This window comes from Erwinia sp. JH02, from assembly GCF_013074405.1.
GTDB lineage: Bacteria > Pseudomonadota > Gammaproteobacteria > Enterobacterales > Enterobacteriaceae > Erwinia > Erwinia rhapontici.
In genome coordinates this window covers 57672-115342 of record NZ_JABANZ010000008.1, presented here as the reverse complement: position 1 = coordinate 115342, position 57671 = coordinate 57672, and the positions used below count along the sequence as shown (strand labels likewise).

The following is a 57671-nucleotide window of genomic DNA, read 5'->3' as shown; positions in this document are numbered from 1 at the left end:
GCCCTGAAGTTCCAGTACATCTTCACCGGTAAATGAGTTCGGGCCGGGGAACCACAGTGCGATGCCCTGATCGAGAGTGCTACCGTCGGCGTCACGGAACGGCAGATAGTCGGCGTAACGCGGTTTAGGCAGTTTACCCAGCAGTAACTGCGCAACGTCTGCGGCCTTGCTGCCAGAAATACGCAGAATGCCGACGCCGCCGCGTCCTGGCGCGGTCGCCTGCGCGACGATAGTATCGCTATGGCTCATGTTGAATTCTCTTTTGGAAATAAAAAGGCGGTCATAATGACCGCCTTAGTGTAAGCATTGTGCGTGTTGTTCGCACGGGGCGACCGGAAAAAATGGTTGCCCCCTACGTGCAGGGACTGACCTTCTTTTTCGGTCAGCCCGCAGCATTAACAGATTACGCTTTTTTCTTGTCGCGGCTGTGCAGGCCACGTTTTTCCAGGCCGCGATAAATCAGCTGCTGCTGGAGAATGGTCACCAGGTTACTGACGATGTAGTACAGCACCAGACCTGACGGGAACCACAAGAAGAACACGGTGAAGATCACGGGCATAAAGGTCATGATCTTCTGCTGCATCGGATCGGTCACGGTGGTTGGCGACATCTTCTGAATGAAGAACATCGTGATACCCATCAGGATCGGCAGAATGTAGTACGGGTCCTGTGCTGCCAGGTCATGGATCCACAGGGCGAACGGCGCATGACGCAGTTCTACCGAGCCCATCAGCATGTAGTAAAGGGCCAGGAAGATAGGCATCTGGATAACCAGAGGCAGACAGCCGCCCAGCGGGTTTACTTTCTCCGCTTTGTACAACGCCATCATTTCCTGGCTCATACGCTGCTTGTCATCACCTAAACGCTCACGCATCGCCTGAATCTTAGGCTGCAACATGCGCATTTTTGCCATCGAGGTGTACTGCGCTTTGGTCAGCGGGTACATGATGCCACGCACGATGAAGGTGATTACGATAATGGAGAAGCCCCAGTTACCGATAAAGGTGTGCAGGAATTTCAGCAGTTTGAACAGCGGCTGAGAGATAAACCACAACCAGCCGTAATCCACTGTCAGATCAAGGTGGGGAGCCACAGCTGCCATCTTGTCCTGAATTTCCGGGCCCACCCACAGGGTGGCTGCCAGCTGCTGCTGAGAACCTGGTGCGACGGTGACCGGTGCAGATTTGTAGCCAATCGCCGCGATTCCGTTACCCAGATTGCTGGTGTACAGCGTGTTGTTACCCGCCGTCTGTGGAACCCATGCGGTGGCGAAGTACTGCTGCATCATTGCCACCCAGCCATTGGTGGTCGTGGTGCTCAGGTTTTCGTTATCGCTGATTTTATCGAATTTGTACTTTTCGTAGTTTGTCTCACTGCTGGAGTAAGCCGCGCCACGGAAAGTGTGCAGAGCAAAGTTGCTGCTGCCGGTATCGCGATGCTTCGGCAGGTCAATAGACTGCTTCAGCTGACCGAACATTGACACTTCCAGCGGCTGCTGTGAGGCGTTGTTGATCTGATAATCGACATTAATCGCGTATTCACCACGTTTCAGAACGAAGGTCTTGGTGAAGGTTGCGCCGTTTTCCGCGGTAAAGGTCAACGGAATACGCAGCTCGCTCTGGCCATCAGCCAGCTCGAAGTGATCCTGGCCTGCGGTATACAGAGGACGTGCGCCATTGGCCGGATTATCCGGGCCGTTACGACCAGTCAGACCGCTCTGGGCCTGATACAGGAATCCAGGCGTGGTTTCCAACAGTTGGAAAGGCTTGTCTGAACCCAGTGAATCCGGGTAAGTCAGCAATAACGCCTGGTCAATATCGCCACCGCGAGTATTGATGTTTAAAGACAGGACATCAGTCTTAACGGTGATCGTTTTGCCCTGGCCACTGGCAGGTACGCCCTGATTGGCGGCATCACCGGCTGCACTGGTCGTGTTTTGCGTGGTCTGGGTCTGCAATGGCTGCGGAGCGTGGTCCGTCTGCCAGGCTTGCCAGATCATGAAGGACACGAACAGAAAAGCGATGAGGAAAAGATTGCGTTGCGAATCCATCGTTAATGTTCTCTGGGATCAATGGTTATGTGGCGGCACCGGATCGTCGCCACCCGGGTTCAAGGGGTGGCATTTTAATATGCGTTTCATCGTCAACCAACTCCCTTTTATCACCCCAAACCTGCGCAATGCCTCAATTCCGTATTGCGAACAGGTGGGATGGAAACGGCAGTGGGGTCCTAACAGCGGGCTGATAACGCGTTGATAGACGCGTATCAGCCCGATCAGGAGCCGCGAGCCAGGCGACAATGGCGACGCCATAGTTTCTCCAACGCTTCCGTCAGTGCCTTATTATCCAGATCGGCAACACCCTTTTTCGCTACGATGACAAAATCCATCGCCGGAAGCTCATGTTGACGCAGACGAAAGCTTTCGCGGGTCAATCGCTTGATCCGGTTACGCTCGTGAGCACGTTTAACATGTTTTTTGGCGACGGTAAGACCGATGCGGGGATGCCCCAGCGCGTTCAGGCGGCCGAGAATAGTAATTTGCGGCGTGCCAGCCCGTTGTGGCTGCTGGAAGACGAAAGTGAAATGAGTGGGAGTTAACAAACGTAACTCCCTGGGAAATGCGAGCTTAACCACTCAGCGGTTAGCTTTTATTACTTAGAAACGGTCAGACGAGAACGGCCTTTAGCACGACGACGTGCCAGAACCTGACGACCATTTTTATTTGCCATACGAGCACGGAAACCGTGTGAACGGTTACGCTTCAGTACGGACGGTTGAAAAGTGCGTTTCATGGCGATTTCTACCTAAACTTGAAAAATTTCACTTGGTGACGCGTTATCTGGCCCGAAAAAACGACCGACGCCTCAGTGTGTCTTTAATAAAGAGGCGGGATTGTAATAATTGTACAGTCCAGAGTCAATTTACTTCGCGTGAAAAGCGCATCCTGATTGCCCGTAGTGACCGCAAAAACAGCCAAAACGGCCATGGCGCACACGCCGGGGCAAGAATTATACGGCGTCCAGTAAAAAGCGCAAGGATCGCGCAGGATCTTCTGGCGATCCTGTTGCATGCTGTTTGCGGCAATAACGTGATGGCACCATTAAATTTCAATGAATGCAGACGATCCTGAATGTCTTTTGCTCAGGGTGGCGTAAACTTATCCCCGCTGTACATGCCTGTGGATAAATTGGATCAAAACTGTGTAGAAAGTGAAGATCTCTGCTGCGCTTTACGCTATGATCCGCCCTTCCGCTAACGATCCTTCGGGTCGATCCTACCCCTTAAGCATTAGATATGCCGGGGACGGGCGGAGTAACCGTGGATAGCGGTTCGCATGTGTTTCATCGGCATGCGTCAACAATGATGAAATTATCGCTTCAGCGCTTTTATTTCTTATCGAATTTTTTCGAGTGGAGTCCGCCGTGTCACTTACGCTTTGGCAACAGTGTCTTGCCCGCCTGCAGGATGAGCTACCTGCCACAGAATTCAGCATGTGGATACGCCCCTTGCAGGCCGAATTGAATGACAATACGCTGGCCTTGTATGCACCAAACCGTTTTGTACTCGATTGGGTTCGGGATAAATACCTGAATAATATCAATGCTCTGCTAAATGATTTTTGCGGGGCAAATGTGCCATTGCTGCGCTTTGAAGTGGGCAGTAAGCCCGTCGCGCAAACCATCAGCCAGCCGGTGATGGCCACGGCACATGCCAGTTCACCAGGCATCATCAGCCGCCCTGCACCGATGCGCCCCAGCTGGGACAATATGCCGGCACCGGCGGAGCTGTCTTACCGCTCAAATGTGAACACCAAGCACAACTTCGACAATTTCGTTGAGGGTAAATCAAACCAGCTGGCACGTGCGGCGGCACGTCAGGTGGCTGATAACCCGGGTGGCGCGTATAACCCGTTATTCCTTTATGGTGGTACCGGTCTCGGTAAGACGCACTTGTTGCATGCGGTCGGCAACGGGATCATGGCACGTAAGCCAAACGCGAAAGTGGTGTATATGCACTCGGAGCGTTTTGTGCAGGACATGGTCAAGGCGCTACAGAACAACGCCATCGAAGAATTTAAGCGTTACTATCGCTCAGTGGATGCGCTGCTGATCGATGACATTCAGTTTTTTGCCAATAAAGAGCGATCGCAGGAAGAGTTTTTCCACACCTTTAACGCCCTGCTGGAAGGTAATCAGCAGATCATTTTGACCTCGGATCGTTATCCGAAAGAGATCAATGGTGTGGAAGATCGACTCAAATCCCGCTTTGGCTGGGGCCTGACGGTGGCGATCGAGCCGCCTGAGTTGGAAACCCGCGTAGCGATCCTGATGAAGAAAGCGGATGAGAATGACATTCGCCTGCCGGGTGAAGTGGCGTTCTTTATTGCCAAGCGTCTGCGTTCTAATGTGCGTGAGCTTGAAGGTGCGTTAAACCGCGTGATCGCCAACGCCAACTTTACCGGTCGTGCCATCACGATCGATTTTGTGCGCGAAGCCTTACGTGACCTGCTTGCCTTGCAGGAGAAGCTGGTAACTATCGATAATATTCAGAAGACGGTTGCTGAGTATTATAAAATTAAAGTCGCCGATCTGCTGTCGAAGCGACGTTCCCGTTCGGTTGCACGCCCGCGCCAGATGGCGATGGCGATGGCCAAGGAACTGACCAACCACAGTCTGCCGGAAATCGGTGATGCTTTCGGGGGTCGTGACCACACCACAGTGCTACATGCCTGCCGTAAAATTGAGCAGCTGCGTGAAGAGAGTCATGACATTAAAGAAGATTTCTCAAATCTAATCAGAACATTATCTTCCTGACTATGAAATTTATTGTAGAACGTGAGCATTTACTCAAGCCATTACAGCAAGTTAGCAGCCCATTAGGCGGTCGTCCGACGCTGCCGATCCTTGGCAACCTGTTGTTGCAGGTTAATGAAGGCACGCTGTTGCTGACGGGCACCGATCTGGAAATGGAAATGGTGGCGCGCGTTGCGCTGACGCAGGACCATGAGCCTGGCGCCACGACGGTACCGGCACGCAAATTCTTTGATATCTGCCGGGGTTTGCCGGAAGGCGCTGAAATCACGGTGATTCTGGAAGGCGAAAGAATGCTGGTGCGCTCCGGCCGCAGCCGTTTCTCGCTGTCTACCCTGCCTGCCAGTGATTTCCCTAACCTGGATGACTGGCAGAGCGAGGTCGAATTCACACTGCCGCAGGCGACCCTTAAACGCCTGATTGAAGCCACGCAGTTCTCTATGGCCCATCAGGACGTGCGTTATTACCTGAACGGAATGCTGTTTGAGACAGAAGGTGAAGAGCTGCGTACTGTGGCCACCGATGGTCACCGCCTGGCGGTCTGTTCAATGCCGGTGGGCCAGCAGCTCCCCAGCCATTCGGTGATCGTGCCGCGTAAAGGGGTTATTGAGCTGGTGCGTCTGCTGGATGGCGGCGATACCCTGTTACAGGTACAGATTGGCAGCAATAATATCCGTGCACATGTGGGTGATTTTATTTTCACCTCGAAGCTGGTTGATGGCCGCTTCCCGGATTATCGCCGCGTGTTGCCGAAGAACCCGGACAAAACCCTCGATGCAGGCTGTGATCTGCTGAAGCAGGCGTTTTCCCGTGCAGCGATCCTCTCTAATGAGAAATTCCGCGGTGTTCGCCTCTATATCAGCGAAAATCAGCTAAAAATTACGGCAAATAACCCGGAGCAGGAAGAAGCGGAAGAGATGCTGGATGTGACCTACGGTGGCACCGATCTCGAAATCGGCTTCAACGTCAGCTATGTGCTGGATGTCCTGAACGCGCTGAAGTGCGAGAACGTGCGTCTGCTGCTGACCGATTCCGTTTCCAGCGTCCAGATTGAAGATGCAGCCAGTCAGTCAGCGGCCTATGTTGTGATGCCAATGCGCTTGTAATTGCTGAGTTCATCTTCATCTCCGTAGGGGTCAGGTACGCCTGACCCAGACATTCCGCTGCTCTGGATCCTGCTATGGCTTTAACCCGCCTGCTTATTAAAGACTTCCGTAATATCGAAAACGCGGACCTCGCGCTGGCCCCCGGATTTAACTTCCTGGTGGGGCCCAACGGCAGCGGTAAAACCAGCGTGCTGGAAGCGATTTATACCCTCGGTCATGGCCGTGCCTTTCGCAGTTTGCAGGCGGGCAGGGTTATTCGCCATGAGCAGGACGCCTTTGTGTTGCACGGGCGTATCGCCGGGGCGGAAAGGGAAGTGTCGGTTGGGCTGACTAAAAACCGCGCCGGTGACAGCCGGGTACGGGTTGACGGTAGCGACGGCCACAAAGTGGCCGAACTGGCCCAGATGCTGCCGATGCAGCTGATCACGCCGGAGGGCTTTACCCTGCTGAACGGGGGGCCGAAGTATCGTCGTGCTTATATCGACTGGGGCTGCTTTCACAATGAACCGGGTTTTTTCAACGCCTGGAGTAACCTCAAACGCCTGCTGAAACAGCGTAACGCAGCGCTGCGTCAGGTGTCACGCTACCAGCAGATCCGCGCCTGGGATCAGGAGCTGGCACCGTTGGCTGAACAGATAAGCCAGTGGCGTGCGGCCTACAGTGAAGCGATTGCGGCAGATATTAACGCCACCTGTGCCCAGTTTTTGCCGGAATTTCAGCTGAGTTTCTCTTATCAGCGCGGCTGGGATAAAGAGAGTGATTATGCCGACCTGCTCGAACGCAGTTTTGAGCGCGATCGGGCACTGACTTACACTGCCAGTGGCCCTCATAAAGCGGATTTTCGTATTCGCGCAGAGGGGACACCGGTGGAAGATTTGCTGTCACGCGGCCAGTTAAAGCTGCTGATGTGCGCCCTGAGGCTGGCGCAGGGTGAGTTTCTCACCCGACAGAACGGGCGACGTTGCCTGTATCTGATAGATGATTTTGCCTCTGAGCTGGATGAAACCCGTCGCCACCTGCTGGCAGCGCGTTTAAAAGCCACTCAGGCCCAGGTTTTTGTCAGTGCCATTGCGGCCGAGCATGTCTTCGACATGACTGATGAAAAGGGCAAGATGTTCACTGTAGAACAAGGTAAAATAGTGGTTCAACCTGAAGATTAAACGAGCGAGAAAAGTTGATGTCGAATTCTTATGACTCCTCCAGTATCAAAGTTCTCAAGGGGCTGGATGCGGTACGCAAGCGCCCGGGTATGTATATCGGCGATACGGATGACGGTACCGGTCTGCATCACATGGTATTTGAGGTCGTGGATAACGCCATTGACGAAGCACTCGCCGGTCACTGCTCCGATATTCTTGTCACTATTCATGCAGATAACTCTGTGTCTGTGCAGGATGATGGGCGCGGTATTCCTACCGGTATCCATGAAGAAGAAGGTATTTCTGCCGCTGAAGTGATCATGACCGTGCTGCACGCAGGCGGAAAGTTCGATGATAACTCCTATAAAGTGTCCGGCGGCCTGCATGGTGTGGGTGTTTCCGTGGTTAACGCCCTGTCGGAAAAACTGGAACTGACCATTCGTCGTGAAGGCAAAGTTCACCAGCAGATCTACGTCCATGGTGTGCCGCAGGCGCCGTTAAGCGTTAGCGGTGAAACCGATCTGACCGGAACACGCGTGCGCTTCTGGCCAAGCCATCAAACCTTTACCAACGTCGTTGAATTCGAATACGAAATTCTGGCAAAACGCCTGCGCGAGCTGTCGTTCCTGAACTCTGGCGTCTCTATCAAGCTGGAAGATAAGCGTGATGGTAAAAGCGACCATTACCACTATGAAGGTGGTATTAAGGCGTTTGTTGAGTATCTGAACAAGAACAAAACCCCGATCCACCCGAATGTGTTCTATTTCTCTACTGAGAAAGACGGCATTGGTGTGGAAGTGGCGCTGCAGTGGAACGATGGTTTCCAGGAAAACATCTACTGCTTTACCAACAACATCCCACAGCGCGATGGGGGGACGCACCTCGTTGGTTTCCGTACCGCCATGACCCGTACGCTGAATGCCTACATGGATAAAGAAGGCTACAGCAAGAAAGCCAAGGTCAGTGCCACGGGTGATGATGCGCGTGAAGGCCTGATTGCTGTCGTTTCAGTCAAAGTGCCAGACCCTAAATTCTCCTCTCAGACCAAAGATAAACTGGTCTCTTCCGAGGTGAAAACGGCGGTTGAGCAGCAGATGAATGAACTGCTGGCGGAATACCTGCTGGAAAATCCGAGCGATGCAAAAATCGTTGTGGGTAAAATCATCGACGCCGCCCGCGCCCGTGAAGCGGCTCGCCGTGCACGTGAAATGACCCGCCGTAAAGGCGCGCTGGACCTGGCTGGTCTGCCAGGCAAACTGGCGGACTGCCAGGAACGCGACCCGGCACTTTCTGAAATTTACCTTGTGGAAGGGGACTCTGCGGGCGGATCTGCCAAGCAGGGACGTAACCGTAAAAACCAGGCCATTCTGCCGCTGAAAGGTAAAATCCTGAACGTGGAGAAAGCGCGCTTCGATAAGATGCTCGCTTCGCAGGAAGTGGCAACGCTGATCACCGCGCTGGGCTGCGGCATTGGCCGTGACGAATATAACCCGGACAAACTGCGTTATCACAGCATCATCATCATGACCGATGCCGACGTGGATGGTTCTCACATCCGTACGCTGCTGCTGACCTTCTTCTACCGTCAGATGCCTGAAATCATCGAGCGTGGCCATGTGTATATCGCCCAGCCGCCGCTGTACAAGGTGAAAAAAGGGAAGCAGGAACAGTACATCAAAGATGATGACGCGATGGACCAGTATCAGATCTCTATCGCACTGGACGGCGCTTCGCTGCATGCTAACGCCAGCGCTCCGGCCCTGGGCGGCAAGCCGCTGGAGGACCTGGTATCAGAGTTCAACAGCACGCGTAAGATGATCAAACGTATGGAGCGCCGTTATCCGGTGGCGCTGTTGAACGCGCTGGTTTACAACCCGACGCTGAGCGAACTGGCAGCAGAAGCGCCGGTACGGGCCTGGATGGATGAGCTGGTTACGTATCTGAACGATAACGATCAGCACGGCAGCAGCTACAGCGGTCTGGTACGTGAAAATCTGGAACTGCACATCTTTGAACCGGTGCTGCGCATCAAGACGCATGGTGTGGATACCGATTATGCTCTGGATACGGATTTCATGCTCGGCGGTGAATACCGTAAGCTTTGTTCCCTGGGCGAGAAGCTGCGTGGTCTGATTGAAGAAGACGCGTTTATCGAACGTGGCGAGCGCCGTCAGCCAATTGCCAGCTTTGAGCAGGCAATGGAGTGGCTGGTCAAAGAGTCACGTCGTGGTCTGACGGTTCAGCGATACAAAGGTCTGGGCGAAATGAACCCTGATCAGCTGTGGGAAACCACCATGGATCCGGAAAGCCGTCGTATGCTGCGCGTGACCATTCGAGACGCGGTTGCCGCCGATCAGCTGTTCACCACCCTGATGGGCGATGCGGTAGAGCCACGCCGTGCCTTTATCGAAGAGAATGCGCTGCGCGCCGCGAACATTGATATCTGATGTTGCAGGGGGCGACCTGTTGTTCCGGTCGCCCCGTATCAATAAGCAGACCCCCCGGGTCTGTTTTTTTCGCCTGTCATCCTCATGTCGAAAAAGTGAGTAAATTTCGACACGTCTTGTTTTCATGTTAGGCGCATCGACCTGTCTGCCTTCGTTTTTACCTCACCCTCTTTTGGTTTCACTTCCGTTTGCTTCCGTTTTTCACCGAGCGCTATGACCGCTATCACTTTTAAACTTTACGTGCTCCCTTAGGCTACTGAATAGCAAGAGGTGACTATGTATCTGGAACAACGGCGTAACAGCATTCTCGATTATCTCGACCAGCATGAAAGCCTGAGTGTGGCCTGGCTTGCTGCCGCCTTTGCCGTCTCCAAAGAGACCATTCGCAGCGACCTGGCAGCACTGGCGGGCCTGGGAATGATCCAGCGCTGTCATGGTGGCGCGATGGTGATCCGCCGCAACTTACAGGCCAAGCTGATTTCGGAAACCGGCGGCAACTTTGAGGTGCTGTTACAGCGGCTGGAGAGCCAGCGTCAGCGGTCAGCACCGCGCGATAGCACCCAGACACAGGGCCGGGTGTGCATCCTCGGCTCGTTTAACGTCGATATCGTGGCAAAAGTAGCGCGCTTTCCGAAAGGCGGGGAATCCCTGCTGGCGCTGGGCAGTACGCTGGGGCCGGGCGGCAAAGGGGCGAATCAGGCGATGGCGGCCAGCCGTGCCGGAGCACGTGTTCACTTCGTCTCCAAAGTCGGTACCGATCAGTTCAGCCAGTTCGCTTTCGACCATCTGTCGGCGTCAGATATTCACTCTTTCAGGCTGTATCAGAGTGACGTCGAACCAACGGGTAACGCGATTATCTATGTATCGCAGCAGGATGGCGAAAATATGATCGCCATTTATTCCGGAGCCAACAAGACGTTGACCGACGCCGAAGTGGCAGAAATGACGCATGAACTCGCGGGGTCTGATGTGCTGTTGGTGCAGCTGGAAAACAATTTTTCCGCCACGCTGAACGCCATGAAGCTGGCCACCACCCTGGGCGTGCGCGTCATTATGAATCCGGCGCCTTTCTCAGCAGATGCGCTGGCGTGCCTGCACTATGTGGATGTACTGACGCCGAATGAAACCGAGGCTTCTTTGCTCTCCGGCGTGGAGGTGAATGACCTCGACAGCGCGAAAGAAGCGGCCCTGGCGATTGTGCGTCAGGGAGCGAAGCGGGTGATTATCACCATGAGTTCGCGTGGGGCGCTGATCCTCGAGAACGGTCAGTTTCAGCATATTGCCGCGTTTCCGGCACTCAGCGTCGACACTACCGGTGCCGGTGATGCGTTTAACGGTGCCTTCGCCGCGGCGCTGGCAAAAGGACAGACTATTGCGCAGGCGGCCACTTATGCCGCGGCGTTTGCTTCACTGGCGGTAGAGCGCGAAGGGGCATCGAATATGCCCGATCACCCTCAGGTGGTTGCGCGTCTGGCGCAGCATTAAATCCGACTGACTTTCATGCAGCACTGCTGCTTCAGGAGAACCAAATGAAGAAGATTGAAGGTATTGTTCCCGTCATGCTGACGCCGTTTACCGCTGATAACCAGATTGACTACCCTGGCCTTGAGCGGCTGATTAACTGGTATCTGACACAGGGCGTGGATGCGCTGTTTGCTGTCTGCCAGTCCAGCGAAATGCAGTTCCTCAGCCTGGACGAGCGCGTAGCGCTGGCAAAATTTGTGGTGGAAAAAGTCCAGGGTCGCGTACCGGTCATTGCCTCCGGTCATATCAGCGATGCGCTGGATGCGCAGATTACCGAACTGAGCGCGATGGCCAACACCGGCATTGATGCGCTGGTGCTGGTCACCAACCATCTGGACCCGAAAAATGAAGGCAGTGAGGTGTTCTTCTCCACGCTGAACGCCCTGCTGGAAGCCCTGCCGGTGACCATGCCTCTGGGTCTGTATGAGTGCCCGGCGCCGTATCGCCGCCTGCTGACCGATGAAGAGTTCAGCTTCTGCGCCAACAGCGGCCGTTTTGTGGTGCTGAAGGATGTGAGCTGCGACCTGCCTACCGTACAGCGCCGCGTGAAACTGGCTGAAGGCACACCGTTCAATATCATCAATGCCAATGCCGCCATTGCCTGGCCCGCCATCCAGTCCGGCTCCAAAGGGTTCAGCGGTGTGTTCACTAACTTCCATCCTGAGCTGTATCACTGGCTCTACCACCATGGCGCAGAGCAGCCGGAGAAAGCGCAGGAACTGTCGTTATTCCTGTCACTGTCTGCGGTAACCGAAACCCTCGGCTACCCGAAAAACGCCAAAATTTATCACCAGCAGCTCGGCACGTTCGACAGTGAGTTCTGCCGGGTGAATAAAGATAACGTGCTGGAAAAATTCTGGGGCCTCGGCGTATTGCTGGATCAAATCCAGCAGGGCACTGCGCTGTGGCAAAAGAAAATCGCGGGCTAACCTTCGCGCCGGGCGGCCCTGTCAGGGGCCGCCCGCTGTACCCCACAACCCGCTAAACAAATAACAAAAACTCGTTCGATGCGAGTGAAAACGGGACTAAAACCATGATTTTTTGCGATCGCAACGACTGGGCGAGGGAACGTCATACCCTGCATCCGGTCATTAACCAGGCTCTGGAATGGATTGCAGCAACGGATTTTTCCGCGCTGGAACCCGGTAAGTTCGACATCCTTCCTGAGAACAAAATGTTTTGTCTGTACCAGACGATGGACACCGTCCCGGCCAGCGAGATGCGTGCCGAGTCGCATTTCAAATACGTCGATATTCAGTATCTGCTCTCCGGTGAAGAGACGATCGGCGTGGCGCGTGCGCACCCCTCTCACGAGGTGGTCGAAGACCGCGCAGAGCAGCACGATATTGTGTTTTATCACCAGACCCATAATGAATCGATGATTGCGCTGGAAGCCGACACCTTTGTGGTGTTGTTTCCCCATGATGTTCATCGCCCCTGTTGCCAGACCCACGGTGTTTCCCGCCTCCGCAAAGCGGTGATCAAAATCCACCTGAGCCTGTTTACTGACGAGAGAACCTCATGAAAAATGCCTCTGTTACTGCCTCTGGCACGCAGCCATTGACCACCAACCCGCCGCAGATATCCCGTCTGCGCTGGGGCATCATTCTGATCCTGCTGCTGGCCGCCGTGGTGAACTACCTTGACCGCGCCAACCTCAGCATTGCCAATACCACGATCGCTGCCGAGTTCGGCTTCTCGCAGACGGAAATGGGGCTGTTACTGTCCGCCTTCCTCTGGCCTTACGCGCTGGCTAACCTGCCTGCGGGATGGCTGGTGGATAAGTTTGGCCCGAAACGCATGTTCTCCTGGGCGCTGGGTCTGTGGTCTGGCTTTACCTTCCTCGCCGCTTTTGTGAACAGTTATTCGGTGTTTTATGGCCTGCGTATGCTGCTGGGTATTTCTGAATCGCCGTTCTTTACCTCCGGTATTAAAATCACCCATCGCTGGTTTGGCGATAAAGAACGTGGCCTGCCGACCTCGATCATCAACACCGGTTCGCAGATTGCCAACGCCATTGCTCCGCCGATCCTCACCGTCCTGTTATTGAGCTTCGGCTGGCGCGGCATGTTTATGGCGATTGGTTTGATGGGTATTCCGTTGATGCTGGCGTGGTGGAAATTCTACCGTGACCCGGATGCACGTGAAGATGCACTGATTCATGCCGGCCACCGTAGCGTGACTGCCGAGGGCGAGAAGCCGGTAAAAACCAGCTGGGGCGCACTGTTTAAGCACCGTACTACCTGGTTTATGGTGATCGGTAACTTCTCGATTATGTTCACCATCTGGGTCTACCTGACCTGGCTGCCAAGCTATCTGGAGAAATCCCTGGGTTTCAGCCTGAAACAGACTGGCTGGATTGCCTCGATACCTTTCTTTGCCGGGATTCTGGGTGTGCTGGTGGGGGGAATGCTCTCTGATAAACTGGTGCGCAGCGGAATGAAAGCGATCCATGCACGTAAGATCCCGATTGTGGCGGGTGCGGCGCTGGCAGCCTGCTTTGTTGCGCCGATCCCGTTTGTGGAGAGCACACCGCTGGCGATTACCTTGCTGTCGCTGGGCTATTTCTGCTCTCAGATGCCACAGGGCGCCATCTGGACACTGGCCACGGATATTGCACCGAAAGATCAGGTCGCGTCGTTGGGGGCGATTCAGAACTTCGGCGGTTTCCTGGGAGCGGCAATGGCACCGATTGTTACCGGGGTGATTCTGGATATGACGGGTAAATTCACCAATGTGTTCCTGCTGGGCGCCGGGTTGCTGATGATGGGTGCGATCAGCTATGGCTTCTTTGTGAATAAACCGCTGGCCACGCGCCACTGATGGCGACGTGCCGTTCATTCCGTGATCAGACTGGTCATCGTGAGCTGAATCGCGCTAGCATGGTGACAAATTGTTAGCTAACGAGGATGGTATGGCGATTAAACTGATTGCGATTGATATGGACGGCACGCTGCTGAACCCGCAGCACGAAGTGACGCCGCGAGTGAAGCAGGCGATTCAGGCGGCACGCGATAAAGGCGTGGCGGTGGTACTGGCAACGGGTCGCCCGTTTATCGGTATCCAGCGCTACCTGGCGGAGCTGGGTCTGCAACAGGAAGGGCAGTACTGCATCAGCAATAATGGCGCACTGGTGCAGAAGGCCGATACCGGTGAATGCGTTGCAGAAGTGGCGGTCAGCTTTGACGATTATCTTTATTACGAACAGCTGGCACGCGAACTGGGTGTACATTTCCAGGCGCTGACGCAGACCCATCTGTACACCGCGAACAAAGATATCAGCCGTTTCACCATTCATGAAGCCAGCCTGACTGGCATTCCGCTGCGTTATCGCCCGGTGGAGGAGATGGATACCTCCATGACCTTCCCAAAAGTGATGATGATTGATGAGCCGGAACTGCTGGATGCGGCGATTGCCCGCCTTCCTGCCGAAGCCAGAGCGCGTAATACCATCCTGAAAAGCTCACCTTACTTCCTGGAAATTCTGAATAAACAGGTTAATAAAGGTGCCGGGGTGAAAGCGCTGGCCGACCGTCTTGGTTTACAGCGTGAAGAAGTGATGGCGCTCGGCGATCAGGAAAACGACCTCGCGATGCTGGAGTTTGCCGGAACAGGCGTCGCGATGGGCAACGGGATCGACGCCGTCAAAGCCATCGCGCAGTTTGTCACCACATCCAACCTTGAAGATGGCGTTGCCGTCGCCATTGAGAAGTTTGTGCTGTAATTCATTGCCTGCTGTAAGACGGCGGATACCCTAAGTCCGCCGAATGCATTACCCTTAGCAAAACCGTGTTAAGGGCCTCCTTCCATGAAAGAAACACAGCTTACCTTTTCCCCGCGTCATCATCAGTTGACCAATATTAACGTCTGGACGGCAGACAGCCAGTGGCTGGTATATGACGTACGCCCCTCTGGCGCTTCATTTACCGGGCTGACCATTGAACGGGTCAACGTTGTCAGCGGTGAAACGGAAGTGCTCTATCAGGTCGGTGATGGTGCACATGTGGGTGTGGTCACGGCCAGCCCTGATCTGCCTGCGCGCTATGTGTGCATTCATGGACCGGAACACCCGGACAGCCAGTGGCACTATGATTTCCACCATCGTCGCGGTGTGATTATTCAGCAGGGCGTGGCGGAAAACCTTGATGCCTGCGATATCACCCCGCCTTTTACCGCCGGTGCACTGCGTGGTGGTTCTCATGTGCATGTGTTCAGCCCGGACGGTTCACGCCTGAGCTTTACCTATAACGACCATGTGATGCACGAGTGGGATGTGGCGCAGGATCTGCGTAACGTGGGGGTGGCGGTACCGCTGCATGCGGTGTGCCCACCGATCGATCACCCGCGTGAATATGATGGCAGCCACTACTGCGTGCTGGTCAGCCGGACCACGGTGACACCTCAGCCGGGCAGCGATGAGATCACCCGCGCCTATGAAGAGGGCTGGATTGGCCATCAGGGTTATCTGCGCGGCGACGGCGTTCGTCAGCGCTGGGCGCTGGCATTTATTGGTGACACCGTTGCGGAGACAGGTGAAAAAGTGCCGGAAGTCTTTATCGTCGATCTGCCGGAAAGCAATGCCGCGTTCGCGATAGCGGGCGATGAGCCGCTGGAAGGGACGTCCACCCAACTGCCTGCCCCGCCGAAGGGGGTACAGCAGCGTCGTCTGACATTTACCCACGGTCGCCGCTTCCCGGGTCTTGCTACTGCGCCGCGTCACTGGCTACGCAGTTCACCAGATGGCAGTGCCATTGCGTTTCTGATGAAAGATGATGCCGGGATAGTACAACTCTGGACGGTCTCACCGCTGGGCGGCGAACCGCGTCAGGTGACACACAGTGAGCATGATATTCAGTCAGCATTTAGCTGGCACCCGGACGGGCAACAGCTGGTCTTTGTCTGCGACAACAGCATTACCCTTTGTGAGGTGGCCAGCGGAACACTGCGGCGCATTACCCGACGCAGTGATATTGCGCCTGTGGCGGATGCCGTGGTGTTCTCCCCCGATGGGCGATCTGTGGCATATCTGCGTGACGGCAGTGATTACCGTCAGATCTTTACGGTACAGACGTGTTAGCGGCGTAAGGCGCCATCGTCTGCGACATGACTTCGTTGGTATGATTTGCCTCCTCGCTGCGGCGTACGCGTTCACGCGGCGAGTCGCTATTACCGGAGCGGTAATAGTCCAGCGGCAGGAGTAACGTATCCAGCACGGCAGAGAAAGGCAGATCGAGCGCCGCCAGTGGCTTCATCACCCAACCACTGTCTTTGTCGGTCAGTACGTCTGCACTGGCCCGCGTCCCAGGGTAGTAGCCATCACTGGGACCACTGTGCATCATCACGCTTGAGCAACCGCTGGTACTGACCAGCGACATACAGGCGACAAATCCGGCAATATGACTCTTCTTCAATGTTTTCATCTTGATTATCCCTTCAGTCTTTGCAACCTGGCTGAGACTCATTACCGGCGCGTGGGTTGACCCTGACCACTCTGCGGTGGCTGACACGATGGCCCGGCGAACTCATCCCTGAGTGTATGTCATTCGCTGCTTTCAGGTAAAAAAATCGTAATTTCTCCCCTTGAAAGCATCGATTTCATCACCATTTTATTTTTACGGTCAGTAAAACCTGTGCCGACAGGGCAGTGTTTTCTGAACCGACGACCCGTCCATTATGGAGGGCCGACACCCCTTACTCGCTGAATATCAGGAGCTGTAACATGCGTAATTTTGACCTTGCCCCACTTTATCGCTCATCCATTGGTTTTGACCGTTTGATCAACCTGCTGGAAACCAGCCAAAACCAGGGCACCAACAATGGTGGCTACCCGCCATACAACGTCGAGCTGGTGGGCGAAAACAACTACCGTATTACGATTGCCGTCGCCGGCTTTGCTGAGAGTGAACTGGAGATTACCTCCCACGATAATCTTCTCAGCGTACGCGGATCGCACCCGGACGAGCAGCAGGAGCGCACCTACCTGTATCAGGGTATTGCCGAACGCAACTTTGAGCGCAAATTCCAGCTGGCCGAACACGTACATGTGCGCAATGCCAAACTGGAAAACGGCCTGCTGTATATCGACCTGGAGCGCGTGGTACCCGAAGCCCATAAACCGCGCCGCATCGAAATTCTGAAATAATACGCTGTTGTTAACGGGCCACTCGCGTCAGCGGGTGGCCTTTATTTTATCCTTCGCGATGTGCCCGCTCGACTTCCTCGGCCAGAATCGTAATGCCTTGCTCAATTTTATCGCTATCCGGCACATAGTTCATGCGCATGCACTGATGCGTATGTGGCCACTCCTGCTCCAGCCCCGGGAAGAAGAGATGCCCCGGCACCATCAACACACCACGCTTTTTCAACCGCTCATACAACACTTCCGTGGTGATCGGCAGATCTTTAAACCACAGCCAGAGGAAAATGGCCCCTTCGGGCTTATGAATCAGGCAGCGTTCAGGCGATAAATAGCGGCGAATAACGGCAATAGTCTGGATCACACGTTCCTGGTAGAACGGCTTGATCACCTCTTCCGACAGTCGCAGCAAATCACCGCGCTGGATCATCTCATTGGCGATCGCCGGTCCGACGCTGCCGGGTGCCAGACTGATAATGCCATTCATATTACTGACCGCCGAGATCACTTTTTCATCGGCAATAATAATGCCGCAACGTGCGCCAGGCAGGCCAAGTTTGGACAGACTCATGCACAGAATAATATTGGGGTTCCACAGCGGACGGGCTTCGCTGAAGATAATGCCGGGGAACGGCACGCCGTAGGCGTTATCAATCAGCAGTGGAATGTCATGCTGCTGTGCCAGCGCATCCAGTTTGAGTAATTCGTCATCGGTGATCACGTTCCCGGTCGGATTCGTCGGACGCGATACGCAGATCAGCCCGGTATCTTCACCGATATGCAGATGTTCAAAGTCCACATGGTATTTGAACTGGCCTTCCGGCAGCATTTCGATATTCGGCCGCGTGGAGACAAACAGATCTTCATCCAGCCCGGCATCGGCATAGCCGAGGTATTCAGGAGCCAGCGGGAACAGCACGCGTTTTTTTCTGCCGTCAGCGCGGCGGCCAGCGTACAGGTTAAACAGATAGAAGAAAGCGCTCTGGCTGCCGTTGGTCAGGGCGATATTTTCCGGGGCAATATCCCAGCCGAGCTGTTCGCGTAGCAGGGTTGAGAGCGAATCCAGTAACGTGGTTTTACCGCGTGGCCCGTCATAATTACACAGGGCTTCTGCCAGCTTGCCTTCATCATGCATCTGTTGCAGTAACTGCTGGAAGTAGTCGTTCATCGCCGGGATTTGCGCAGGATTTCCGCCACCCAGCATCACCGTGCCGGGGGTCCGCAAACCTTCACCCATATCTTCCATCAGGCGCGTAATACCTGAATGGCGCGTAAATTTTTCACCAAATGCCGAAAAGCTCATACCCTGTTAATCACTTGTTATCTACAACGGGTGACCACCTTAACGCCAGCATCTGTGGGATGCAATATTGCGGGGACAGGCGATCGCACTTGTTCACTGCGGGCAGGCCTTTAATGGGATGAGCGACAGGCAGAGGCTGTTTTAGCTGAATCGTTTAAATTTCCTGGTACGCATGAAGGATGTTCATCACAGTTACTCATGTATATCGATCAGTTGGCGCACTATTTAGTGACCTGGTGCACGTTTGGACGAGTTAAAACACCCAATAAATCAGTCGGTGATACCTGTCACGTTTTTATCCTACGCTGATTTGTAGTCTGTGGTTCCATAAAGCTTAATCAATTCAGCTAAAGGACAAGAACCATGAAAAAAACACTTCTGGCAGGGGTAGTGATGGCGGTGATCAGCGGTCAGGCAGCAGCGCAAAGCTGGTTGCTGACAGATGCTGAAAGCAGTACGGAGAAGGGAAACTGGCAGATTAATAGTCAGCAGCTGAAGCTGGCGGGTGAAAGCTTCAGCATTGAGCAAAAAGTTCTGCATGGCGGCAAGCAGGAAGGCTCCAAAGTGCTGACTATCACCAGTAAAAACGGCCTGACCATCAGCCTCAGCCCGACGCGCGGCATGGATCTGTTAAAAGTCACGGGCCACGGCGTTCGTCTGGGCTGGGATTCCCCGGTGAAGGAAGTGGTTAACCCGGCTAACATCAATCTGGAAAGCCGAAACGGGCTGGGCTGGCTTGAAGGCTTTAACGAAATGATGGTGCGCTGCGGCTTTGAGTGGACCGGCCACCCGGTGACCAAAGACGGCGTGATTTACACCCTTCACGGTAAAGCAGGCAATACACCAGCCTCTAAGGTTGAAGTGATCGTTGATGATAAAGCACCGCATGAAATCCGCATTCGTGGTCTGCTGAAAGAGACGACCTTCAAAAAAGCGAATCTCGAAACCTGGACGGAGCTGCGTTATGTACCGGGGTCAGATGCCTTTACCGTGCATGATGTGCTGACCAATCAGGCCGATTATCCGCACGACTACCAGATTATCTATCACAGCAACTTCGGCACGCCGATCCTTGAAAAAGATGCGCGGTTTATTGCGCCACTGAAATCCGTGTCGCCGTTTAATGACTACGCCAAAAAAGGGCTGGATGGCTGGAATGTTTACGGTGCACCGACCAAAGACTTTGATGAGATGGTGTTCAACCTGACGCCGAAAGCCGACAGCAACGGGAAAACCGTGGCGGCGGTGATCAACAGTAAAGGCGATAAAGGTGCCTCGATTGAGTTTGATACCCATCAGCTTCCGCTGCTGACTATGTGGAAGAATACCGACACCCTGAAACAGGGCTATGTCACCGGGATTGAGCCGGGCACCAACTATGCTTATCCGGTCACCATTGAGAAAGAGCAGGGACGGGTGAAACAGCTACAGCCGGGGCAGAGCACCACATTCACGCTGACCTATACGCTGCTGAAAGATGCCAGCGCAGTGCAGAAGGTGGAACAGCGCGTGAAGCAGATCCAGGGGGATGAAACTGTCGCCATCAGCGAAACGCCTATCGCGAAAGAATAATTCCAACGATAAACGCAGGGTCAGGCATGCCTGACCCCTACAAATGTGGGCAGGGGAACGCTAACCGCAGGGTCAGGCATGCCTGCCTGCCCCGTACAAATGTGGGCAGGGGAACGGTAACCGCAGGGTCAGGCATGCCTTCCCCGTACAAATGTGGGCAGGGGAACGGTAACCGTAGGGGCGGGGCATGCCCCGCCCGCTGTCATGCCGATCGAAAAAATGCTCGGGTCCTACGCAACCCGAGATTAACGCGGGTTCACGCAGTTCTTCTCGACCTTACCGCTTAACGCGGCAATCAGATTATCCACGGCGTCTTTTGCCATACCGTAACGCGTTTCATGCGTGGCAGAGCCAATGTGCGGCAGCGCCACCACGTTGCGCAGTTGCAGCAGCTCAGAGCTAACCGGTAACGGTTCCTGCTCAAATACATCCAGCCCTGCGCCATGAATCGTCCCGTCTTTCAGGGCCGCAATCAGCGCCTGCTCATCAACCACCGGGCCACGTCCGGCGTTAATCAGCACGGCACTTTTCTTCATCTTCGCCAGTTGCTCACGGCCAATCAGATGGTGGGTCTGCGCTGTCAGCGGCAGACTGATGCAGAGGAAATCAGACTCCGCCAGCAGCGTATCGAGGTCACAATAGTGCGCATCAAAACGCTGTTCAGCTTCAGGATGCTGTTTGCGTGCGTTATAGAGGATGGGCATACCGAAGCCAAGATGTGCACGCTGCGCCAGCGCCAGGCCGATGCGGCCCATGCCGAGGATGCCCAGCTTCTTATGATGCACATCTACACCGTACCAGTCAGGGGCGATGCTTTTTTGCCATTCACCCGCTTTGACGCGCTCAGCCATTTCCACCACGCGACGTGCTGAACTGAGGACCAGCGCCATCATGGTATCGGCAACGGTTTCGGTGAGCACGGTTGGCGTGTGCATCAGCAGGACGCCGTTATCATTCAGCGCCGCCACGTCAAAGTTGTCATAACCCACGGACACCGTTGAGGCTACACGCAGCTTCGGCATGTGCTGTAAAAAATCGGCATCCACTTTACCGCCCGATCCCAGAATACCTTCTGCTTCACTGAACGCGGAGGCATGAGCGGCGAGGGTTTCCGGGCTTAAGTCGTTCACTTCAGTCACACGGCAATGTTCATCCAGCCGTGCGCGCAGATCGTCCGGTAACGACTTATAAAGCACTACATTCGGTTTCATTCGATTCTCTCTGTTCAGGTAGTCGATAGATTAAGCCTGTTTTGCACCATGAGGCAGCGGCATCTGTTTATTCTGTGCGGGTTTCACGATCAACGTCAGCCAGACGGAAACCAGTAAGGCGCTGCCCATAAAAATATACGAGGCCGACGGACTGCCGGTGGCACCATTGAGGTAGCCCACCACCCAGGAACCGAGGAAGGAGCCCAGGGCACCCATCGCATTGATCAACGCCATTGCCCCGCCGGACACGTTGCGCGGCAGCATTTCAGGAATAATGGCAAAGAACGGCCCGTAAGGGGCATACATCGCGGCCCCGGCGATCACCAGCAGAGCATAGGATAGCCAGAAATGACCGGGTCCCACCAAATATGAGCCTAAAAAGGCCATTGCACCAATCAGCAGTAACGGCCAGACAAACAATTTGCGGTTTTGTAACTTATCCGAAGCCCAGGAGACGACAATCATGGCGATGGTCGCGGCCAGGTAAGGCACTGAGGACAACCAGCCGGCTTCCACCATGCCCATCTGCGTGCCGTTACGCAGAATGGAAGGCAGCCACAGGACAAAACCATAAACGCCAATACTCCAGCAAAAATACTGTGCGCACAGGATAATGACGTTTCGTGACTTAAAGGCTTCAGCGTAGTTACGAACCGCTTTCAGGCCCTCCTGCTCTTTCTGCAACTGCGCCTGTAGTGCGGCTTTCTCTGCATCACTCAGCCATTTGGCCTGTGCTGGTTTATCCTGCACCAGGAACCACCATGCCACCGCCCAGATTACCGCCGGGAAGCCTTCGATAATAAACATCTCACGCCAGCCGAAGGCGTTAATCAGATAACCCGAAACCACGGACATCCACAGCACCGTGACCGGATTACCGAGGATCAGGAAGGTATTCGCGCGTGAACGCTCTGATTTGGTAAACCAGTTGCTGATGTAGATCAGCATCGCAGGCATCACCGCCGCTTCCACCACGCCCAGTGTAAAGCGGATGGCGGCCAGCATCGGAATGTTGCTGACCATCCCGGTCAGCGTGGCGCAGATGCCCCATAAAATCAGGCACCAGAACACCAGTTTTTTTACGCTGCGTCGTTCGGCATAGATCGCCCCGGGGATCTGGAAGAAGAAATAGCCCAGAAAGAACAGCGCGCCCAGCAGCGAGGAGACGCCTTTGGTGATGCCGAGGTCTTCATTAATTCCTGCGGCGGAGGCAAAGCTAAAGTTTGCACGATCCAGGTACGCCAGGCTGTAGGTGATAAACACGATGGGCATGATGTACCACCAGCGTTTCGGCGCGATTGTCTGATTTTTCATAAGTCTTCCTCGGTGGCCGCATTCTGTTGTAGGGGACGATGCGGTTTGTTTTTCCGGGTTGTGACGGTGTTAGAAATCACCCAGCGCGGCGCGCGTCGGTAATCCTTCACTGTCACCGATGGCCTGAATGGCCAGCGAACCAATTTTGTTACCGCGCCGTATCGCTGCGGGTAACGATTTTCCTTCCAGTAAGGCGCTGATCACGCCAACGGCGAACCCATCGCCGGCACCGACGGTATCGACAACGTTATCCGTTCTGATCGCCGCTATCTGGCCGCTCTCGCCATCGGCGGTTTTGTACCAGGCCCCGTCGCTGCCGGTTTTAATCACGACCGCTTTCACGCCCATCGCCAGGTAGAAGTCGGCAATGGCTTCCGGCTGCGTGTGGCCGGTCAGGATCTGGCCCTCTTTAATACCCGGCAGCACCCAGTCGGCAAACTGCGCCAGACCATTGAGCTGTTTCACCATCTCCTGTTCACTGGACCACAGCACCGGACGCAGGTTGGGGTCGAAAGAAATTGTTTTACCGGATGCTTTCATCTCACGGGCCACCTGCTGTAACAGCGCCAGCGAGCTGTCAGAGAGGGCTGCTGCTACGCCGCTGAGATGTAGATGACGGGCAGAGGTGAAGTAGCCAGGGTTGAGGGTAAAGTCAGCCACAGAGAGGTGGCTGGCGGCAGAGCCTTTGCGGAAGTACTCCACCAGGGGGTCTGAACCGTCGTCGACTTTCGATTTCAACTGAAAACCAGTGGGATAACGCGCATCGGTGGTCACCAGACGGCGATCGACACCTTCGTGGTCCAGCTGCTGGCAGGTAAAGCGGCCAAAGGCATCGTCGCCGATGCGGCTGACCCAGCCCACGTTCAGGCCAAGACGGGCGAGGCCGATCGCGACATTGAGTTCCGCCCCGGCAATACGTTTGCTGAAATGGCTGGCGCTGGCGAGATCGCCGCACTCATCGGCCACAAACATCGCCATGGCTTCGCCAAGGGTGACCACATCCAGCGGATGGTTCGCATCAATACTCATGATTTATTCCTCACGCAGCAGGTCAACATAGTGGCGAGTGACCGCCACCAGGTCCGGCCCTTCCAGCGGAAACTCAATGGCGCGCGGCACGTCTGATGGCAACAGTGCCAGTGTTTTGCGCCACAGATCATCAGCGTCATCCAGTGCAACGGCGCGCCAGCTTTCGCCCTCAGGCACAGCGGCTTTGACATGAATGTAGCTGACGTAGCGGTTTAAGCGATTGGCGGCCTCCAGGGGCTTATCACCCACCCACAACCAGTTGCCCATATCAAAGGTCATGCCGTTACAGGTACGGCTTTCGCCGCAGGCGTGGAAGAAGCGGTCAAGGGCGGCCAGTTTTCCGCAGTCGGTCTGATCGTTTTCCACCACCAGATGCACTTTTTTTCCGGCGAGTTTGCTGCGCAGCTCATGACATTCGAAATCGGGCTGATAGTTGCCCAGCGCATATTTTAGTAGCTGGGCATTAAGCTGCTCTGCTTCAGAAAAGTGCTGGTCGAGTCGTGGATTCAGTGAACCATCGGCCATAAACAATGCTTCCGGCACGGAATAGAACGTGACCAGCCTGGCGGCGCGGATGGCCTCTGCCAGCAGCGGCAAGGTCGCCAGCTGTTGTTCGCTAAAAAGCTCGCGGCGGATCTCTACGCCGTCGGCGCCTGCGGCGGCAATAATCGGTAGCAGCGCCTGCTGACCACCCAGCGCGGCGACCTGCTTTTGTCCATAGGCGGCGGTGACAACGATGACTTCTCTTTTCATGGGGTTCTCCGGGAAATATCCACCTGTTCTGCTAAAAACGTTAGATGGAACCGGTTCCAAAAGAAAGGATCAGTGCAGTAATTTATGATCGCGCTCACGATGTGAGCGTTTGAGAGTAGGGAAAAATCTTAAAAAAGGGCGTCAGAGGGGGGCGCAGACAAAGGGCGAGGTGGGGTCGATGAGGGATCCTGTCGGGTGGCCAAGGCGGCAGGATCATCGTTGTTTTAGCGCGTCAGCCTTTGCGTTGATCCACGTACAATCAGTTCGCCGCTGAACACCTGTTCATGGCGGGGAGCATCGTCACCGCCAACGCGTTTCAGCACCTGTTCCAGGGCTGCATACCCTATCTGCCAGGTGGGCTGTTTCAGGGTCGTGATGCCGACACCGGCCAGTTCGGCCCACTCCAGTTCGTCAAAGCCCAGCAGGCCGATCTGCTCGCCCCAGTTGAGCTCCAGATGGCGCAGTGCGCGGGCAACCTGAAGTGTCAGCGCCCCATTGACGACCATAACCGCACAGGGGGCCGCATGATGGCGCTGATAAAACGCATGGAGTACCGTTTCCAGACGCTCACCGTCGCCGAGGGCAACTTCAGCCTGTTCAGCCACGAGATCAGGATGCTGTGCCATACGCTCGCGGAAGCTGTGCACACGCTCCAGTCGGGTGTTCACCAGGCCCAGTGGTTCGCTGATAAACAGCACGGCCTGGTATCCCATATCCAGCAGATGTTCCGTGGCCATCAGGGCCGCCGTGCGGTTATCCAGGCCGACGACATCGCAGTCAAAATCCGGGATTTTACGGTCGATCAACACCATCGGCAGCAGCGATTGCTGGAGCTGATTTAGCGCCTCTTCGTGCATACCGACCGCATTCACCACAATCCCTTCCACCTGATAGCTGTTAAGCAGGTTGAGGTAGTGTCTTTCGAGATCCACTTCGTTATTGGTGTTACACATCAGCAGGGTAAAGCCGTTGGCGCGGCATGCTGCTTCAATGCCGCTCAACACATTCACCGAATAGGGATTGGTAATATCCGCGATAATCAGGCCAATAAGCCGGGTCCGTCCGCGTTTAAGGCCACGAGCCATCTGGCTGGGGCGATAATTGAGCGTGGCGATGGCCTGTTCAATACGTGTTTTGAGGTCGATGGAGAGTGCGCTGAGTTCACCGTTAAGATAGCGCGAAACGCTGGTTTTCCCGGTGTTCGCGGCTTTAGCGACATCGCTGATGGTGGCTTTCGCGGCCTTACGATTCATGATTTTCCCTGATGGTGATGATTGCGCGAGCCTACCACAACTGCCGCCCGACGGCAGCATCAGGGCAGTTTCAGCGCCGGTTGCCACAACACTTGTAACGTGTTGACGTCTTCTCCCTCAATCAGCCTCAGTGCCATCTCTGCCACCTGTTGACCGACATCGGGGCGCGTGGCCTGAACAATACTGGTGACCGGATCGGCGATCACTGAATCCGCGGGCAGACCATCGTAGACCACCAGCTCAACGCGCTGCGGGCCCGTGAGGAAACCTGCTTCCCGCAGGGCAATGGCTGCGCCGTCACCCAGCATATTGCAGTCGGTGATGATCACCTGAGGGCGCTGCGGCTGTGCCAGCAACTGACGGGTCAGGCGATAGCCTTCCCGGCGGGTTGGCTCGATCCGCCAGCATGCATCCTGAGCCAGGCCGCGTAGCGCCAGCGCATCAAGAAATCCCTGGCGGCGCTGGTCAACAAAGGTTTGATCGTGATGACTGCCCAGCAAAGCGAAGCGTTGCAGTCCGGCATCGGCATAATGCGCAACGGCCAGGGCTGGCCCAGCGTAGTTATCGAAATCAAACCAGGCATAAGGGGAGGCCAGCTCGCTGCGGCCCAGCGCCAGGAACGGGAAGCCCAGCTGTTGCAGTTTAATCAGGCGACTGTCGTGTCGCGCAGTGTGTGCAACAATCAGCGCATCCACGCAGTGTGTGCGCAGCATTCGTTGCATACCGCGATGGTCGTCATGGGTATCGTCGGCAATGATCAGCAGATCAACATCGGACTGCGCAAGCGATTGCGCGATGGCGCCCATCATTTCGACGAAGCTAATATCGTTAAACGGCAGGGGAGTGACGGGAAAAAGCAGACCTACGGCATTGGTGCGTCCGGTTTTCAGGCGGCGTGCGACAGCATTCGGGCGATATCCGCGCCGTCTGGCTTCTTGTTGAATTCGCTGACGCGTCTCTTCTGCCACGTCGTCATAGCCATTAAGAGCCCGACTGACGGTGGTAACGGAGAGGCCGAGTGCGCTGGCGATGGCTTTGAGTGACATGTGTGCGGCGGCGTGTGGGTGATCAATTTCTGCGCAGGGTAGCACACATTGTTAAAGCTCACTACGATATAGCGCAATTATTCTCAAAAACAGGAATAACTACCCGGCAGGGCGTGCCGGGTAGTGAGACGCTTACAGCGGGCTGAGGGTAATCTCAACGCGACGGTTTTGCGCTTTGCCTTCTGCGGTGCTGTTCGAGGCGATAGGGTTATCAGGCCCCATTCCCTGAGTGCGCACGCGGTTGCCCGCAACGCCCTGAGTGATCAGTGCACTTCCTACGCCATCAGCACGCTGCTGGGAGAGCGTCATGTTCAGCTGACGGCTGCCGCTGCTGTCGGTGTAGCCGATGACGTTAACTGCGGTTTTTGGATACTCTTTTAGCACCATCGCTACGCCGGTCAGCGTATTGGCACCCGCGGGTTTCAGCGTGCTGCTGCTGCTGTCAAAGGTGACGTTGTTTGGCATGTTCAGCACGATATTGTCGCCATTACGCGTCACACTCACGCCGGTGCCTTTCATTTTATCGCGCAGTTTGGCTTCCTGAACATCCATGTAATAACCTGCACCACCGCCCAGAGCCGCTCCGGCAGCAGCACCGATCAAGGCGCCTTTACCCCGGTCTTTCTTCGACGAGGAGAGCATGCCAACGCCTGCACCCAACGCGGCACCGATGCCCGCGCCAATACCGGATTTACCCGCTTCACGTTCGCCAGTGTAAGGGTTGGTAGTACAGCCCGCCACGCTCAGGGTGCCGCACAGCACCAGGGCAAGTGTAATGACGCTTTTCTTCTTCATCAGGGGATCCCTCTCATTCGCAGCAAGTGGACAAAATTGCCCGTAAACGCGATCATTATGCCGATGAAATGAGAGGGAAATACGTAGGCTTATTCCCAAATTTGTAAGTGAAAGCTACTTATTGTTATCGGGATGGCAAAAGCAGGTCGTGGTGTGTTCACTGGTCAGCCCGCAGGCCTGCATAAAGGAGTAACAGGTGGTGGAACCGACAAATTTGAAGCCACGCTTTTTCAGTGCTTTTGACATAGCGTCCGAGATGGCGCTGGTGGTGGGGGCAGAGCGATAGTCAGTAAAACGGCTGACCTGAGTTTGATGATCAACGAAACTCCAGATAAACGTTTTAAAGTCTTCTCCGGCGGCTTCCATTGCCAACAGCGCACGTGCGTTAGCCATTATCGCCGTGATCTTCCCCCGGTGGCGGATAATGCCACTGTCCTGCATGAGCCGCTCAATATCGTCATCGTTCATCGCCGCCACCTTCCGGACATCAAAATGATGAAACAGGCGACGATAGTTTTCGCGTTTTTTCAGTACGGTCAGCCAGGATAATCCCGCCACCTGACCTTCCAGGCAGATCATTTCAAATAACGCCTGCGTTTCGGTGTGAGGCACGCCCCATTCCGTATCGTGATAGGCGATATATAACGGATCTGCAGAAACCCAGCCACAACGTTGCATTGTACTCTTCCCTTTACTGGTTATTTATCCAGCATTCTAGCGGAACATCTGGCTGTCGCGCAATAAATGTTCATTGCCTTTGCGCTGAGTGAAGCCACAGTGGTCGAAAAACTCGAGGATCTGCACCGCCAGTTTCCGGCCTGTGCCCAGCTGATCGCGGAAGTCTCCGGCGCGGGTGCCCAGGCCTGTTTCAGCACGCTGAAAGATAAGACCAGCAAAGCGGGTCAGCTGCGTATGACTGTAGTACCGATCGTTAACGATAGCGGTAATGGCACCGCTCTGCGCCGCTTTACGCAGCGTCTGGCGCATCAGCTCCTCATCGCAGCCCAGCTGCGCCGCCAGGTCGCGCACCCACCATGCCTCGCTGCCGAACAGGGGTTCTGCCTGTTGCCAGATCGCAGCCTCCCGGTCATCAAAACGGATACGGAAATCGGGCAGGTGCAGCCAGCCACGATTGTTAATCATCTGCTTCGCAGCGATCAACTGGTCCGTCAGTGCAAGCACCAGCTCCGCGGGTTGACCAGGGAATGCCAGACGTCGCAGGCGATCGCGGCCAATACCCGGACGGTCGCCGTGTTGCTGATGATAATTTTCCAGCGTGCTGAGCAGCTCTGACTGCCACTCTCGCTGGGTTTGCCTCAGCAGCAGATAATCGGCGGCCTGTATAAACGTCGCGCTATTGAGTGAGGCAGTGATGGCCTCTCCGTTACGCTGAAAAAACCAGTGGAGTGCATCCATGCGCCAGGGATGGGGCTGTAACAGCCGTTCCAGCCGTTGTTCAAGACTGGCGGCTTTTTCCAACTGGTGCAGCCAGTCGAGGAACGCGGGCTGGCGTTTTCCTCGCTTCGGCGGGGCCAGCAGCACGATTCTCGCCCCGGCCAGCGTCTGGCGCGCACTGATATCCCGCAGGATTAACCGGTCATCACCGGCCAGCCACAGCGGGTTGTCAAACAGCAACTCGGCAAAACGATCGTCCAGAAGCGAGATGCGGCCAGTGGTATGGCTGGCTGCATGATGAATATGCAGTGACTGACCCTGATGCAGCGGTTGATGGGATTGAAGGCTGACGATCGCCCGCCCGCAGGGCCGTTCGGGAGCGGTGGTCAGCAGCCAGTCGCCGCGACTGACTTCCGCTTTTTCCACCCCACCGCTGAGATTCAGCGCGATGCGTTGCCCTGCGTGGGCCTGTTCCACGGGTTGATTCTGGGCATGCAGATTGCGCACCCGCACCCGTTTATTCATGCCGGTCAGCCACAGGGAATCACCGATGCGCACGTCACCGGACAACGCAGTGCCCGTTACCACCACGCCTGCCCCTTTAACGTTAAACACCCGGTCAATCGCCAGACGGAAGGCCTGATCCTGCCACAGAGGGCGTTCGGGCAGCTGGCGCAGATGGTGGCTCAGTTCAGCAATGCCCTCCCCGTTGACTGTGCTGGTGGTAAACAGGGCGACGCTTTCCCAGCCAAGTTGCCGGGTTAGCTGGCGGATCTGCTGATCGACGGCCTTACGCTGTGCGGGTTCCACGCTGTCGCTTTTGGTCACGGCGACGGTCAGCGCAGGCTGGCCACTCAGTTGCAGGATCGCCAGATGTTCACGGGTTTGCGGCATGATGCCATCATCGGCGGCGACGACCAGCAGAGCGTGATCGATACCGCCGATACCACTCAACATATTACTGAGGAATTTTTCATGGCCGGGAACGTCAATAAAGCCGATTGTCTGCCCGTCGGGCTGAGGCCAGTATGCGTAGCCTAGATCGATGCTCATGCCGCGGGATTTTTCTTCCGGCAGGCGATCGGCATTGACACCTGTAATGGCTTGAAGCAGTGATGTTTTTCCATGATCAACATGGCCAGCCGTGGCAATAATCATGACGTCATCATCCTGATAAAGAGCGCGTCATCTTCCAGTGTTCGAAGATCGAACCACAGACGACCGCTGTGAATACGCCCGATGATGGGGACGTCACCGGTGCGGAGCCTGTCTGCCAGTGCCTGCAGTGTGCTGCCGCTGCCGTTCGTCGGAGTGAGCGTCAGCGCCACGGACGGCAGCCGTTCAACCGGCAGCGAACCGCTGCCAATTTGTGACAGGCAGTCAGCTATTTCTACGAGGAACAGCCCCGTCAGTGCGGTCTGAAGTACAGGTAAAAGCCGCTGCGCCTGATGGGCGATCTCGGACTGTGTGCGGGTCAGCAGCCGCAGCGTTGGCAGCTGCTGTGCCAGTTTCTCCGTGTGCAGATAGAGCTGTAATGTGGCTTCCAGCGCTGCCAGGGTCATTTTGTCTACCCGCAGTGCGCGCTTCAGCGGGTGCTGTTGCAGACGGGCAATCAGCGCTTTTTTGCCGATGATAATGCCTGCCTGTGGGCCGCCGAGCAGCTTATCGCCGGAGAAACTGATCAGACTGACGCCTGCGGCAATCATCTGCTGCGGCATCGGTTCCGGCGGCAGCCCATACTGTGTCAGGTCAATCAGCGAACCACTGCCGAGATCGCTGATGACCGGCAGATTGTATTCGTTGCCCAGCGCCACCAGTTCGGCCTCACTGACCGCTTTGGTAAAGCCCTGCACCTGATAGTTGCTGGTATGCACCTTCATCAGCAGCGCGGTATCGCTGTTCACCGCTTCGCGATAATCCTTCAGATGGGTGCGGTTGGTGGTGCCGACTTCGCGCAGCCGGCAACCTGCCTGAGTCATCACATCGGGAATGCGGAACGCGCCGCCAATTTCGACCAGTTCACCGCGTGATACCACCACGTCCTGACCCGGTGCCAGGGCTGCCAGCATCAACAGTACGGCTGCGGCATTGTTATTCACAATGCAGGCGTCTTCTGCCCCTGTTAGCTGGCAGAGCAGGTCGGCCAGCGCGCGATCGCGGTGGCCGCGTCCGGCATCATCCAGCGCGTACTCCAGCGTTACCGCCGAGCGCATTACGCGGGTCACCGCGTCAACGGCCGGCTCGGCCAGCAACGCTCGCCCGAGATTGGTATGCAACAGCGTACCGCTGAGATTCAGCACCGATTGCAGCCCGCTGCTGCCTGTTTGCTCCAGCCGCTGGCTGGCGTATTGTGCCCAGTTGTGGCACCAGTCAGGAAGCTGCTGGTGTTGCTGAATATGCTGGCGGGCCTGCTGCTGTAACTCACGCAGCAGGGTGACCAGCTGGCGGTGTCCCCAGCGATCGCTGAGCACCTGAAATTCAGCCTGACGTAACAGGCTGTCAATAGAGGGAAGCTGGCTGAACAATATTTTCATCGGCAGGCTCAGGTTGCTGGCGGCTCCGTACGGGCAAAGCTGTCGCGCTGAAACAGGGTAGTGGCAAGCTTGACCAGCGAAGGTCGGTTCACATTCCATCCCGGTGCCACGCGGCGGAAATTCAGGTAACCGAGCGTACAGGCGGTAGCGATATCGGCCAGCGAGATCTGTGAACCGTTCAGCCATTTACCTTCCACTGCGGCCGCTTCCAGCGCATCCAGCCCGCGCTGAATTTTATCGCGCTGGCGCAGCATTTCGCTGGTGGACTGCTGGTCCGGATCTTTCTGCTGTTCGCGCACGATTAACAGCGCGGCATCACAGACGCCATCGGCGAGCGCTTCCAGCTGGCGGACCGCAAGCTGGGCGCGTGGATCGACGGGCAAAAAGGCCGGGTCGAGATGCAGCAGTTCCAGGTAAGCGGCGATAATCGACGAGTTGTACCACACGTCATCATCATCACTGACCAGCGCCGGGACTTTCCCCAGCGGAGTATAGTCTTTGACATGGCTGCCTTCGTGCCACGGAGACTCATTGACGAACTCAAAGGTGATGCCTTTTTCCAGCAGCATCACGGAGATTTTGCGCACATACGGACTGGTGTAATTGCCGATCAGCTTCATAGCCTACTCTCCGGGGAATAAAAAGGGGTTCAGACTGCTGCGGGCAAAGCCCTCCTGCTCCATACGTGCATCGAGGATCAGCGACGCCAGATCGTCTGCGACCGGCTCAACCGCCGGGTCTTTATCCTGATACAGCATCTTCAGGTAGGTGCCGCAGTCGCCGCAGCTTTCGGCTTTAATCGCTGACGTTTCACTGTCCAGCGACCAGTAATGCAGATCGCCCGTTTGTTCGCAGTTACTGCATTTGGCGCGCATGACATACCACTCGCTTTCACACAGATTGCAGTGCAGGTAACGCAGGCCGTCCTGGGGGCTGCCCATATGAATCACGCTGGAAACCGGCACGCTGGCGCAGACCGGGCAAAACTGACGTTGTTCACCCGCTTCTGCCCGTGCTTTTCCTGGGATCAGTGCCGCCATCTGTGCCCAGTACAATGACAGCGCAGCCCAGATAAACGGGGATTTATCGCTGCTGACCTGGGCGAACTCGTTGGCGAACAGCGCACTGGCCATGGCTTCCAGTTCGGAGACGGAGGCCTTCTCCAGGTTTTCCAGCACGGAGAGTGCCTGGCCGGTCATCTCCGGCTTCAGCTCGGCGATCAACGAATGCAACAGTCGTTGCCAGTGCGCGTCGCGCGGCAGGGTGCTGATATCCAGCGGCGGTTTACCCAGACGTGCGCTCTCTTCCAGGCGCCCTCGTAGATCCATCTGTAGCGGATGGTCATACAGAACGATCTCCTGTGCGGTGGCGATCACCGCCGCAAAGCGCAGGTAGTCACCTAGCGGATTTTTCTCCGCCAGCTGGCGCAAACGCGCAGCTCGGCGGCTGTAGAGTTGCTTTAGCCGGGGGAAAAGGAGCGGCGGAATGGTCTCCGCCGTCATCAGATCGCTTTTCTCCAGCGAGTCCTGCGGGATAATGCGAATGGTCATCAGGGGCCTTTTTCCTGTTGTTTTTGCCGGTGTTGCTGCTCTTGCTCGCTACGATACCAGCGCGGGTGGTGTTTTTTGGCCCAGCGGGTGGTGACCCAGCCTTCGACCATCGCGGTTATCGTGCCTTTTACCCACAGGGCGGCATAGACATGCACCATAATCACCGCAATCAGCACCACCGCCGCAACAGAATGCACCACCAGTGCGGCACGGATCAGCGGAATACTGAAAGCAGGGGCAAAGTAAGGCCGCCAGATAACAATGCCGCTGGCAAGCAGCAGTATTAAGCTGACGATAGCAGCCCAGAATACGCACTTCTGTCCGAAATTATAGCGCCCGGTATCGCCCACTTCCTTGTTTTGCACAATTTTATGGATGTTTTTCATCCAAATCATGTCCTGCCTGTCGAACAGGTTGTGCCGCCAGTAACGGAAAAACATCCGCAGGAAGGTGATAAACATCACGGTGCCCACAAAGGGATGCAGGATGCGCGCCAGTTGCGGCGTGCCGAAGATGTTCATCAGCCAGTTAAAGGAGGGAAAGAAAAAACCTAATCCGCTCACTGCCGCGAGAAGAAAACAGAATGCCATCAACCAGTGATTAAGCCGTTCTGGTGCGCTGTAGCGCTGAATACGCTGACGTGGTTTCATGGATTTTCCTCCTCATCCTCTTCTTCGGCCCGGTTTGGTCCCACCCCGACATAGTGAAACACGGCTGCCGCAAACGTGGCGGCAAAGCCCAGTGCGGCCAGCGGTTTCCACACGCCTTTCCAGAAGGTGACCGCCGGGCTGATAGCCGGAGCCTGCGGTAACCCGTGATAGAGCGTGGGCCTATCCGCATGATGCAGCACATACATCACATGGGTGCCGCCGACGCCCGCCGGATCGTACAGACCGGCGTTGGCAAAACCGCGCGTGTTGAGTTCGCTAACGCGTTCTGCCGCCAGTGTTTTCATCGCCTCTTTACTGCCGAAGTGAATGGCGCCAGTGGGACAGGTTTTCACGCAGGCCGGTTCCTGGCCCACGTTGACCCGGTCGACGCACAGCGTACATTTATACGCCCGATTATCCTGCGGGTTGATGCGCGGCACGTTGAACGGGCAGCCAGCAATGCAGTAACCGCAACCGATGCACTGCTCAGACTGGAAGTCGACGATGCCGTTAGCGTACTGAATGATTGCCCCTTCCGACGGACAGGCTTTCAGGCAGCCCGGGTCCGCGCAGTGCATGCATCCATCTTTACGGATCAGCCACTCCAGCCGACCGTTCTCCTCCACTTCGGAAAAACGCATCACCGTCCAGGATTGGGCGCTCAGATCGGCGGGATTGTCATACACCCCGACGTTACTGCCGACCTCATCGCGCAGGTCGTTCCATTCGGAACAGGCCACCTGGCAGGCTTTGCAGCCAATACAGGTGGTGACGTCAATCAGCTTGGCCACCTCCTGCTGGTGGTCACGCGCCTGCGGGGGAGGCGTCAGGTCGTTCGTTGCCGAACGGCGAATGATATCCTGTGATTGATAAGCCATCGTTTACACCTTCTCCACATTGACCAGGAACGCCTTGAACTCTGGCGTTTGCGTATTGGCATCACCGACAAACGGCGTCAGGGTATTGGCGAGGAAGCCTTTCTTTGCCACGCCCAAAAAGCCCCAGTGAATCGGAATACCGATGGTATCGACCTGTTTACCGTCAATGGTCAGGGTGCGCAGGCGTTTGGTGACCACCGCTTTGGCTTTGAGGTAGCCGCGCTGCGAACTGACTTTGACCCGATCTCCGTGCCGTATGCCCAGCTTGCCTGCCAGCGTTTCGCCGATTTCGATAAATTGCTCCGGCTGCGCGATGGCGTTAAGCCGCGCATGTTTCGTCCAGTAATGGAAATGCTCGGTGAGACGGTAGGTGGTGCCGACATACGGGAACTGCATGGCCTTGCCCATATTGTTGAGATCGCCCGGGAACACGCGGGCCGCCGGGTTGGAGACGACCGCCGGATGCAGCGGGTTGGTGCCAATCGGTGTTTCAAACGGCTCGTAGTGCTCCGGGAACGGCCCTTCCGCCATTTTATCCAGCGCAAACAGTCGTCCCATTCCCTCCGGCTGCATGATAAATGGCCCGGTATCGCTGCCCGGTGGTGCAGTGCTGTAATCGGCAATGTCCTGCCCGACCCACTTAGCGCCGTCCCAGTGCAGCAGCTGGCGTTTCGGGTCCCAGGGTTTGCCCTGCGGATCGGCAGATGCACGGTTGTAAAGGATGCGGCGATTAAGCGGCCATGCCCAGCTCCAGGCGGGGGTATTGCCCAACCCGGAAGGGTCACTGTTATCGCGGCGTGCCATCTGGTTACCTTCCGGCGTCCAGCTTCCGGCGAAGATCCAACAGCCGCTGGCGGTACTTCCGTCGCTGCGTAGCTGGGCAAAGCTACTAAGCTGCTGACCTTTTTTCACCAGCACATTGCCTTTGTCGTCCAGCAGGTCGTTCAGTGCACGGCCATTGCTTTCCTGCGCCACTTCCTCCGACGCCGGGGAATCAGGGGTCTGATAGTCCCAGCTCATGTTGAGGACGGCCTCAGGCAGCGCGCCCCCTTCTTCTGCGTAAAGCTGGCGCAGGCGTAGATAGATTCCCGCGAGGATCTCACCGTCGTTGCGCGCTTCTCCCGGCCCGTCTGCCCCTTTCCAGTGCCACTGTAACCAGCGTGCCGAGTTCACAATCGACCCGTTCTCTTCGGCAAAGCAGGTGGACGGCAGGCGGAACACTTCCGTGCCAATCTCCGCGGGATCGGTGTGGTTAAACTCGCCGTGATTTTCCCAGAAGCTGGCGGTTTCGGTGGTGAGCGGATCGATGGTCACCAGGAACTTCAGTTTTGCCAGTGACGATGCCACCTTCTGTTTATGCGGGAAGGACGCCAGCGGGTTAAAGCCCTGACAGATATAGCCGTTAACCTCGCCGCGATGCATCATCTCGAAATACTGCAACACGTCGTAGCCCTTATCCCACTTCGGCAGCCAGTCAAACCCCCACTGATTTTCTTGCTGGGCCTTATCGCCGTAGAACGCTTTCATCATGCTGATAAAGAACTTCGGATAGTTGCTCCAGTAGTTGACCTGGCCGGGCAGCAGCGTTTTTGGCGTGTTGGCGGCAAGGTAATGATCCAGATCGGGCTGTTTGTCTGAAGGCAGTGTCATATAGCCGGGCAGGCTCTGGGAAAGCAGGCCGAGATCGGTCAGTCCCTGAATATTGGAGTGGCCGCGTAGGGCGTTAATGCCGCCGCCTGCCATTCCCATATTGCCCAGCAGCAGCTGGATCATCGCCATCGTGCGGATGTTTTGTGCACCGACGGAGTGCTGCGTCCAGCCCAGTGCATACAGGAACGTGGCGGTGCGGTCCGCCGCGCTGGTGGCGGCCAGTAGTTCACAGATGTGCAGGAAGTCTTTCTGCGGAGTACCGCATATGTTTTCCACTACTTTCGGTGTATAGCGGCTGACGTGGGTTTTCAGCAGGTTCCAGACGCAGCGCGGATGGGTCAGCGTTGTATCACGCTGCGCAAAGCCCTGCTCATCCAGCGCATAGTGCCAGCTGGTTTTGTCATAGCTGCGGGTTTCCGGGTCATAGCCGCTGAACAGGCCGTCGTCGAAGCTGAAATCATCGCGCACGATGAGGCTGGCGTTGGTGTACGCCGCAACATATTGATGTTGGATGGTATCGTGTTCGATCAGATAGTGCAGCACCCCCGACAGGAAGGTAATGTCGGTGCCGGAACGAATAGGCGTATAGAAATCAGCCACCGATGCCGTACGCGTAAAGCGCGGATCGATAACGATCAGTTTGGCGTTGTTATGGATTTTGGCTTCCATCGCCCAGCGGAATCCTACCGGATGCGCTTCAGCGGCATTGCCACCCATAACAATAATCAGATTCGCATTGCGGATGTCGACCCAGTGATTGGTCATCGCACCGCGACCGAACGTTGGAGCAAGACTTGCTACCGTAGGTCCGTGTCACACGCGCGCCTGGTTGTCGACGGCAAGCATGCCGAGCGAACGGGTCATTTTCTGGGTTAAATAACCGGTTTCATTGCTGGAGGCCGAAGCGCACAGCATGCCAGTACTGAGCCAGCGGTTGACGGTGACGCCGTCTTTATTGCGGGTGATGAAATTGGCATCGCGGTCATCTTTCATCAGCCTGGCGATACGGCTAAAGGCATCATCCCAGCTGATACGCTGCCATTTATCGGAACCGGCAGCGCGATATTCCGGGTATTGCAGGCGGCTTTCACTCTGAATAAAGTCGAGTAATCCGGCACCTTTCGGGCACAACGCACCACGACTGACCGGATGGTCCGGGTCACCTTCTATATGGAAAATACGCTCTTTCACGTTTTTCGCACCGTCACCCATGCTGTACATCAGCAGGCCACAGCCCACCGAGCAGTAGGTACAGGTATTACGGGTTTCACGGGAACGCAACAATTTGTACTGGCGGCTTTCTGCCAGCGCGGCGGTCGGCGTAAAGCCGAGGACGGCGGCAGTCGTGCCTGCCATTCCTCCCGCACAAATTTTAAAAAATCGTCTTCTGCTGACTTTCATGGCGTCATTCCTGGTTCGACATTGGTCATTAATTTTGCTGCACCCGGGTGAGTGGTTCACAATAAGCGCAGGTGGTTTTTTAGCGTGTACAGTGTGAAATAATACCACAATATTGTTGTGGTTTATGAGCGGAGTGGATTTCAGTGAGCGAAGAACAGCACAAAAAAGAGGGATGTTTGCCACCAGACTCAGGCATACGTCAGATTTCGGTCTGGCAGCGCGATGCGCTACAGCAGGCGCAGCCGGACTGGCTGGCAGAAGAGGTGCCCGTTGCGCTGGTCTACAACGGCATCTCGCATGTGGTGATGATGGCGACGCCGAAAGATCTCGCGGCATTTGCCGTTGGTTTTTCCCTGTCAGAGGGCATTATTGCCTCCCCGGCCGATATTTTTGGTATTGACGTCGTGCCGGTTTGTCAGGGGATTGAAGTGCAGGTTGAACTGTCCAGCCGCCGCTTTGCTGCCTTAAAAGAGCAGCGACGGGCGATGGCCGGGCGCACCGGTTGTGGTGTCTGCGGCGTGGAGCAACTGGCCGAGATCGGCAAGCCAGTACAGCCGCTGCCGTTTACGCAAAATTTTGATTTTCAATACCTTGATCATGCACTGCGTCAGCTAAAGGATTTTCAACCGGTCGGCCAGCTGACGGGTTGTACCCACGCTGCGGCCTGGGTGACACCCACGGGAGAACTGAGCCTCGGCTGTGAAGATGTCGGCCGTCATGTGGCACTGGATAAACTGCTGGGGATGCGCAGTAAAGTGCCTCCGGCTGCGGGCGCGGTGCTGGTGTCCAGCCGCGCCAGCTATGAAATGGTACAGAAATCCGCGATGTGCGGCGTGGAGATCCTGTTTGCCGTCTCAGCCGCGACGCAGCTGGCGGTGGAGGTGGCGCAGCGCTGTAATCTGACGCTGGTGGGCTTCAGTAAACCGGGGCGGGCAACGGTCTATACGCATCCGCAGCGGCTAATTTAAGCCAGAACCACCTGCGGCAGCACCTGCTGTAAGGCGGAGAACGCAGGCAGGGTGGCCGCGCTGCTGTCGGTGACCAGCGCGCTGACCTGCTCAATGCTGGCATAATTCATGCGGCTGTTCAGGCCAAGTTTGCTGTGATCGGCCAGCAAAATCAGCCGCCCGGCTTGCCGCGCCATGGCGCGTGCAATGGCCGCTTCGTGTGGCTGAAAACTACTGGCACCGTGTTTGGCGTCCAGCCCGACCGGCGAGAGCACCGCCACGTCAGCGCGGAAGCGATAGATCTCACCCACGGTCAGTTCCCCGCGCGTCTCCTGCGCCCCGGCCAGCATATTGCCACCCAGCAGGATCACCTGATTGTTCAGCGTTTCCTGTTCTTCTGCGGCACAGAGTTTGAGAGCTGCGTTCAGGCTGTTGGTGATAATGGTCAGCCCGGACATTGAGCGCAACTCTTCGGCCAGCATGGTCGTGGTGCTTCCGGCATCCAGAAACACGGTCTGACCGGGTTGCAACAGCTGTGCGGCCGCGCGTGCGATAGCGCGTTTCTCTTTCGCCATCACGGAACTGCGTACTGTCAGCGGTGGTTCCGGTGTGGCATTCAGCGCCACCAGGCCGCCGTGGACCCGTTTCGCCAGCCCCTGCGCTTCCAGTTCAATAATGTCCCGGCGGGCAGTTTCACGCGAAACCCCCAGCTCTTTAATGATCCGTTCGGTACTCACCTGGTTGAGGGTGTTCAGTAGCGCCCGGATGCGATGTAAGCGTGTTTCCTGCAGCATAGGTCTGATTTCCTGACGATAACTCACCGACATAGCCTAACCGACAATGCTGCGCTCTGCATGTGTATTTTATTGCATTTGTGTATTTTGTTGCATTTGACGTAAAAGTTGCCATGATAAAGGTCAGACACTGCTGACTGCCTGTCACCAGGCAAACCTCAATTTTGCAACGGGAGTGATTATGGCCACACGTTCAACCATCATGGATACCAACAGTTTCCGCGCCGAGCATGCCGACGGCCTGGATGCGGATGTGCGTAAGCTGACCGACAAGCGCAGCAAGGTGCTGGGTGAGTCTTACCGCCTGTTTTACCGTAAGCCGGTGCATCTGGTCCGCGGGAAAGGGCAGTATCTGTGGGATGCCGCCGGGGATAAATACCTGGATGTGTACAACAACGTCGCCAGCATCGGCCATTGTCACCCGGCGGTGATTGATGCGGTGTATCAGCAGATGAACCAGCTGAACACCCACACTCGTTATCTGCATGAAGCCATCCTGGACTACTCCGAGCAGCTGCTGGCGACGGCACCTGTGGAAATCGACCGCGCCATGTATATGTGCACTGGCTCCGAGGCCAATGACCTGGCGATTCGCGTGGCGCGTGCTTACAGCGGCGGCACCGGGATTATCGTCACTCAGGAGTCTTATCATGGAACCAGCGACCTCACTTCCGGTGTTTCTCCGGCGCTCGGCAGCGGTCAGCCGCTGGCCGCAACGACCCGTCTGGTGCTGCCGCCGGATCGCTACCGTGTGGATGCCCCGGACCTCGGTGCCTGGTTTGCCGGCGAAATTCAAAAACAGATCGATGATATGGCGGCGCACGGCATTAAATTTGCCGGTTTCCTCGCGGATTCCATCTTCTCTTCCGACGGCGTGCTGCCGGGGCCAAAAGGCTTCCTGAAGCAGGCGATAGACGTGGTGCACAAAAACGGCGGCATCTTTATTGCTGATGAAGTGCAGCCCGGTTTTGCCCGTACCGGTGAGGCATTCTGGGGCTTTGCCCGTCACGATGTGGTGCCCGATGTGATCACCACCGGCAAGCCGATGGGTAATGGGATCCCGGTGTCTGGCCTGTTGGCGAAAAGCGATGTGCTGGCCGCGTTCAGCGATGAGATACCTTATTTCAATACCTTTGGTGGCAACCCGGTGGCGATGGCCGCGGCGCAGGCAGTGCTGAAAGTGATCAAAGAAGAAGGATTGCAGGAGCACAGTCGCGTGGTGGGGGCGAAACTGCTGGCGGAACTCTCCACGTTGATGGATAAGTATGAGTGCGTGGGAGATGTGCGCGGTGCGGGTCTGTTTATCGGCTTTGAGCTGGTGAAAGACAAAGCCAGCAAAACGCCGGATAAACAGTTGGCGTTGGATGTCACCGAGATGTTGCGTGATAACCACGTGCTCACTTCAGTGGCAGGACCGTATGGGAACGTTCTGAAATTACGCCCGCCGTTGGCGTTCCAGGAAAGCGATATCGACTGGCTGGTAGGTGCGCTGGATAAATCACTGGCGGCACTGGGGCGTTAACCCCGGGTCGGGCATGCCCGACCCCTACGGGGGTTGCCGGGTGAACGGGTCGGGTCTGCCCGACCCCTACGGGGGTTGCCGGGTGAACGGGTCGGGTCTGCCCGACCCCTACGGGGGTTGCCGGGTGAACGGGTCGGGTCTGCCTGACTCCTGCGGGGGTTGCCGGGTGAACGGGTCGGGTCTGCCCGACCCCTACGGGGGTTGCCGGGTGAACGGGTCGGGCATGCCTGACTCCTGTGGGGGTTGCCGGGTGAACGGGGCGGGCTCTACGGGGTAACCGGGATCGGCGTAGGGTTGTGGCACGCAGGACCCCGCTATGTTGCCCGTAGGGGCGAGGCATGCCTCGCCCTGGCTGACGAAACAATCGCTTAGATCATTTGGTTGTAACACGACAGGTAAAAGATATAACCACGCTGTCCCGCCTGCTGTCATCTATACCCTTATCAACATCGGGGCATTGATATCCCTTTTCCCGATCATTTATTTAACTATAATGATCCGACTGCTTACGCGGTGCTGAACAGCGAGCGCCGCCCATAATCTGAATGGAGACGATGAACATGAGTTATTCACTGCCATCCCTGCCTTATGCGTATGACGCACTGGAACCGCATTTTGACAAGCAGACCATGGAAATTCACCACACTAAGCATCACCAGGCTTATGTGAACAACGCGAATGCCGCGCTGGAAGGGACTGAGTTTGCTAATCTGCCCGTTGAAGAGCTGATTGCTAAACTGGATCAACTGCCTGCGGACAAAAAAGGCCCACTGCGTAACAACGCTGGCGGCCACGCTAACCACAGCTTCTTCTGGAAAGGTCTGAAAACCGGCACCTCTCTGGGCGGCGACCTGAAAGCAGCCATCGAGAAAGATTTCGGCAGCGTTGACGCGTTCAAAGCAGAATTCGAAAAAGCGGCAACCACCCGTTTCGGTTCTGGCTGGGCGTGGCTGGTCAAAAAAGGCGACAAGCTGGCCGTCGTTTCTACGGCTAACCAGGACAGTCCTCTGATGGGCGAAGCCATTTCTGGCGCATCCGGTACGCCGATCATCGGTCTGGATGTGTGGGAACACGCCTACTACCTGAAATATCAGAACAAACGTCCTGACTACATCAAGGCGTTCTGGGACGTGGTTAACTGGGACGTAGCAGCAGAGAACTTCAAAGCGGCTTAATCTCCTCAGTTATCGATGATCCTAACCGGCGACCTGTTCGCCGGTTTTTTTATCTCTGACTTCTGGCCGCGTCCACTTTGGTGCAGCATAACAACAATGCATCTGGTAAATATTCCCCGTTTTTCCACTGGTTATCAGCGCCATGCCAGCGCTTACCCCTGTAGTGTCTGGACATCTGGATGGCTAATAACATTTTGTGTTAGCTTATGCCCTTTCAATCGTTGCCTGCCGTGACAATCCATTAAAAAATGCGGCGCACCCCTTAATTTATTGAGCTTGAGAAAACACGCCCATGACCGCGATAAATCGCCTTGAAATGCGCCAGATCTCCATCGCTTTTGGCGGTTTTTCGGCGCTTAAATCCGTCGACATCACTCTGGAAGGGCACTCCATTCATGCGCTGACCGGAGCCAACGGTGCCGGAAAATCTACGCTGATGGCGGTGCTCTCGGGCGCATACGATCACTACAGTGGTGAGATTTTGCTGGATGGTCTGCCCGTCTCTATCCGTTCTCCACGTGATGCAAAACAGCTGGGTATCCACCTGGTCCAACAGGAAGTGGATGTGGCATTGGTCGCCGGCCTGAGTGTGGCGGAAAACATCATGCTCGACCGTCTGGCTGAAGGTGGCCAGCTTTATCGCTGGGGCGAGATGCGCCGTCAGGCGCGGGCACTGCTGGCGCGGTTAGATGTGCAGATTGACGTGAAGCGCCAGGTGGAACAGTGCACGCTGGCGGAAAAACAGCAGATCCTGCTGGCACGTGCGCTGTCACATCACTGCCGTTTTCTGGTGCTGGATGAGCCAACCGCCCCTCTCGACCAAAACGAAAGTGAAAAGCTGTTCGCCGTGGTTCGCCAGCTGCAAAGCCAGGGTATTGGCGTAGTGTTTATCTCCCACCGTATTCACGAACTGAATGCCATCTGCGATCGACTGACGGTTCTGCGTGACGGTGAACTGATTGAAAGCGGCCCGATGCAGGGATTAAGTGGTGAGCAAATTGTTGAGAAGATGCTGGGTCATCAGCTCAATGATATTTATCCGCCATCGCGTCCGCCGTTCAGTGAGGAAACCCTGCTGCACATTACCGGGTTGCATGATGAACACCTGTTAAAAGATATCAGCCTGACGCTGAAAAAAGGCGAGATCCTCGGTATCGCCGGGCTGGCTGGCGCAGGAAAAACGGAGCTTTGTAAGGCGCTGTTTGGTGCCAGTAAAAGCCGGGTTCAGCATGGCGAACTGCACGGTAAGCCGTGGAAACCCTCGTCCCCACATGCAGCGGTAGATAACCGCATGGCGCTGATCCCGGAAGAACGCCGCAAAGAGGGCATCTTTATTGAAGAATCGGTAGTGATGAACCTCAGTGTGACGGCGGATAATAGCTTTTCACGCTGGAGCCTGTTTGGTCACCGCCAGGCGTGGCGCTGGGCAGAAGACGTCATCGTCAAACTGGGCATCCGCACCACCGGGCCAAAGCAGACGCTGCGTCGCTTGTCCGGGGGAAATCAGCAAAAGGTGGCTATTGGCAAATGGCTGCGTAATAACGCTGATGTACTGATTTTTGATGAACCGACCAAAGGCGTGGATATTAAGGCCAAAACCGACCTGTTCGAGCTGATCGACGGGCTGGCCCGCCAGGGAAAAGGGGTGATTTACGCCTCGGGCGAATTTTCGGAACTGGTTGGCCTGTGCGACCGCATCTGCGTACTGTGGGACGGGCGCATTGTGGCGGAAATGGCGGCAAATGACGTCGATGAAGAAACACTTTTACTTTATTCCACCGGAGGAACGCCTGCGTGAGCAGCAAAGAAATTTCCCTGAAGGCGGCACCGTCCGTCCGGCACCAGCTATTTGATTTTCTCTATAAGTGGGGAATGTTGCTGACAGTAGTGGCGCTGATCGCGGGCTTTGGTCTGGCCTCAGACAGCTTCCTGGAACCGACCAATATCATCAATATCCTGCGTTCAATTGCTATTGTTACGGTGATTGCCATTGGCGTATCGATTTCGCTGACTATCGGCGGTTTCGATCTGTCCGTGGGGTCGACCGCTTCGTTGGCGAACTCGCTGGTGATCTCCCTGTTTGTCTGGTACGGATTCGGCCCGACGCAGGCGATTGCCCTGACGCTACTGCTCTGTACCCTGGTCGGTCTGTTTAATGCTTTTATGATCGTGGTGCTGAAAATCCCTGACATGCTGGCCACGCTTGCCAGCCTGTTTGTGGTGCAGGGTGTGGCGATGACCTACAGTTTCGGTGGTTCGATTACCGAGAACATGGTGCTGCCAAGCGGCGATATGGCCGAAGGCACGATCCCGGCAGTGTTCTCATTGCTGGGCCAGGTGCCGATTATTGTGATTGTGATGCTGGCGGTGACGGTGGTGGCACAACTGCTGCTGTCGTTGACTAAACATGGTCGCCGTATGTACGCCATTGGCGGTAACCCGGAAGCCGCCAGGTTGTCGGGTATCCGTACCACGCGCTATCGCGTGCTGGCCTATGTTATTTCGGCATTGCTGGCGGGGCTTGGCGGTATTTTGCTGGCTTCGCGTATTGGTTCCTCGCAGGTGAACGCCGGTGGCGGGTATCTGATGGATGCGGTGGCAGCGGCCTGGATTGGTCTGTCGCTGGCGGGTGCTGGAAAACCCAACGCGCTGGGTACGCTGCTCGGCGCAGTGATCCTCGGTGTATTACAAAATGGTCTGGTGATGCTGTCCGTGCCTTATTACGCGATGGACATCATTAAAGGCCTGGTGCTGGCGGTTGCGCTGGCCATTACCTACGTACAGCGCCGTCAGGCGTAATCTTTTCAGACAGGGTAAAATAATAATGAAAAAAATCACGACATCGCTGCTGGCTCTGAGCCTGCTGACTGCATTGCCTGCCATCGCTGCAGATATCCCCGTTCCGGCGGCCATCGCCAACCACGAAGGGCCGGTGCGTATTGCGGTGATCCGCAACCTCGGATCTGACGATAACACCACCCAGTTTGTTGCCGGTGCCATTCAGGAAGGCCGTAAGCTGGGCTTTAAAGTCAGCACCTTCCTCAGCAACGGTGACGACGCGCGCTTCCAGGACTTTGTGAATCAGGCTATCAGCCAGAAATATGACGGGATTATCCTGTCTCACGGCAAAGATCCGTACTCTACCGCGCTGGTTAAACGCATCACCGATGCTGGAATCAAAGTCTCTGTGTTTGATACCCCAGTTAACCAGCCGATCGATGGCGTAACCGTGACTGCGCAGGACGATGCCTCTCTGGCACAGCTCTCCCTCGATCAGCTGGTAAAAGATACCAACGGGAAAGCTAACATCGTCAAGCTTTGGGTCGCAGGTTTCCCGGCAATGGAACGTCGTCAGGTTGTTTATGAGAAAGTGCTGAAAGCCAACCCGGGCATTCATCAGCTGGAGTCCATTGGTGCGGTGTCTTCCGATGTGCAGGGGGATACGGCCAACAAGATTGGTGCCATCCTGGCGAAGTACCCTAAGGGTAAGATTGACGCGATTTGGGGCTCGTGGGATGCCTTTGCCCAGGGGGCGTATAAAGCCTTGCAGGAAAATGGTCGCACCGAGATCAAGCTGTACAGCATCGATGTGTCGAACCAGGATCTGCAACTGATGCATGAGAAGAACAGCCCATGGAAACAGACAGTGGCTGTCGACAGCAAGCTGATTGGTGCAACGAATATGCGCCTGGTGGCGAACAAGATTGGCGGTGAAACTACGCCGGCAACGTATCAGTTCACGGCATCAGCGATCTCTCAGCAACAGCTGGCTACCCAGACCGGAGCGGTCAATGTGGCTAACCTGAATAAAATCATCCCAGGCTGGGGCACATCAACCGATTTCGTGGCACCGTGGTTCGCTACCCTGGAAGCGAAATACGCGCAGAAGTAATTCTCTTCGTTGTTGAATAAAATTAACGGCTTATCTGCGTGAGTGGGTAAGCCTTTTTTTATGCCTTCTTACTGTGCAATACAGACATACAGCGGGGTGTTGGTATCTGAGATCAGCAGTGCGTTATCACTGAACTGGGACAGTTTCACAATGGACAAGTGGCTTTGCAGGATGGCATGAAAGAAAACATCCTCCGGCGCGGTATCAATATCTCTGACATGGCTGCTCGCATAGTTCAGCTCCAGAATGTGGTTTTCCGGATGATAGAGGTAGTCCATCATCAGCGTTCTGCTGAGGGTAAAGTGGCCTTGTTCAGTGAGCAAGTGGCCCGAAAACTCCAAGGCCAGCCGCTTTTCACCCAACGTGGTCAGGCTGATACTCCCCTTCATTGCGACCGTGGAAGTGGGTCTGACAAGATCAAAATTCACGTTCCCTTTGCATGAAATACTCAGTTGGGGTTTATCTAGATCAGCCTTTTTCCAGGAGAAACTGATGAAGTAAATGACCATTAAAACAATGATAGCTCCGCTGGTTAAAATAATATTTCTCATGGTTTTTTTATAGTGGCTGAAAGGTAACTCTCACAGTATGTGAGCCTGTTTTTTCTGTTCTGATGACACTGAGCAAGAAAAATAGCGCTCTGTTCGTACTCTTTCTTTGGAAAGAAATTGTTAAACCTAAAGTAGATGGTGTTTTTGCTTTTTTTACAGTCGATCTTATTTTTATTGATCAATAACTCTAATATCTTTAGTTTTTCTACTCTGTTTTTGTTTTTATCCCCTGCCAAATCCAGGATCTGACATGTTCCTATTTTGATAAAATCCGCTTTTCCTGAATTGAATGAGTAACGAATTAAGATAAGAGAAATAAAAACAAGACTGATGACGATCGCTGAAACTAAACGCATTTTCTTAATTTTAGGTTTTAACGCACACTTGTTAGACTCAGACACAATAGAAGGTGAAATCTCATTCGGGTTTGTCATTTTTGTAATGGATTCATTATCAGAATGATGATCAGACCTGGTGAATGTCGTCTCTGCATCCAGGCGAAACCCTTTCTTGGGTATAGTAATAATGATGTTTTCAGTCATTCCAAGCTGTGAAAATGTCTTTCTCAGCAGGCTGATATGGTTGCTTAAATTACTCCCTGAAGGTCTAAGGCCATGTTCTTCCCATACTAAACGAAGTAACTCTTCACGTGTCATTGTTTTACCACAATGCGTAATGAGTTCAGTCAAAAGTCTTGAACCAGGCCTGGAAAGTTGTATGGTTGAATTATCATTATCGATAAGTTTAAGTAATCCATTTATTGAGTCAAAATGGATGATCTGATTAATAAAATAGTCCATTTTTTACTTTTTAAGTATATTCCATTATTTACTCTTTGATTATCTTAATCCTAAGCAGGGATGTCAATGTTTACCCCGTAAGCATAGGGTGGTGTTCTGCTAAGTGCCGACATTTACTTTTTATTATTAATACAATATTAAGATTAATTGTTACAGGTGATTGATTTAATGGTTTTACCAAAAAGAGGCTAAACTAGTTTTTTATTCTTTAAATTTGCGTTTTTGTGGTTTTTAATTTTGGCTATATTTAATAATTGATATTAAGTTTTGTTTAATGTGGTTGCGTATTATCATGGCTTCGTTGTGAATTTACAGGGTCTAGTTTTATCACATATTTACTCGGCAGGAGCCGGTTATATCATAAGGAGCAAAAACATGAGTGAATCAATGGCTAAAACCATTCAAAGACGAGCATCAGTTGATAAGGTAATAACTGCACTGCATGATTTCTTTGAAGAGAAAGATTCTACCAGTTCGTCCGTTGTCTTTGCCAGCACAAGAGATGTTGCTGATCGGTCTGAATTGAGCATTTATAATGCCAGGCATATTTTAATAAAACTCGAGAGAGAAGGTGTAATCACCTCAACCAGGAAAGAAAATAGCAAGAGCTTGTACTGGAATAAAACAGATTCTTTCAAGGTGTGATTTTTTATTATGGTGCATCCACTCTCTCAGTGGATGCACTTTTTTTTAATCCCATTATCGTGCAAGATGTCAATTTCTCCCCACGCCAACGTATGATTGAACTCCTGCATGTCATGGATACATATCAGCAATTCTTAGGTCATAAATTATCGTGGCATTTGGCGGGATTTTAGGTGGATAACCTTTATCCTTATATGCCAGTTCTGGCGGTACGACGATGGTAATTGAACCATGATTTTTTAATTTCTGTAATGCTTCACGGAAGATCGGTGGGAAGTCAGCTATCGGCTGAGTTAGCATAGTATTGCTAGAATCCATATCGGTGACGACAACGCCATTTGTCAGGCTTTCCTTCACGACGACATCAAGAGTGGCATTCTTTGGTATTGGTGCATCACCTGCATAACTGATGTTATACCAAAATCCGGACGGTGATTTTTTCGTTTTTTTCATTTTAGTGAAATTATTTAAATACTTCTTAGTGGTTTCATCTAAATGAGTGACTAACTTTTCCTGATCGTTTTTCTCCCGGTTGCTGACTTCCAATAAAGTATCTCGTAGTACATCAGTAGACAATTTTGCCTGCCCCTTAAAGGCATCAACGATTCCGGCCAGCACAAGATTTTTCTCTGTTGCCGTACCCCAGTTGTTATTGTCTTGCTGCATTTGCAAAATCTCATCGCCAAGAGACATGCCAATAGCGTAGCCTTCACGAGCACTTTTTTTCTTCAGCTGTTCTGGCGTGATACCCGGCAGTTGACTGGTGGTTTTCACCTCTACTTTCTGGCTTTTTACTGAAGCCAGTTCGGCCAATGCTGCCTCTAACCTGGCCTGAAGTTCCGGGAGTTTCTTATCGTTGTCCTGATGACCTTCTTTTGGCGACGTTCCTTCGGGTGCCGTACCGGTAGCGGCGACAACAGGATCTGGTTGCTGTAACTGCACCAGGTCCATCTTCGATTGTAGTGATTTCGCTATGAGCTGGCTCTCGGTTAACTGTGCTTGTAGCTTATCTTTATCGCCTTGCAGCGCCGTTTTCAATTGCTGTGCCTCGGAAAGCTGCTGCTGCAACGCCTGCTGTTGCTTCACGCTGTCGGCAAGCTGGCCTTCGGCGGGGCTGCCCTGGGCAATCTGGTCCAGAAGCTGCTGTTTTTCTTTATCAAACGCCTGTTTATCCGCGGTATTTTCAGCCGCTAATTGCTGCTCTTTGGCGGCGATGCCGTCGCGCTCAGCGGTGATCTTCTCAATATCCTGGCGGCTGGAAGAGAGGTGCGCCTCCAGCTCGGTTATCTTGGCGTTGTGCTGTTCAATTTGCTGCTGCAGTGCCTGCTGCTCTTTTATGCTGGCGGCAAGCTGGGCTTCGGCCGGGCTGCCCTGGGCGATCTGGTCCAGAAGCTGCTGTTTTTCTTTATCAAACGCCTGTTTATCCGCGGTATTTTCAGCTGCTAATTGCTGCTCTTTAGCGGCGATGCCGTCGCGCTCAGCGGTGATCTTCTCAATATCCTGGCGGCTGGAAGAGAGGTGTGCTTCCAGCTCGGTTATCTTGGCGTTGTACTGTTCAATTTGCTGTTTTAATCCCTCTTCATGCGCGCTGACGATGCGATCCTTACCATCGTTAATCGCTTTAAGCTGGCTGCGCAGGGCGGCTTCAGCAAGCTGAACCTCTTTAAGCTGATCTTTTGCTTGCGCTAATTTTGTCACCAGCGAGTTTTGCGTTGGATGGAGGCTGAAAACCTGGCGTAAATCCTTCACCAGATCCAGCATCGCTTCCTTATCGGCAGGGATTAAATGAGGGGGTTCATTGGCTGTATCAGGGGCGGGTGCTGTTTTTTTAAGGGCAACAATCTTCTTTTCAAGCGCGTTTATTGCTCCATTTTTTTGAGCGATTTGCCGGGTTTTATCCTCAATATCTCGTCGTAAGGCGGCCATTTGGCCGCGATCTACGGAAGGTGCTGTCGAAGTCGGCTTTTGCTTAGGTTTGACCGTTTTTCCTGGTTCCCTGGCCAAAGATGGAGGCTCAGGTACTCTGGGCGGTGGCTGCTGTTGCTCCTGCAGATAGGAGGTAGCAAAGTTCAAAACGGCCGGCGCTTCGTGTTCTGCTGCGTACAATTTACTTATACCCAGGCATGCCACCACCAGGACAGCGGCACCTGACAAAGCAAAGGGAATAGTATATTTACCGATCATGGACGTGCTTCACCTTTGCTGGTTAGGCTATCCATCAGTGTTTGTGCAATGTGAGCACAAAGCTGATTTGCGCGATAGTGATAAAGTGAGTCCACAGTTTCCTGAGTATTCTCATCAACGCTTTTTCGCAGGCCAGTGTATTGAGCTGCGCTGTTCATCAGGTTGTCGAATGCATTTTGCATTCTAATGTATTCTGATGGGCTGACGACTTTCAGCGCCTGAAGCTGAGCCTGGCACTTTTTCAGATTCTCATTTTGTTTAATGTATTTTGCAGTGTGTGCGGATTGCGCTGATGCAGCACGCATTTTCTGCGATGTTGTCTGGCAGCCAGAAAGAGAGAAAATAAACAATACGGCGAACATATTGATAATAAATTTCAATGAAGTATTACGAATTGCCATCATAAAAATAACTCTAATTGAATAACTTTACGGATGATGATTCATCACGATAGGGTATCGGGATATCGCATTTTTGCGCTGCATCACATCCTGCCAGGATTAATGAAATTGGTCGCCAGTACGAATGGATTCACACCAGCCTTCCTGAATTAACCAGTAGTTCAGTTCAGCAGGGCGAATCATATTGAGTTTGCACATAATATTCCGTTTATGTGCGCTGACGGTTTTTTCGCTGATATGGAGGAAGCGTGCCACGCCACCATTACTGATGCCGCGTGCCAGATAGCGGAGAATCTCGGTTTCACGTCTTGTCAGATTCGTCTCCGTACGGCTAACCACTGAACACGGTTGAACAAAGGCACTACGCACGCTATTGAGCTGCTCCAGTTGTTCATTGATCACCGATAACATGCTCTCAACGGACTGGTTGCGATAGAGGGGGGTGTAATGGCTAATGTTGTGCGCTATCCCCTCGGGCTGCTCGTCAGCACTATCGCTATTTTTGATAATGAATATACAAAGCGGTCGTATCGACATCCGGCGATTTAAATAATGGATATTGGCGATGGAAAGTGATTCTTCCGCCAGGAAGATCATTTTCGCCCTGCTGTTAAAAGCACAATCGGTAAAATCAGTGTGAATGTTACGGAGGGAAAAGTTTTCAGCAAGACAATTCGTTAACCCTCTAATATAAAAGCGATTTGGGTCACGGATGACAATGGTGATGTGATTCTTTCGCATGATTAATACCTGAAGTTGTCCCTAACCGGAGACGTCTTATCAACGTCTTGCAAACGTCTCTCCGTGCATTCTTAATAGTACGCTTGCGGTATATTATATTGAATAAATTATCTGAGCGGTATCAAACTTCATTGAAAATTCCTATTGCGATATTTAATTCTGTTATATGTTTTAATTCGAGCCTATGAATCGCAAGAGTAATTTAATGGGTTTTTTTCGACATTTAATATCGGGGTGATATTTTTTTCGGGGATGGGAAAATCATTGGGATAATATCGGAGCGTAAAAAAACAGGGTGCCAGGACCCTGTTTTTTTATCGATGGCACGGCTTTTAAAAGGCAGTTTTTGCGAAACCCGTCATCTCTTTCAGACCCATTTCACGGCCCAGTGCGGTCGTCGGATGTACCACAACAATGCCACGAACGCTTTTCTTCAGCGCCCCCATATTCGCCTGCTCTTTCTTGGTGATGGGGCGGCTAAACGGTAGTTTTTGCAACGCCTGGGCTTCTTTGCTCAGGTTTTCGGCACGCACACCGCGCAGACGCTCGATTTCTGCTTCTAATTTGTCTTTTTCTTTCAATAATTCACCGAGTTTCTCGCTGTCGCCAGACGCCAGCAGAACGGGTTCTTTATGATTGAGCGCATCCAGCTTGTCGCTGAGACCTTTGATTTCTGACTGTACTTGTTCTTTCATAACGATTGACCATTAAATTGATTCATTGCTGCAAAGGATACACGAAAGCGGAGCAAAGAGGGAAAAGGGCGGATTACTTTTTGAAAGCTTGCTTGAGACTGATTTGTGAAATCAGCGTGGTCAGTGACAGGACCATCGTGGAGCGCACTACCTGCTGATAGCGTTGCTGCTGCATAGCACGCAGATCCACATCATCGCCGGCGAAATCAGGACATGGCGGCAGGCCACTAACGCAGTGAAGCTCGCCAAATGGCCCGAGAATTTCGTCATCAGTGAAACGATATTCGCTACCGTCATAATTCAACTCTTCGCGCAATGCCATAAGCAGTTCGCAGTCTTCGTACTCGCTACGGTTAATCATGCCAAGGCCGTAGATCAGCTTCAGGCGTACCGACAGTTCACCCAGCGGGCCATCGCCCAGTAGCAGCGGTTCCACAGCGTATTTGACGGCATAATCATCCTTACGGAACACCTGTATCACCAGTATGTTCACCGCTTCTGCCAGCAGTTCAACAGTGGCGATAAGAAAGCTTCTTACCGATCGTCCGGCATTAAGGCGTTCGAGCACCCGGTTTTCAAAAGCCTGAGGTTGTTCCATGAGTGCCTGCATATCATTCATATGGCCTAATAACATCTGCGCGGGCACAGCAGCAGTGCTGTGCCCTGATTGTTCGTCCGTGAGGAGCGCTTGCGCCGACATTATGCCATAGCGTTCCAGGCCTTCACTACCGCCTTGACCACATCGCTGTCGATATCCAGACCGGAAATTTGTGCCAGCGTCGTCGCGACATCCTGGCTTGCCAGCAGGGCAGCCAGTTCCTGCGCCTGTGGATCTTGCTCGCTGCGGTAATGTAGTGCGGCGGCAATCCCGGTGACCAGGTTGTCATGCGGTAGCTGGTACTCCAGTGTGCCCAGCGTTGGTTTGATCAGGCGATCGCCTGCGCTCAATTTACGCAGCGGCTGGCGGCCCACACGCTCAACGTCATCTTTCAGATACGGGTTTTCAAAACGGCCAAGGATTTTCTGGATGTAGGCCGCGTGTTTTACCGCGTCAAAATCATAACGTTTAATCAGCACTGCGCCGCTCTCTTCCATTGCGCCCTGCACGACAGCACGCACTTTTTCATCGAGAATGGCTTCGCGAATGGTTTGATGACCTGCCAGCTGCCCAAGATAGGCGGTAATGGCGTGGCCGGTATTGAGGGTGAACAGCTTGCGCTCGACGAATGCCATCAGATTATCGGTCAACTCCATGCCGGGGATGGCAGGCAGGTCGCCTTTGAACTGCGTCTGGTCGACGATCCACTCGCTGAAGGTTTCTACCGTCACTTCCAGCGGATCGCTGCTGCCGGCTTCAGAAGGCGGCACAATGCGGTCAACGGCAGAGTCGACGAAGCCTACATGTGCTTCGACCCAGGCGTGATACTGCTCAGGCAGTGCTTTCAGCACGTGGCCTTTCAGCTGTGTGGTGCCGCGCACCATATTCTCGCAGGCAATAATGTTCAGCGGACGGGTATTAGCGCTATCACTGCGTTTGGCCAACCCTTTGGCAATGCTGGCGGCAATGCGCTCAAGGATCTGTGGACCAACCGCCGTGGTAACGATATCAACCTCTGCTACCAGCGCAATAATATCATCGCTGGTACTGTTAACGGCGTTCACACCTTTAACAATCTCAACCTGCGCCTGCTCACCCACCACATGCACCGGGTACTCGCCGCGCGCGTTCAGGGCATCCAGCACCACCTGATTAACGTCTGCGAAAGTGAGCTGAATGCCAGCATCAGCCAGCAGTTTACCGATAAAGCCACGGCCGATATTTCCGGCGCCAAAATGTAATGCTTTCATAATTATTCCCGTATCAAAGATGTAAAGGTTGGACATGCCCAAACCAAAAAAGGGCCGGGCATGCCCAGCCCTACACAGAGGTGTGATGATGAAACCCGCTTACGCGCTGGTTTTACCGGACAGGAGGTCGAGAACTTCCTGCACACTGGTCGTGGTCGCCAGACGGGCGATCACGCTGTCATCATCCAGCGCATTAGTCAGGCTGGTAATAACCTGAATGTGCTCGTTATTACGTGCCGCGATACCAATCACCAGACGCGCGATATCATCCGGCTCTTCGCCGAAGTGAACCCCTGCCGGGTACTGACAGAAGACAACGCCAGTTTTCAGCACACGGTCTTTTGCTTCCACGGTGCCGTGCGGCACGGCGATGGATTCACCGAGGTAAGTCGGTGTCAGCTTTTCACGTTCCAGCATTGCGGCAACGTATTCCGGCTCAACGTAGCCGCCTTTCACCAGTTGCTCACCGGCAAAGCGAATGGCCTGCTCTTTATTGTCCGCATGATTGCCCAGGAACACATTGCTGGCGCTCAGTTTGAACAGGTGATCCTGGCCTTCGTCAAAGCTGTCGCTCAGCGTGGTGCTCACTTTCTCACGGTGACCCGCGCTGCGCCCGGCTTCCACCAGGCGTGCTGTCAGGTCGTTATACAGGCCGCTGTCGAGGAAGTTGGTCAGCGAGATGTGCTGGGCATGAGGCGCCTGGCGCATCGCTCGTTCGGTCAGATCGCGGTGAGTAATCACCAGGTCGACATCGCCCGGCAGACTGTTAATCGCGGTGTTGGTCACGGAGATGTTGGTCAGCCCTGCATCGTTCACTTTCTTACGCAGCACACCGGCACCCATGGCGCTGGAACCCATACCCGCATCGCAGGCAACGATGATTTTACGGACGTGGCTCAGATCGCTATGCAGGCCATCAGCACCGCCAGCAGGGGCAGTTGACTGGCCTTTAGACTGGGCTTTCATTTCCTGTACGCGACGTGATGCGGCTTCGATGTCGTCATCTTCTTTCACTTTGCTGGTTTTCAGCAGAATGGCAGAAACCACGAAGGAGACAGCAAAGGCGGCAAAGATCGCGGCGATGTTCGCGAAGTAAGCCCCTTTTGGCGTCATTGCCAGCACCGCCAGGATGGAACCCGGTGAAGCCGGAGACACCAGGCCGCCGTTCAGCAGAGTCAGGGTGAATACACCGGTCATACCCCCGAGGATCACCGCCAGAATCAGGCGCGGGTTCATCAGCACATACGGGAAGTAGATTTCGTGGATACCACCGAGGAAGTGGATAATGGCAGCGCCACCGGCAGACTGCTTGGCATTACCACGGCCAAAGAACATATAGGCCATCAGTACGCCCATACCTGGGCCCGGGTTCGCTTCGATCAGGAAGAAGATCGACTTACCGGCTTCGCTGGCCTGCTGGATACCCAGTGGCGAGAAGATACCGTGGTTAATGGCGTTATTCAGGAACAGGATTTTTGCCGGTTCCACGAAGATCGAGGTCAGTGGCAGCAGGTTGTTCTGCACCATCAGATTCACGCCTGCGGCGAGAATATGGGACAGACCTTCTACCAGTGGACCAATTGCCAGGAATGCGAGGATAGCCAACAGCATGCCGATGATACCGGCAGAGAAGTTGTTCACCAGCATTTCAAAGCCGCTTTTGATTTTACCGTCAACCTGGCGGTCGAAGGTTTTAATCGCCCAGCCGCCCAGAGGACCTGCAATCATTGAACCGAGGAACATTGGCATGTCCGCACCCACAATCACGCCCATGGTGGTAATAGCACCTACCACACCGCCGCGATCGCCGCCGACCAGACGACCCCCTGTAAAGCCGATCAGCAGTGGCAACAGGTAGGTAATCATTGGGCCAACCAGTTTCGCCAGTGTTTCGTTTGGCAGCCATCCGGTAGGAATAAACAGTGCGGTGATAATACCCCAGGCGATAAACGCCCCGATGTTTGGCATTACCATGTTGCTCAGAAAGCGACCAAAGTTCTGAACCTTGATCTTGATATCTGATGAGGACATAAAAAACACCCCTTATTGGTACGCGCCGCCAAATAAGAGAGCGCGTTGAATTTTTGTTTTAGACCCGACAGTGGGAAGCCGTCAGTATCACTGTATGCAGGCGGACTCTATCACGCGAATATGACGCTGCGTAGCTGTCGGGATAAGTGTGATGTAGATCACTATGTTAGGTGGGGTGCATGGGTTGTTTTAGTGATAACGATCACATTTAAGGAGTGTATGAAAAGGACTGTGGCGAATATTTAAACAATAACAACCGCGTGATGTGATGTGTATCACAAATGTATGTTGTTTGTTTGTTTTTGATTTGTGATGTTGATCACAAATTATTTGAGGGCTGAATGCGTGCGATCACACTTCTTCTGCCCGTCGAAACATGAGATGAGTCTTATGTAAGAAAGTGACAGGTGAGAGGGGAAGGAACATCAGAGCTGACGATTGTCAGCTCTGATGCAGAATTTACTGGAAATTGCCCTTCAGCGCGGCTTGCGCCTGGGTCAACGCCTGGGCATTGGTGCTCAGATTGCTCATCAGCGTATTGTACTGCGTGGCCTGAGGCTGGGTCGGGAACTGGATCGCAGAACCGTTAAAACTGACGTTTGCGCCCTGCTGTTGCAGGAAGTCACCGGTCTGTACCGCATCCTGGCTCAGGGTTTGTAACGCGGGCAGCAGCGGTGCCAGTGTTGCAGCAGGTTGAGTGACCACTTTGTTAAACACATTGTCGTACACGGTTTTTAAATCTTCCGGTTGTTTCAGTGCCGCCTTGCTGCTGTCGGCCTGCATTTTCGCGGACTGAATCTGCTGGGTCAGTACCCCAAGAGAACCGCTCACCTGGCGCAGGGCATCACGGCGTGTCAGGTAATCCTGCGGAGTGTGGATGGCTGAAAGCTCATCAACCACCGGTTTCAGCCCGGAATCCACGGCACGATTTACCTGCTGAGAAAAACCATAAAGAATCGCGTAATCGCTGACGAAGGGACCAAATTTCTGCTTCTGATCTTCACTCAGGCTGGGCAGATGTTCGCCGCTGCGCATAACGGTGTTTTGCAGGAAATCGATAAACGCTTTACGTTGATCGGCTTCGTTATCGCCACAGCCAGTAAGTTGTAACACCATAAATAGCGCCATAACGGGCACCAGCAGACGCGTCAAGATGCGTGATGATCCTGTCATCATAAGAAATTAACTCCTGTTAACAAATACTTATCGGTTTTATTCAAACTACAAATGTTGGGTAAAGAATAGTCGAAATCACTTTTGATGGATAGCGATGTCTGTGTAACTTATTTTTGCGCTGTATTTGTGAGGCGGGCTGCAACGCAGGATGGAAAAATAAACAAAAAATATGATCCCGATCTCGCAAAATGATCTCATACTTATGATCCTGGCGTTTCCCTGTGCTGCCCCAAAAAGCGTCCCAGTGGCTGATGTATGCCAGCATTGAGAACCTGGATTTAAGGTTCTTTCCCTCTGGTTGTTCACGTTTAGTGAGTTTTCGAGGAGTGCTTATGGAGACTAAAGATCCCATGTCCGAACTGCTTTCCAGTCTGGAGCAGATTGTTATGACCCGCCCTATGATGCATGTCATTCCGGCCCTGAAGAGTGATGTGGCGCAGCCCGAGCCAAAGCGAGTTCGGGAAATTACCGGCATGCAGATTGATGAATTTGCTCAGGCGTTAGGTGTCAGTGTTTCTTCAGTGAAAAACTGGGAAGCCAAAAAAACCAAACCCTCAGGCAGTGCGCAAAAATTAATGCAGTTGATACACTCGAATCCGTGTCTCAGCAGACAGCTGCTGGACTGACCGAAAAAACCCGCCATCAGGCGGGTTCTTGTTTTTAGGCTAATGACTATTTCCCGGCTTTCATATCAATCACAAAGCGGTACTTCACATCCCCTTTCAGCATCCGTTCAAATGCCTGCTCAACCTCATCGAGACGAATCACTTCC

The 57671-nt window shown here is 54.3% G+C and carries 54 protein-coding genes (2 of these 54 cut by a window edge); 20 read left to right on the top strand and 34 right to left on the bottom strand.

The window, feature by feature from the left end; genetic code table 11:
- From mnmE to rpmH, 5 genes are all read right to left on the bottom strand, one after another.
- On the bottom strand, positions 1-249 hold the 5' portion of the coding sequence (gene mnmE, locus HHI26_RS19280) for a tRNA uridine-5-carboxymethylaminomethyl(34) synthesis GTPase MnmE (RefSeq protein ID WP_133844820.1). It extends 1116 nt beyond the left edge of the window; the window shows 249 of its 1365 coding nt (coding positions 1-249); it begins with the start codon at positions 247-249; the stop codon falls past the left edge of the window.
- 154 nt (positions 250-403) lie between these two features.
- Entirely contained in the window at positions 404-2050 is a 1647-nt protein-coding gene (yidC, locus tag HHI26_RS19275; protein WP_159338279.1) for a membrane protein insertase YidC, read from the bottom strand.
- Positions 2051-2068: 18 nt separating this feature from the next.
- The gene (gene yidD, locus HHI26_RS19270) at positions 2069-2311 is read right to left on the bottom strand and encodes a membrane protein insertion efficiency factor YidD (protein WP_133844816.1); all 243 of its coding nucleotides are present in this window, start codon (positions 2309-2311) and stop codon (positions 2069-2071) included.
- Complete coding sequence (gene rnpA, locus HHI26_RS19265; RefSeq protein ID WP_062744083.1) at positions 2275-2634, bottom strand: ribonuclease P protein component; 360 nt, start codon at positions 2632-2634, stop codon at positions 2275-2277. Before rnpA ends, yidD begins: the two co-directional genes overlap by 37 nt.
- 17 nt (positions 2635-2651) lie before the next feature.
- Positions 2652-2792, bottom strand: a complete 141-nt coding sequence (gene rpmH / locus HHI26_RS19260) for a 50S ribosomal protein L34 (RefSeq protein WP_003023858.1) — start codon at positions 2790-2792, stop codon at positions 2652-2654.
- Between the two features lie 630 nt (positions 2793-3422).
- Here rpmH and dnaA point away from each other — a divergent pair.
- The 10 genes from dnaA (at position 3423) to HHI26_RS19210 (ending at position 16104) form a co-directional block, all read left to right on the top strand.
- Positions 3423-4814 carry a chromosomal replication initiator protein DnaA gene (gene dnaA, locus HHI26_RS19255; RefSeq protein ID WP_133844812.1) on the top strand — a complete coding sequence of 464 codons (1392 nt, stop codon included), beginning with the start codon at positions 3423-3425 and terminating at the stop codon, positions 4812-4814.
- Positions 4815-4816: 2 nt separating this feature from the next.
- Positions 4817-5917 carry a DNA polymerase III subunit beta gene (dnaN, locus tag HHI26_RS19250; RefSeq protein WP_133844810.1) on the top strand — a complete coding sequence of 367 codons (1101 nt, stop codon included), beginning with the start codon at positions 4817-4819 and terminating at the stop codon, positions 5915-5917.
- A gap of 74 nt (positions 5918-5991) precedes the next feature.
- Positions 5992-7077 (top strand): DNA replication/repair protein RecF, encoded by a 1086-nt coding sequence (gene recF, locus HHI26_RS19245; protein WP_133844808.1) that lies wholly within the window; start codon positions 5992-5994, stop codon positions 7075-7077.
- 17 nt (positions 7078-7094) lie between these two features.
- Positions 7095-9503, top strand: a complete 2409-nt coding sequence (gyrB, locus tag HHI26_RS19240) for a DNA topoisomerase (ATP-hydrolyzing) subunit B (protein WP_159338278.1) — start codon at positions 7095-7097, stop codon at positions 9501-9503.
- 276 nt (positions 9504-9779) lie between these two features.
- Positions 9780-10988, top strand: coding sequence for a ribokinase (gene rbsK, locus HHI26_RS19235; protein ID WP_133844804.1), 1209 nt, complete (start codon positions 9780-9782; stop codon positions 10986-10988).
- 44 nt (positions 10989-11032) lie between these two features.
- Positions 11033-11956, top strand: coding sequence for a dihydrodipicolinate synthase family protein (locus HHI26_RS19230; protein WP_133844802.1), 924 nt, complete (start codon positions 11033-11035; stop codon positions 11954-11956).
- A 104-nt stretch (positions 11957-12060) separates the two neighbouring features.
- On the top strand, positions 12061-12552 hold the full coding sequence (locus HHI26_RS19225) for a YhcH/YjgK/YiaL family protein (RefSeq protein ID WP_133844800.1): 492 nt from the start codon (positions 12061-12063) through the stop codon (positions 12550-12552).
- The gene (locus HHI26_RS19220) at positions 12549-13850 is read left to right on the top strand and encodes an MFS transporter (RefSeq protein WP_171149540.1); all 1302 of its coding nucleotides are present in this window, start codon (positions 12549-12551) and stop codon (positions 13848-13850) included. Before HHI26_RS19225 ends, HHI26_RS19220 begins: the two co-directional genes overlap by 4 nt.
- Positions 13851-13941: 91 nt before the next feature.
- Complete coding sequence (yidA, locus tag HHI26_RS19215; protein ID WP_133844796.1) at positions 13942-14751, top strand: sugar-phosphatase; 810 nt, start codon at positions 13942-13944, stop codon at positions 14749-14751.
- An 84-nt stretch (positions 14752-14835) separates the two neighbouring features.
- Positions 14836-16104: a DUF3748 domain-containing protein gene (locus HHI26_RS19210; RefSeq protein WP_133844794.1), complete on the top strand. Its 1269-nt coding sequence runs from the start codon at positions 14836-14838 to the stop codon at positions 16102-16104.
- Here HHI26_RS19210 and HHI26_RS19205 read toward each other — a convergent pair.
- The gene (locus tag HHI26_RS19205; RefSeq protein ID WP_133844792.1) at positions 16085-16447 is read right to left on the bottom strand and encodes a YceK/YidQ family lipoprotein; all 363 of its coding nucleotides are present in this window, start codon (positions 16445-16447) and stop codon (positions 16085-16087) included. The two genes, HHI26_RS19210 and HHI26_RS19205, sit on opposite strands and share 20 nt — an antisense overlap.
- A gap of 299 nt (positions 16448-16746) precedes the next feature.
- Here HHI26_RS19205 and ibpA point away from each other — a divergent pair, with 299 nt between their 5' ends.
- On the top strand, positions 16747-17169 hold the full coding sequence (gene ibpA, locus HHI26_RS19200) for a small heat shock chaperone IbpA (RefSeq protein WP_133844789.1): 423 nt from the start codon (positions 16747-16749) through the stop codon (positions 17167-17169).
- A gap of 46 nt (positions 17170-17215) precedes the next feature.
- On the opposite strand, the gene HHI26_RS19195 is transcribed toward ibpA, so the two are convergent.
- Positions 17216-18466: a valine--pyruvate transaminase gene (locus HHI26_RS19195; RefSeq protein WP_133844787.1), complete on the bottom strand. Its 1251-nt coding sequence runs from the start codon at positions 18464-18466 to the stop codon at positions 17216-17218.
- 363 nt (positions 18467-18829) lie between these two features.
- On the opposite strand from HHI26_RS19195, the gene HHI26_RS19190 reads away from it, so the two are divergent.
- Positions 18830-20038 carry an aldose 1-epimerase family protein gene (locus HHI26_RS19190; RefSeq protein WP_171149539.1) on the top strand — a complete coding sequence of 403 codons (1209 nt, stop codon included), beginning with the start codon at positions 18830-18832 and terminating at the stop codon, positions 20036-20038.
- A gap of 245 nt (positions 20039-20283) precedes the next feature.
- Here HHI26_RS19190 and ghrB read toward each other — a convergent pair whose 3' ends face one another.
- From ghrB to fdnG, 15 genes are all read right to left on the bottom strand, one after another.
- On the bottom strand, positions 20284-21249 hold the full coding sequence (ghrB, locus tag HHI26_RS19185; protein ID WP_133844783.1) for a glyoxylate/hydroxypyruvate reductase GhrB: 966 nt from the start codon (positions 21247-21249) through the stop codon (positions 20284-20286).
- A 30-nt stretch (positions 21250-21279) separates the two neighbouring features.
- On the bottom strand, positions 21280-22563 hold the full coding sequence (locus HHI26_RS19180; protein ID WP_133844781.1) for an MFS transporter: 1284 nt from the start codon (positions 22561-22563) through the stop codon (positions 21280-21282).
- Between the two features lie 69 nt (positions 22564-22632).
- A complete protein-coding gene (locus tag HHI26_RS19175; RefSeq protein ID WP_133844779.1) occupies positions 22633-23592 on the bottom strand; it encodes a sugar kinase in 960 nt (319 codons plus the stop codon).
- 3 nt (positions 23593-23595) lie between these two features.
- Positions 23596-24345: a sugar phosphate isomerase/epimerase gene (locus tag HHI26_RS19170; protein WP_133844777.1), complete on the bottom strand. Its 750-nt coding sequence runs from the start codon at positions 24343-24345 to the stop codon at positions 23596-23598.
- Positions 24346-24569: 224 nt separating this feature from the next.
- Positions 24570-25598, bottom strand: a complete 1029-nt coding sequence (locus HHI26_RS19165; protein ID WP_133844775.1) for a LacI family DNA-binding transcriptional regulator — start codon at positions 25596-25598, stop codon at positions 24570-24572.
- A 59-nt stretch (positions 25599-25657) separates the two neighbouring features.
- Positions 25658-26644, bottom strand: a complete 987-nt coding sequence (locus HHI26_RS19160; protein WP_133844773.1) for a LacI family DNA-binding transcriptional regulator — start codon at positions 26642-26644, stop codon at positions 25658-25660.
- Between the two features lie 132 nt (positions 26645-26776).
- Positions 26777-27439, bottom strand: a complete 663-nt coding sequence (locus HHI26_RS19155; RefSeq protein ID WP_133844771.1) for an OmpA family lipoprotein — start codon at positions 27437-27439, stop codon at positions 26777-26779.
- A gap of 114 nt (positions 27440-27553) precedes the next feature.
- Positions 27554-28117: a DNA-3-methyladenine glycosylase I gene (locus HHI26_RS19150; RefSeq protein WP_133844769.1), complete on the bottom strand. Its 564-nt coding sequence runs from the start codon at positions 28115-28117 to the stop codon at positions 27554-27556.
- Between the two features lie 36 nt (positions 28118-28153).
- Positions 28154-29992 (bottom strand): selenocysteine-specific translation elongation factor, encoded by a 1839-nt coding sequence (selB, locus tag HHI26_RS19145; RefSeq protein WP_171149538.1) that lies wholly within the window; start codon positions 29990-29992, stop codon positions 28154-28156.
- Positions 29989-31380: an L-seryl-tRNA(Sec) selenium transferase gene (gene selA, locus HHI26_RS19140; RefSeq protein WP_171149549.1), complete on the bottom strand. Its 1392-nt coding sequence runs from the start codon at positions 31378-31380 to the stop codon at positions 29989-29991. The genes selB and selA overlap by 4 nt, the downstream gene beginning before the upstream one ends.
- Entirely contained in the window at positions 31377-31988 is a 612-nt protein-coding gene (locus HHI26_RS19135; RefSeq protein ID WP_133844765.1) for a glutathione S-transferase, read from the bottom strand. The genes selA and HHI26_RS19135 overlap by 4 nt, the downstream gene beginning before the upstream one ends.
- A 3-nt stretch (positions 31989-31991) precedes the next feature.
- Positions 31992-32918 (bottom strand): formate dehydrogenase accessory protein FdhE, encoded by a 927-nt coding sequence (gene fdhE / locus HHI26_RS19130; RefSeq protein WP_159338266.1) that lies wholly within the window; start codon positions 32916-32918, stop codon positions 31992-31994.
- The gene (gene fdoI, locus HHI26_RS19125) at positions 32918-33568 is read right to left on the bottom strand and encodes a formate dehydrogenase cytochrome b556 subunit (RefSeq protein ID WP_159338265.1); all 651 of its coding nucleotides are present in this window, start codon (positions 33566-33568) and stop codon (positions 32918-32920) included. The genes fdhE and fdoI overlap by 1 nt, the downstream gene beginning before the upstream one ends.
- Positions 33565-34446 (bottom strand): formate dehydrogenase subunit beta, encoded by an 882-nt coding sequence (gene fdxH / locus HHI26_RS19120; protein WP_159338264.1) that lies wholly within the window; start codon positions 34444-34446, stop codon positions 33565-33567. Before fdxH ends, fdoI begins: the two co-directional genes overlap by 4 nt.
- A gap of 3 nt (positions 34447-34449) precedes the next feature.
- Positions 34450-37497 (bottom strand): formate dehydrogenase-N subunit alpha, encoded by a 3048-nt coding sequence (gene fdnG / locus HHI26_RS19115; protein ID WP_171149537.1) that lies wholly within the window; start codon positions 37495-37497, stop codon positions 34450-34452.
- 143 nt (positions 37498-37640) lie between these two features.
- Here fdnG and fdhD point away from each other — a divergent pair, with 143 nt between their 5' ends.
- Positions 37641-38465, top strand: coding sequence for a formate dehydrogenase accessory sulfurtransferase FdhD (gene fdhD, locus HHI26_RS19110; RefSeq protein ID WP_133844753.1), 825 nt, complete (start codon positions 37641-37643; stop codon positions 38463-38465).
- On the opposite strand, the gene HHI26_RS19105 is transcribed toward fdhD, so the two are convergent.
- A complete protein-coding gene (locus tag HHI26_RS19105) occupies positions 38462-39238 on the bottom strand; it encodes a DeoR/GlpR family DNA-binding transcription regulator (protein ID WP_133844750.1) in 777 nt (258 codons plus the stop codon). The genes fdhD and HHI26_RS19105 overlap by 4 nt on opposite strands.
- A gap of 181 nt (positions 39239-39419) precedes the next feature.
- Here HHI26_RS19105 and HHI26_RS19100 point away from each other — a divergent pair, with 181 nt between their 5' ends.
- The 5 genes from HHI26_RS19100 (at position 39420) to HHI26_RS19080 (ending at position 45827) form a co-directional block, all read left to right on the top strand.
- The gene (locus HHI26_RS19100; protein ID WP_171149536.1) at positions 39420-40760 is read left to right on the top strand and encodes an aspartate aminotransferase family protein; all 1341 of its coding nucleotides are present in this window, start codon (positions 39420-39422) and stop codon (positions 40758-40760) included.
- A gap of 560 nt (positions 40761-41320) precedes the next feature.
- A complete protein-coding gene (sodA, locus tag HHI26_RS19095) occupies positions 41321-41935 on the top strand; it encodes a superoxide dismutase [Mn] (protein WP_133844746.1) in 615 nt (204 codons plus the stop codon).
- Between the two features lie 292 nt (positions 41936-42227).
- Complete coding sequence (locus tag HHI26_RS19090; RefSeq protein WP_133844744.1) at positions 42228-43733, top strand: sugar ABC transporter ATP-binding protein; 1506 nt, start codon at positions 42228-42230, stop codon at positions 43731-43733.
- A complete protein-coding gene (locus HHI26_RS19085; RefSeq protein ID WP_133844742.1) occupies positions 43730-44734 on the top strand; it encodes an ABC transporter permease in 1005 nt (334 codons plus the stop codon). Before HHI26_RS19090 ends, HHI26_RS19085 begins: the two co-directional genes overlap by 4 nt.
- 25 nt (positions 44735-44759) lie before the next feature.
- Complete coding sequence (locus HHI26_RS19080) at positions 44760-45827, top strand: sugar ABC transporter substrate-binding protein (RefSeq protein WP_171149535.1); 1068 nt, start codon at positions 44760-44762, stop codon at positions 45825-45827.
- Between the two features lie 68 nt (positions 45828-45895).
- On the opposite strand, the gene HHI26_RS19075 is transcribed toward HHI26_RS19080, so the two are convergent.
- Positions 45896-46378, bottom strand: a complete 483-nt coding sequence (locus HHI26_RS19075; RefSeq protein WP_133844738.1) for a hypothetical protein — start codon at positions 46376-46378, stop codon at positions 45896-45898.
- Positions 46375-47178, bottom strand: coding sequence for a winged helix-turn-helix domain-containing protein (locus HHI26_RS19070; protein WP_171149534.1), 804 nt, complete (start codon positions 47176-47178; stop codon positions 46375-46377). Before HHI26_RS19070 ends, HHI26_RS19075 begins: the two co-directional genes overlap by 4 nt.
- A gap of 375 nt (positions 47179-47553) precedes the next feature.
- Here HHI26_RS19070 and HHI26_RS19065 point away from each other — a divergent pair, with 375 nt between their 5' ends.
- Complete coding sequence (locus HHI26_RS19065) at positions 47554-47823, top strand: FaeA/PapI family transcriptional regulator (RefSeq protein ID WP_133844734.1); 270 nt, start codon at positions 47554-47556, stop codon at positions 47821-47823.
- Between the two features lie 111 nt (positions 47824-47934).
- Here HHI26_RS19065 and HHI26_RS19060 read toward each other — a convergent pair whose 3' ends face one another.
- From HHI26_RS19060 to HHI26_RS19025, 8 genes are all read right to left on the bottom strand, one after another.
- Positions 47935-50007 (bottom strand): FKBP-type peptidyl-prolyl cis-trans isomerase N-terminal domain-containing protein, encoded by a 2073-nt coding sequence (locus HHI26_RS19060; RefSeq protein WP_171149533.1) that lies wholly within the window; start codon positions 50005-50007, stop codon positions 47935-47937.
- Complete coding sequence (locus HHI26_RS19055; protein ID WP_133844730.1) at positions 50004-50411, bottom strand: hypothetical protein; 408 nt, start codon at positions 50409-50411, stop codon at positions 50004-50006. The genes HHI26_RS19060 and HHI26_RS19055 overlap by 4 nt, the downstream gene beginning before the upstream one ends.
- 96 nt (positions 50412-50507) lie before the next feature.
- Positions 50508-51149 (bottom strand): LuxR C-terminal-related transcriptional regulator, encoded by a 642-nt coding sequence (locus tag HHI26_RS19050; protein ID WP_133844728.1) that lies wholly within the window; start codon positions 51147-51149, stop codon positions 50508-50510.
- 332 nt (positions 51150-51481) lie between these two features.
- Positions 51482-51844: a YibL family ribosome-associated protein gene (locus HHI26_RS19045; protein ID WP_171149532.1), complete on the bottom strand. Its 363-nt coding sequence runs from the start codon at positions 51842-51844 to the stop codon at positions 51482-51484.
- Positions 51845-51917: 73 nt separating this feature from the next.
- Positions 51918-52478 (bottom strand): mannitol operon repressor MtlR, encoded by a 561-nt coding sequence (gene mtlR / locus HHI26_RS19040; RefSeq protein ID WP_133844934.1) that lies wholly within the window; start codon positions 52476-52478, stop codon positions 51918-51920.
- Between the two features lie 65 nt (positions 52479-52543).
- Positions 52544-53692, bottom strand: coding sequence for a mannitol-1-phosphate 5-dehydrogenase (gene mtlD, locus HHI26_RS19035; protein ID WP_171149531.1), 1149 nt, complete (start codon positions 53690-53692; stop codon positions 52544-52546).
- A 99-nt stretch (positions 53693-53791) separates the two neighbouring features.
- On the bottom strand, positions 53792-55723 hold the full coding sequence (locus tag HHI26_RS19030) for a PTS mannitol transporter subunit IICBA (protein ID WP_159338258.1): 1932 nt from the start codon (positions 55721-55723) through the stop codon (positions 53792-53794).
- A gap of 459 nt (positions 55724-56182) precedes the next feature.
- Positions 56183-56899, bottom strand: coding sequence for a DUF3053 domain-containing protein (locus HHI26_RS19025; RefSeq protein WP_133844721.1), 717 nt, complete (start codon positions 56897-56899; stop codon positions 56183-56185).
- A gap of 332 nt (positions 56900-57231) precedes the next feature.
- Here HHI26_RS19025 and HHI26_RS19020 point away from each other — a divergent pair, with 332 nt between their 5' ends.
- Positions 57232-57525 (top strand): HTH-type transcriptional regulator, encoded by a 294-nt coding sequence (locus HHI26_RS19020; protein ID WP_167863220.1) that lies wholly within the window; start codon positions 57232-57234, stop codon positions 57523-57525.
- 46 nt (positions 57526-57571) lie between these two features.
- Here HHI26_RS19020 and HHI26_RS19015 read toward each other — a convergent pair whose 3' ends face one another.
- Positions 57572-57671: the 3' portion of an NAD(P)-dependent alcohol dehydrogenase gene (locus HHI26_RS19015; protein WP_171149530.1), read on the bottom strand. It continues 947 nt past the right edge of the window; 100 of the gene's 1047 nt are visible here — the last part of the coding sequence; its start codon lies beyond the right edge, outside the window; its stop codon occupies positions 57572-57574.

Excerpts from the sequence above, each read along its gene's own strand:
- HHI26_RS19060 (WP_171149533.1), bottom strand. The coding sequence starts at position 50,007 with ATGATCGGTAAATATACTATTCCCTTTGCTTTGTCAGGTGCCGCTGTC.
- gyrB (WP_159338278.1), top strand. The coding sequence starts at position 7,095 with ATGTCGAATTCTTATGACTCCTCCAGTATCAAAGTTCTCAAGGGGCTG.
- HHI26_RS19210 (WP_133844794.1), top strand. The coding sequence starts at position 14,836 with ATGAAAGAAACACAGCTTACCTTTTCCCCGCGTCATCATCAGTTGACC.
- HHI26_RS19220 (WP_171149540.1), top strand. The coding sequence starts at position 12,549 with ATGAAAAATGCCTCTGTTACTGCCTCTGGCACGCAGCCATTGACCACC.
- ibpA (WP_133844789.1), top strand. The coding sequence starts at position 16,747 with ATGCGTAATTTTGACCTTGCCCCACTTTATCGCTCATCCATTGGTTTT.
- HHI26_RS19070 (WP_171149534.1), bottom strand. The coding sequence starts at position 47,178 with ATGGACTATTTTATTAATCAGATCATCCATTTTGACTCAATAAATGGA.
- HHI26_RS19090 (WP_133844744.1), top strand. The coding sequence starts at position 42,228 with ATGACCGCGATAAATCGCCTTGAAATGCGCCAGATCTCCATCGCTTTT.
- HHI26_RS19150 (WP_133844769.1), bottom strand. The coding sequence starts at position 28,117 with ATGCAACGTTGTGGCTGGGTTTCTGCAGATCCGTTATATATCGCCTAT.
- HHI26_RS19190 (WP_171149539.1), top strand. The coding sequence starts at position 18,830 with ATGAAAAAAACACTTCTGGCAGGGGTAGTGATGGCGGTGATCAGCGGT.
- mtlD (WP_171149531.1), bottom strand. The coding sequence starts at position 53,692 with ATGAAAGCATTACATTTTGGCGCCGGAAATATCGGCCGTGGCTTTATC.
- HHI26_RS19170 (WP_133844777.1), bottom strand. The coding sequence starts at position 24,345 with ATGAAAAGAGAAGTCATCGTTGTCACCGCCGCCTATGGACAAAAGCAG.
- HHI26_RS19020 (WP_167863220.1), top strand. The coding sequence starts at position 57,232 with ATGGAGACTAAAGATCCCATGTCCGAACTGCTTTCCAGTCTGGAGCAG.
- yidA (WP_133844796.1), top strand. The coding sequence starts at position 13,942 with ATGGCGATTAAACTGATTGCGATTGATATGGACGGCACGCTGCTGAAC.
- HHI26_RS19165 (WP_133844775.1), bottom strand. The coding sequence starts at position 25,598 with ATGAATCGTAAGGCCGCGAAAGCCACCATCAGCGATGTCGCTAAAGCC.
- fdhE (WP_159338266.1), bottom strand. The coding sequence starts at position 32,918 with ATGACCATTCGCATTATCCCGCAGGACTCGCTGGAGAAAAGCGATCTG.
- yidC (WP_159338279.1), bottom strand. The coding sequence starts at position 2,050 with ATGGATTCGCAACGCAATCTTTTCCTCATCGCTTTTCTGTTCGTGTCC.
- HHI26_RS19075 (WP_133844738.1), bottom strand. The coding sequence starts at position 46,378 with ATGAGAAATATTATTTTAACCAGCGGAGCTATCATTGTTTTAATGGTC.
- fdoI (WP_159338265.1), bottom strand. The coding sequence starts at position 33,568 with ATGAAACCACGTCAGCGTATTCAGCGCTACAGCGCACCAGAACGGCTT.
- HHI26_RS19175 (WP_133844779.1), bottom strand. The coding sequence starts at position 23,592 with ATGAGTATTGATGCGAACCATCCGCTGGATGTGGTCACCCTTGGCGAA.
- HHI26_RS19230 (WP_133844802.1), top strand. The coding sequence starts at position 11,033 with ATGAAGAAGATTGAAGGTATTGTTCCCGTCATGCTGACGCCGTTTACC.
- HHI26_RS19135 (WP_133844765.1), bottom strand. The coding sequence starts at position 31,988 with ATGAAGCTGATCGGCAATTACACCAGTCCGTATGTGCGCAAAATCTCC.
- HHI26_RS19155 (WP_133844771.1), bottom strand. The coding sequence starts at position 27,439 with ATGAAGAAGAAAAGCGTCATTACACTTGCCCTGGTGCTGTGCGGCACC.
- HHI26_RS19180 (WP_133844781.1), bottom strand. The coding sequence starts at position 22,563 with ATGAAAAATCAGACAATCGCGCCGAAACGCTGGTGGTACATCATGCCC.
- recF (WP_133844808.1), top strand. The coding sequence starts at position 5,992 with ATGGCTTTAACCCGCCTGCTTATTAAAGACTTCCGTAATATCGAAAAC.
- HHI26_RS19030 (WP_159338258.1), bottom strand. The coding sequence starts at position 55,723 with ATGTCCTCATCAGATATCAAGATCAAGGTTCAGAACTTTGGTCGCTTT.
- HHI26_RS19225 (WP_133844800.1), top strand. The coding sequence starts at position 12,061 with ATGATTTTTTGCGATCGCAACGACTGGGCGAGGGAACGTCATACCCTG.
- HHI26_RS19055 (WP_133844730.1), bottom strand. The coding sequence starts at position 50,411 with ATGATGGCAATTCGTAATACTTCATTGAAATTTATTATCAATATGTTC.
- HHI26_RS19105 (WP_133844750.1), bottom strand. The coding sequence starts at position 39,238 with ATGCTGCAGGAAACACGCTTACATCGCATCCGGGCGCTACTGAACACC.
- HHI26_RS19050 (WP_133844728.1), bottom strand. The coding sequence starts at position 51,149 with ATGCGAAAGAATCACATCACCATTGTCATCCGTGACCCAAATCGCTTT.
- HHI26_RS19025 (WP_133844721.1), bottom strand. The coding sequence starts at position 56,899 with ATGATGACAGGATCATCACGCATCTTGACGCGTCTGCTGGTGCCCGTT.
- sodA (WP_133844746.1), top strand. The coding sequence starts at position 41,321 with ATGAGTTATTCACTGCCATCCCTGCCTTATGCGTATGACGCACTGGAA.
- dnaN (WP_133844810.1), top strand. The coding sequence starts at position 4,817 with ATGAAATTTATTGTAGAACGTGAGCATTTACTCAAGCCATTACAGCAA.
- yidD (WP_133844816.1), bottom strand. The coding sequence starts at position 2,311 with ATGGCGTCGCCATTGTCGCCTGGCTCGCGGCTCCTGATCGGGCTGATA.
- mtlR (WP_133844934.1), bottom strand. The coding sequence starts at position 52,478 with ATGTTATTAGGCCATATGAATGATATGCAGGCACTCATGGAACAACCT.
- HHI26_RS19160 (WP_133844773.1), bottom strand. The coding sequence starts at position 26,644 with ATGTCACTCAAAGCCATCGCCAGCGCACTCGGCCTCTCCGTTACCACC.
- HHI26_RS19205 (WP_133844792.1), bottom strand. The coding sequence starts at position 16,447 with ATGAAAACATTGAAGAAGAGTCATATTGCCGGATTTGTCGCCTGTATG.
- HHI26_RS19080 (WP_171149535.1), top strand. The coding sequence starts at position 44,760 with ATGAAAAAAATCACGACATCGCTGCTGGCTCTGAGCCTGCTGACTGCA.
- rpmH (WP_003023858.1), bottom strand. The coding sequence starts at position 2,792 with ATGAAACGCACTTTTCAACCGTCCGTACTGAAGCGTAACCGTTCACAC.
- fdxH (WP_159338264.1), bottom strand. The coding sequence starts at position 34,446 with ATGGCTTATCAATCACAGGATATCATTCGCCGTTCGGCAACGAACGAC.
- rbsK (WP_133844804.1), top strand. The coding sequence starts at position 9,780 with ATGTATCTGGAACAACGGCGTAACAGCATTCTCGATTATCTCGACCAG.
- HHI26_RS19065 (WP_133844734.1), top strand. The coding sequence starts at position 47,554 with ATGAGTGAATCAATGGCTAAAACCATTCAAAGACGAGCATCAGTTGAT.
- HHI26_RS19045 (WP_171149532.1), bottom strand. The coding sequence starts at position 51,844 with ATGAAAGAACAAGTACAGTCAGAAATCAAAGGTCTCAGCGACAAGCTG.
- HHI26_RS19100 (WP_171149536.1), top strand. The coding sequence starts at position 39,420 with ATGGCCACACGTTCAACCATCATGGATACCAACAGTTTCCGCGCCGAG.
- selB (WP_171149538.1), bottom strand. The coding sequence starts at position 29,992 with ATGATTATTGCCACGGCTGGCCATGTTGATCATGGAAAAACATCACTG.
- ghrB (WP_133844783.1), bottom strand. The coding sequence starts at position 21,249 with ATGAAACCGAATGTAGTGCTTTATAAGTCGTTACCGGACGATCTGCGC.
- HHI26_RS19195 (WP_133844787.1), bottom strand. The coding sequence starts at position 18,466 with ATGAGCTTTTCGGCATTTGGTGAAAAATTTACGCGCCATTCAGGTATT.